Annotated in this window: 45 protein-coding genes (2 of these 45 cut by a window edge); 19 read left to right on the forward strand and 26 right to left on the reverse strand. The window is 57.3% G+C overall.

What is annotated here, in order from left to right; all coding sequences use genetic code 11:
* Both proW and proX read left to right on the forward strand, forming a co-directional pair.
* A protein-coding gene (gene proW, locus ACHZBF_RS03095; protein WP_321527652.1) for a glycine betaine/L-proline ABC transporter permease ProW crosses the window boundary here: on the forward strand, nucleotides 1-418 show its 3' end. The gene continues 713 nt to the left of window position 1, outside the view; only the last 418 of its 1,131 coding nucleotides appear in the window; its start codon lies beyond the left edge, outside the window; its stop codon occupies nucleotides 416-418.
* Between the two features lie 42 nt (nucleotides 419-460).
* Complete coding sequence (gene proX / locus ACHZBF_RS03100) at nucleotides 461-1,474, forward strand: glycine betaine/L-proline ABC transporter substrate-binding protein ProX (RefSeq protein WP_335342943.1); 1,014 nt, start codon at nucleotides 461-463, stop codon at nucleotides 1,472-1,474.
* A gap of 107 nt (nucleotides 1,475-1,581) precedes the next feature.
* Here proX and ACHZBF_RS03105 read toward each other — a convergent pair whose 3' ends face one another.
* The 3 genes from ACHZBF_RS03105 to ACHZBF_RS03115 form a co-directional block, all read right to left on the reverse strand.
* Nucleotides 1,582-3,981, reverse strand: coding sequence for a Lon protease family protein (locus tag ACHZBF_RS03105; RefSeq protein ID WP_321527653.1), 2,400 nt, complete (start codon nucleotides 3,979-3,981; stop codon nucleotides 1,582-1,584).
* Between the two features lie 190 nt (nucleotides 3,982-4,171).
* On the reverse strand, nucleotides 4,172-4,711 hold the full coding sequence (locus tag ACHZBF_RS03110; protein ID WP_321527654.1) for a translation initiation factor 2: 540 nt from the start codon (nucleotides 4,709-4,711) through the stop codon (nucleotides 4,172-4,174).
* A gap of 15 nt (nucleotides 4,712-4,726) precedes the next feature.
* A complete protein-coding gene (locus ACHZBF_RS03115) occupies nucleotides 4,727-5,308 on the reverse strand; it encodes a hypothetical protein (RefSeq protein ID WP_029132816.1) in 582 nt (193 codons plus the stop codon).
* Nucleotides 5,309-5,678: 370 nt separating this feature from the next.
* Between ACHZBF_RS03115 and ACHZBF_RS03120 the strand changes: the two genes are divergently transcribed.
* The gene (locus ACHZBF_RS03120) at nucleotides 5,679-7,775 is read left to right on the forward strand and encodes a TIR domain-containing protein (protein ID WP_321527655.1); all 2,097 of its coding nucleotides are present in this window, start codon (nucleotides 5,679-5,681) and stop codon (nucleotides 7,773-7,775) included.
* Nucleotides 7,776-7,912: 137 nt separating this feature from the next.
* Here the strand turns inward: ACHZBF_RS03120 and ACHZBF_RS03125 are convergent, their stop codons facing one another.
* The 11 genes from ACHZBF_RS03125 to nikR form a co-directional block, all read right to left on the reverse strand.
* Nucleotides 7,913-8,362, reverse strand: coding sequence for a hypothetical protein (locus tag ACHZBF_RS03125; protein WP_029132815.1), 450 nt, complete (start codon nucleotides 8,360-8,362; stop codon nucleotides 7,913-7,915).
* A gap of 441 nt (nucleotides 8,363-8,803) precedes the next feature.
* Complete coding sequence (locus ACHZBF_RS03130; RefSeq protein ID WP_029132814.1) at nucleotides 8,804-10,240, reverse strand: cryptochrome/photolyase family protein; 1,437 nt, start codon at nucleotides 10,238-10,240, stop codon at nucleotides 8,804-8,806.
* Nucleotides 10,241-10,357: 117 nt separating this feature from the next.
* Nucleotides 10,358-11,701 carry a DASS family sodium-coupled anion symporter gene (locus tag ACHZBF_RS03135; RefSeq protein ID WP_037374840.1) on the reverse strand — a complete coding sequence of 448 codons (1,344 nt, stop codon included), beginning with the start codon at nucleotides 11,699-11,701 and terminating at the stop codon, nucleotides 10,358-10,360.
* Nucleotides 11,702-11,795: 94 nt separating this feature from the next.
* The gene (gene recQ, locus ACHZBF_RS03140; RefSeq protein ID WP_321527656.1) at nucleotides 11,796-13,631 is read right to left on the reverse strand and encodes a DNA helicase RecQ; all 1,836 of its coding nucleotides are present in this window, start codon (nucleotides 13,629-13,631) and stop codon (nucleotides 11,796-11,798) included.
* 119 nt (nucleotides 13,632-13,750) lie between these two features.
* A complete protein-coding gene (locus ACHZBF_RS03145; protein ID WP_321527657.1) occupies nucleotides 13,751-17,089 on the reverse strand; it encodes a mechanosensitive ion channel domain-containing protein in 3,339 nt (1,112 codons plus the stop codon).
* 268 nt (nucleotides 17,090-17,357) lie between these two features.
* Complete coding sequence (locus ACHZBF_RS03150) at nucleotides 17,358-18,134, reverse strand: energy-coupling factor ABC transporter ATP-binding protein (RefSeq protein ID WP_321527658.1); 777 nt, start codon at nucleotides 18,132-18,134, stop codon at nucleotides 17,358-17,360.
* Nucleotides 18,131-18,889 (reverse strand): cobalt ECF transporter T component CbiQ, encoded by a 759-nt coding sequence (gene cbiQ / locus ACHZBF_RS03155; RefSeq protein ID WP_321527659.1) that lies wholly within the window; start codon nucleotides 18,887-18,889, stop codon nucleotides 18,131-18,133. Before cbiQ ends, ACHZBF_RS03150 begins: the two co-directional genes overlap by 4 nt.
* The gene (locus ACHZBF_RS03160; RefSeq protein WP_321527660.1) at nucleotides 18,889-19,467 is read right to left on the reverse strand and encodes a carboxypeptidase-like regulatory domain-containing protein; all 579 of its coding nucleotides are present in this window, start codon (nucleotides 19,465-19,467) and stop codon (nucleotides 18,889-18,891) included. Before ACHZBF_RS03160 ends, cbiQ begins: the two co-directional genes overlap by 1 nt.
* A gap of 4 nt (nucleotides 19,468-19,471) precedes the next feature.
* The gene (gene cbiM / locus ACHZBF_RS03165; RefSeq protein WP_273437106.1) at nucleotides 19,472-20,080 is read right to left on the reverse strand and encodes a cobalt transporter CbiM; all 609 of its coding nucleotides are present in this window, start codon (nucleotides 20,078-20,080) and stop codon (nucleotides 19,472-19,474) included.
* Between the two features lie 16 nt (nucleotides 20,081-20,096).
* Nucleotides 20,097-20,867 carry a DUF4198 domain-containing protein gene (locus ACHZBF_RS03170; RefSeq protein ID WP_321527661.1) on the reverse strand — a complete coding sequence of 257 codons (771 nt, stop codon included), beginning with the start codon at nucleotides 20,865-20,867 and terminating at the stop codon, nucleotides 20,097-20,099.
* A 205-nt stretch (nucleotides 20,868-21,072) separates the two neighbouring features.
* On the reverse strand, nucleotides 21,073-21,540 hold the full coding sequence (gene nikR, locus ACHZBF_RS03175; protein ID WP_029132806.1) for a nickel-responsive transcriptional regulator NikR: 468 nt from the start codon (nucleotides 21,538-21,540) through the stop codon (nucleotides 21,073-21,075).
* A gap of 121 nt (nucleotides 21,541-21,661) precedes the next feature.
* On the opposite strand from nikR, the gene ACHZBF_RS03180 reads away from it, so the two are divergent.
* Together ACHZBF_RS03180 and ACHZBF_RS03185 are read left to right on the forward strand one after the other, a co-directional pair.
* Nucleotides 21,662-22,213, forward strand: a complete 552-nt coding sequence (locus tag ACHZBF_RS03180) for a pyridoxamine 5'-phosphate oxidase family protein (RefSeq protein WP_321527662.1) — start codon at nucleotides 21,662-21,664, stop codon at nucleotides 22,211-22,213.
* Between the two features lie 95 nt (nucleotides 22,214-22,308).
* Complete coding sequence (locus ACHZBF_RS03185) at nucleotides 22,309-23,106, forward strand: hypothetical protein (protein ID WP_321527663.1); 798 nt, start codon at nucleotides 22,309-22,311, stop codon at nucleotides 23,104-23,106.
* Between the two features lie 71 nt (nucleotides 23,107-23,177).
* Here the strand turns inward: ACHZBF_RS03185 and ACHZBF_RS03190 are convergent, their stop codons facing one another.
* Nucleotides 23,178-23,960: a sulfite exporter TauE/SafE family protein gene (locus ACHZBF_RS03190; protein WP_321527664.1), complete on the reverse strand. Its 783-nt coding sequence runs from the start codon at nucleotides 23,958-23,960 to the stop codon at nucleotides 23,178-23,180.
* A 446-nt stretch (nucleotides 23,961-24,406) separates the two neighbouring features.
* Here ACHZBF_RS03190 and ACHZBF_RS03195 point away from each other — a divergent pair, with 446 nt between their 5' ends.
* Nucleotides 24,407-25,561 carry a methyl-accepting chemotaxis protein gene (locus ACHZBF_RS03195; protein WP_321527665.1) on the forward strand — a complete coding sequence of 385 codons (1,155 nt, stop codon included), beginning with the start codon at nucleotides 24,407-24,409 and terminating at the stop codon, nucleotides 25,559-25,561.
* A 47-nt stretch (nucleotides 25,562-25,608) separates the two neighbouring features.
* Here the strand turns inward: ACHZBF_RS03195 and ACHZBF_RS03200 are convergent, their stop codons facing one another.
* Nucleotides 25,609-26,547 carry a glutathione S-transferase family protein gene (locus tag ACHZBF_RS03200; protein WP_321527666.1) on the reverse strand — a complete coding sequence of 313 codons (939 nt, stop codon included), beginning with the start codon at nucleotides 26,545-26,547 and terminating at the stop codon, nucleotides 25,609-25,611.
* Between the two features lie 4 nt (nucleotides 26,548-26,551).
* Nucleotides 26,552-27,277, reverse strand: a complete 726-nt coding sequence (locus ACHZBF_RS03205; RefSeq protein WP_321527667.1) for a pirin family protein — start codon at nucleotides 27,275-27,277, stop codon at nucleotides 26,552-26,554.
* 163 nt (nucleotides 27,278-27,440) lie between these two features.
* Between ACHZBF_RS03205 and ACHZBF_RS03210 the strand changes: the two genes are divergently transcribed.
* The 5 genes from ACHZBF_RS03210 (at nucleotide 27,441) to ACHZBF_RS03230 (ending at nucleotide 32,755) form a co-directional block, all read left to right on the forward strand.
* Entirely contained in the window at nucleotides 27,441-27,716 is a 276-nt protein-coding gene (locus ACHZBF_RS03210; RefSeq protein WP_273437114.1) for an HlyU family transcriptional regulator, read from the forward strand.
* A gap of 45 nt (nucleotides 27,717-27,761) precedes the next feature.
* Nucleotides 27,762-30,455, forward strand: a complete 2,694-nt coding sequence (locus ACHZBF_RS03215) for a CHASE2 domain-containing protein (RefSeq protein WP_321527668.1) — start codon at nucleotides 27,762-27,764, stop codon at nucleotides 30,453-30,455.
* The gene (locus ACHZBF_RS03220; RefSeq protein WP_029132799.1) at nucleotides 30,452-30,913 is read left to right on the forward strand and encodes a tellurite resistance TerB family protein; all 462 of its coding nucleotides are present in this window, start codon (nucleotides 30,452-30,454) and stop codon (nucleotides 30,911-30,913) included. Before ACHZBF_RS03215 ends, ACHZBF_RS03220 begins: the two co-directional genes overlap by 4 nt.
* Nucleotides 30,914-31,053: 140 nt before the next feature.
* On the forward strand, nucleotides 31,054-31,512 hold the full coding sequence (locus tag ACHZBF_RS03225; protein ID WP_029132798.1) for a c-type cytochrome: 459 nt from the start codon (nucleotides 31,054-31,056) through the stop codon (nucleotides 31,510-31,512).
* Nucleotides 31,513-31,651: 139 nt separating this feature from the next.
* Complete coding sequence (locus ACHZBF_RS03230) at nucleotides 31,652-32,755, forward strand: alkene reductase (protein ID WP_335342944.1); 1,104 nt, start codon at nucleotides 31,652-31,654, stop codon at nucleotides 32,753-32,755.
* 117 nt (nucleotides 32,756-32,872) lie between these two features.
* Here the strand turns inward: ACHZBF_RS03230 and glgA are convergent, their stop codons facing one another.
* Both glgA and glgB read right to left on the reverse strand, forming a co-directional pair.
* A complete protein-coding gene (gene glgA, locus ACHZBF_RS03235; protein WP_321527669.1) occupies nucleotides 32,873-34,354 on the reverse strand; it encodes a glycogen synthase GlgA in 1,482 nt (493 codons plus the stop codon).
* The gene (glgB, locus tag ACHZBF_RS03240) at nucleotides 34,351-36,564 is read right to left on the reverse strand and encodes a 1,4-alpha-glucan branching protein GlgB (RefSeq protein ID WP_321527670.1); all 2,214 of its coding nucleotides are present in this window, start codon (nucleotides 36,562-36,564) and stop codon (nucleotides 34,351-34,353) included. Before glgB ends, glgA begins: the two co-directional genes overlap by 4 nt.
* A 358-nt stretch (nucleotides 36,565-36,922) precedes the next feature.
* Here glgB and glgC point away from each other — a divergent pair, with 358 nt between their 5' ends.
* Genes glgC through glk form a run of 6 tightly spaced genes read left to right on the forward strand, consistent with a single transcriptional unit; the run spans nucleotide 36,923 to nucleotide 46,615 of the window.
* Nucleotides 36,923-38,191: a glucose-1-phosphate adenylyltransferase gene (gene glgC, locus ACHZBF_RS03245; protein WP_273437121.1), complete on the forward strand. Its 1,269-nt coding sequence runs from the start codon at nucleotides 36,923-36,925 to the stop codon at nucleotides 38,189-38,191.
* Nucleotides 38,181-39,893, forward strand: coding sequence for a glycoside hydrolase family 57 protein (locus ACHZBF_RS03250; RefSeq protein WP_321527671.1), 1,713 nt, complete (start codon nucleotides 38,181-38,183; stop codon nucleotides 39,891-39,893). The genes glgC and ACHZBF_RS03250 overlap by 11 nt, the downstream gene beginning before the upstream one ends.
* Nucleotides 39,890-41,392: a 4-alpha-glucanotransferase gene (gene malQ, locus ACHZBF_RS03255; protein WP_321527672.1), complete on the forward strand. Its 1,503-nt coding sequence runs from the start codon at nucleotides 39,890-39,892 to the stop codon at nucleotides 41,390-41,392. Before ACHZBF_RS03250 ends, malQ begins: the two co-directional genes overlap by 4 nt.
* A 4-nt stretch (nucleotides 41,393-41,396) precedes the next feature.
* Entirely contained in the window at nucleotides 41,397-43,919 is a 2,523-nt protein-coding gene (locus tag ACHZBF_RS03260; RefSeq protein ID WP_321527673.1) for a glycogen/starch/alpha-glucan phosphorylase, read from the forward strand.
* Between the two features lie 25 nt (nucleotides 43,920-43,944).
* Complete coding sequence (pgi, locus tag ACHZBF_RS03265) at nucleotides 43,945-45,606, forward strand: glucose-6-phosphate isomerase (protein ID WP_029132792.1); 1,662 nt, start codon at nucleotides 43,945-43,947, stop codon at nucleotides 45,604-45,606.
* 10 nt (nucleotides 45,607-45,616) lie between these two features.
* Nucleotides 45,617-46,615 (forward strand): glucokinase, encoded by a 999-nt coding sequence (gene glk / locus ACHZBF_RS03270; RefSeq protein ID WP_029132791.1) that lies wholly within the window; start codon nucleotides 45,617-45,619, stop codon nucleotides 46,613-46,615.
* Between the two features lie 167 nt (nucleotides 46,616-46,782).
* Here glk and panP read toward each other — a convergent pair whose 3' ends face one another.
* Complete coding sequence (panP, locus tag ACHZBF_RS03275; RefSeq protein ID WP_245621684.1) at nucleotides 46,783-48,438, reverse strand: pyridoxal-dependent aspartate 1-decarboxylase PanP; 1,656 nt, start codon at nucleotides 48,436-48,438, stop codon at nucleotides 46,783-46,785.
* Between the two features lie 270 nt (nucleotides 48,439-48,708).
* On the opposite strand from panP, the gene ACHZBF_RS03280 reads away from it, so the two are divergent.
* On the forward strand, nucleotides 48,709-51,579 hold the full coding sequence (locus ACHZBF_RS03280) for a sensor domain-containing protein (RefSeq protein WP_321527674.1): 2,871 nt from the start codon (nucleotides 48,709-48,711) through the stop codon (nucleotides 51,577-51,579).
* Between the two features lie 4 nt (nucleotides 51,580-51,583).
* Here ACHZBF_RS03280 and ACHZBF_RS03285 read toward each other — a convergent pair whose 3' ends face one another.
* From ACHZBF_RS03285 to ACHZBF_RS03310, 6 genes are all read right to left on the reverse strand, one after another.
* On the reverse strand, nucleotides 51,584-52,378 hold the full coding sequence (locus tag ACHZBF_RS03285; protein ID WP_051301915.1) for an EAL domain-containing protein: 795 nt from the start codon (nucleotides 52,376-52,378) through the stop codon (nucleotides 51,584-51,586).
* A complete protein-coding gene (locus ACHZBF_RS03290) occupies nucleotides 52,375-52,860 on the reverse strand; it encodes a hypothetical protein (RefSeq protein ID WP_029132789.1) in 486 nt (161 codons plus the stop codon). The genes ACHZBF_RS03285 and ACHZBF_RS03290 overlap by 4 nt, the downstream gene beginning before the upstream one ends.
* A 9-nt stretch (nucleotides 52,861-52,869) precedes the next feature.
* Complete coding sequence (locus ACHZBF_RS03295; protein ID WP_029132788.1) at nucleotides 52,870-53,979, reverse strand: methyl-accepting chemotaxis protein; 1,110 nt, start codon at nucleotides 53,977-53,979, stop codon at nucleotides 52,870-52,872.
* Nucleotides 53,980-54,151: 172 nt separating this feature from the next.
* Entirely contained in the window at nucleotides 54,152-54,802 is a 651-nt protein-coding gene (locus ACHZBF_RS03300) for a class I SAM-dependent methyltransferase (RefSeq protein ID WP_029132787.1), read from the reverse strand.
* Nucleotides 54,803-54,912: 110 nt separating this feature from the next.
* Nucleotides 54,913-55,821 (reverse strand): aldo/keto reductase, encoded by a 909-nt coding sequence (locus ACHZBF_RS03305; protein ID WP_394707544.1) that lies wholly within the window; start codon nucleotides 55,819-55,821, stop codon nucleotides 54,913-54,915.
* Between the two features lie 20 nt (nucleotides 55,822-55,841).
* Nucleotides 55,842-57,152, reverse strand: a complete 1,311-nt coding sequence (locus ACHZBF_RS03310; protein ID WP_029132785.1) for an NTP/NDP exchange transporter — start codon at nucleotides 57,150-57,152, stop codon at nucleotides 55,842-55,844.
* A 285-nt stretch (nucleotides 57,153-57,437) separates the two neighbouring features.
* Here ACHZBF_RS03310 and cfa point away from each other — a divergent pair, with 285 nt between their 5' ends.
* Nucleotides 57,438-57,671, forward strand: the 5' portion of a protein-coding gene (gene cfa, locus ACHZBF_RS03315) for a cyclopropane fatty acyl phospholipid synthase (protein WP_051301914.1). Its footprint extends 963 nt past the window's final position; only the first 234 of its 1,197 coding nucleotides appear in the window; the start codon lies at nucleotides 57,438-57,440; the stop codon falls past the right edge of the window.

The raw sequence follows: 57,671 nt of genomic DNA on the forward strand, positions 1-57,671 counted from the left end.
CACCAACCTGGGCATCCGGCAGGTGCCGGCTGACCTGGTGGAAGCGTCCCGCTCATTTGGTGCGTCACCCCGCCAACTGCTGTTCAAGGTACAGCTGCCACTGGCCATGCCCACGATTATGGCGGGTGTGAACCAGACCCTGATGCTTGCCCTCTCCATGGTGGTGATCGCCTCCATGATCGCCGTGGGTGGACTGGGACAGATGGTGCTGCGCGGTATCGGCAGGCTTGATATGGGACTGGCGGCCGTCGGTGGTGTCGGCATCGTGCTGCTGGCCATCGTCCTCGATCGCATCACCCAGGCGATGGGTGAGCAGGAGCGCAAGCAGCCGGCGGCACGCTGGTATCAGACCGGGCCGCTGGGTTTTGTCATGGGCCTGCGCAAGTCCGGTAACAAGTCACAAGCCAACCCGCAGTAGGGCTTGGCGGAGTACCTAGAGTTAAGAACAATGAGGAAGATTATGAGACTGAATAAATTGAAGAGGATGCTACAACTGACCACCGCAGCAGCGGTGCTCTGTCTTGGCGGAACCACTCTGGCAGCAGATCTGCCGGGCAAAGGCGTAGAGGTTCAACCGCTGAAGAGTTCCATTGCCGAAGAGACCTTCCAGACCCTGGTGGTGATGAAGGCGCTGGAAGCACTGGGTTACGAGGTGAAGCCGATCAAGGAGATCGAATACGCCGCCGGACATATCGCTATCGCCAATGGCGACGCCACTTTCCTGGCGGATCACTGGGATCCGCTACATGTGGATTTCTACAACAAGGCCGGTGGCGACGAAAAGCTCTACCGTGAAGGGGTCTACTCCGGTGGTGCGTTGCAGGGTTACCTGATCGACAAAAAGACCGCCGACAAATACGGCATCAAAAATGTTGCCCAGTTGAAGGACCCGAAAATCGCCAAACTGTTCGACAGCAACGGTGATGGCAAGGCGGATCTGGCCGGTTGTAACCCGGGCTGGGGCTGCGAAAAGGTCATTGAACATCACCTGGACGCCTATGGGCTGCGTGATACCGTGGTCCATAACCAGGGCTCCTACGGCGCCATCATTGCCGACACCATTGCCCGTTACAAACAGGGTGACTCCATCTTTTACTACACCTGGACGCCCTACTGGGTGAGTGGTGTGCTGGTGCCGGGCAAGGACGTGGTCTGGCTGCAGGTGCCGTTCTCCAGTCTTCCCGGTGCGCGTGAAAATGTGGACACCAGCCTGCCGGATGGCAGCAACTATGGTTTCCAGGCCAACACCCAGCGCATTATTGCCAATCGCGCCTGGGCAGAGGCCAATCCGGCGGCCGCGAAACTTTTTTCCATTATGCAGTTGAGCAATAACGACATCAGTGCGCAGAACCTGCGCATGCGTGACGGTGAAAAGAGCGCCGCCGATGTCGAACGCCATGCGGACGCCTGGATCAAGGGGCATCAGGCGACGTTTGATGGCTGGATTGCCGAGGCGAAGAAAGCCGCCATGTAATCGAATATATCGATGTATATCCATAGGGGCCCTTGGGGCCCCTTTTTTATTGCCGTATCCGTATTGGGTTTAGTGGGAAAACTACGTCACCAGGTGTGTCGCAGTATTCACTGCTCGGCTGTTCCACCCTGCTGGAGGGTATTGCCTGCGTAGTGCAGGCGCAGGGCGATCCATTCGGCGAGCTTGAGTTGAATCAGGTAATTGATGCTGCCCTCTGGAAACAGTCCATCTTCATCGGGTACGCCCGCCGGCAGACCAGTTAGCAATTCCATCGCCTGCTCCACATGATCCACCGCGTGGACATTGAAAATACCCGCTTCGGCCGCTTCGAGAATCTCCTCCTTCAGCATCAGGTCTTTTATGTTGGAAGAGGGAATGATCACGCCGTGCTGTTTGTTCAGCCCGCGTGCCTTGCAGATATCGAAAAATCCCTCGATCTTCTGGCAGACACCGCCAATTGCCTGCATCTGCCCGTGTTGATTGATGGAGCCGGTAATCGCCATGGATTGCCTCAAGGGGATATCGCCAATCGCCGATAGCAGGACGCAGAGTTCAGCCGCGGAGGCGCTGTCACCCTCGATTTCACCATAGGTCTGTTCAAATACCAGGCTGGCGGTTACCGAGAGGAGCTGGTTTTTTGCATAGCGTTGCCCAAGATAGGAGGAGAGAATCATCACTCCCTTGGAGTGAATGGGACCGCCCTGTTTGGTTTCCCGCTCGATGTCGATAAATTCACCCCCGCCCATGCGAGCCGTGGCGCTGATGCGCGTGGGGGCTCCAAAGGCGTGATCGCCCAGTTGCAGATAGGAGAGGCCATTGATCTGGGCCAGCTGTACCCCACTGGTTTCGATACGCAGGGTGCCGTTCAGAATGGCCTCCTGCAGCTGTTGCTGGTACTGATTGCCCCGGAAGATCTGCGCCTGGATGGCGGCGTCCACGTCGATCCGGCGAATACGGCTGCCACCCCGCTGCTCGGCGCGATAATTGGATTCCTGCAACAGATCGAGCAGGCTGCTCAGCTTGAGGGAGATCTTGTCGTTGTGGTTGGCTAGCCGGACCAGCTGTTCGATAATGCGTGCCACGCCATCACGGGTGATGACCCGGATTCCTTCGCGCTTCTGCAGTGTGGCAATGAGCCGGGCGTAGAGCAGCTCGTTTTCATCTTCCCGGGAGAGCTGTTCCGAGAAGTCCGCCGACACCTTGAACAGCAGTCCGAACTCCGGGTCATACTGTTTCAGCAGATAGAAGAGCATCCGGCTGCCGATCAACACCACCTTCAGATCCATCGGAATGGTTTCAGGTTCCAGTGAAATCGTGCTGATCAGACTCAACTGTCGCTCCAGTGATTCAATACGAATCTCGCGGGAGCGGATGGCTCGCTTCAGGCCATCCCAGGCAAACGGGTTGGTGAGAACCTTTTCGGCATCCAGGATCAGGTAGCCACCGTTGGCCCGGTGCAGGGCGCCCAGCTTGATCAGGGTGAAATCGGTCTGCAGGGTGCCATAGCGGGCCAGGTGTTCGATGCGCCCCAACAGATTCTGGTAGGTGGGATTGTCTTCAAAGATAACCGGTGCGCCCTGTGTTTCGGCATTGTCCACCAGTACATTGATTCGATAGCGGGTGAATTCAGGGTCCTGCGAAGTGAAGTTCTTCTCCTCAGACTCTCCAGCCTGACGAAACATGTCGACGTTTTCAATAATGTCCTGCTTGGTCTGGGCGAGATAGGCGCTGATCTTGGCGTTGCTCCGGTAGCGCTCCTCCAGTTCATTGATGAATTCGGTCACGGTCAGTTCCATGGTCTCCCGGTTCAGGCGACTGAACTGCTGCTGCATCTCGCGCTGCCACTCCGGCACGTGGCTCATGGTCTCCTTCAGCTCCTGTTTCATCTCCTCCATGGCGTTGCCCAGCTGTTTCTGTTCTGCTTCCGGCAGATGGTTGAACTCCTCCGGCGTGAGCATTTTTCCCTCTTTATGCGGGGCCAGGGTGAATCCGGTAGGACCCTGCATCAGCCGGATATTCAGGCTCTCGGCCTTTTCTCTCAAACGTTGCACCATAACGTTTTCACGCATGCTGAACTCGTCCTGAATCTCCCGGGCCTGGCGCTGGTACTCATCACCGCGGAAGGCGGCGGGTATCGCCTTGATCAGGTTGTCGATCAACTGTGCCATGTCGTGGCGCAGGCTGCTGCCCATGCCTGGAGGAATGCCCAGTGTAGTGGGGTTGTGTGGATGCTGGTAATTGGCGACGTAGCACCAGTCCAGTGGCGTGGGGGCCTCCATCGACTGTTTGATCAGCGCCTCACGGACCAGGGTATGACGGCCCAGTCCGTTGGAGCCCATGACATACAGGTTGTAACCGGAGTGGGGCATGCCGACACCAAAACGGATCGATTCAAGCACCCGCTCCTGCCCGATGGTTTCCGCCAGATGCTCCAGCTCGGCGGTGGTTTCAAAGGTAAACAGTTCTGTCTTGCAATTGTGATAAAGCTCTGCTGGCTTCAACAACATGTCCGGTGACTCCTGGCTTGTCGGTTGGTCCGTTGAATGTCGTCCACCGGTAGGACGTGGTGAGTGAAACGAACCGCATCACTACAGTCTGCGCATCCCACAAAGGGTTAATCGGAATAGCTGAATAGTTGCGAATAATGTAACACACCCACTCACAGGCGAAGGGTGGTAACCGGAGCCATTCCAGTAATCAGGGAAGAAATGGGTTCATGACACCCATGGGGCGGGACATTTGCCGCACATTCTCCCGCATGATCGAAACATTGCCGGTCATGTGGCCCGTCCGTTGCTCGATATTGAGCATGCCCTGTTTCATCAGCTCCATGTCCTGGCTGATAGCATCCACTTCAACCACCATGCCGGCCATGGAGGCGGCGATCTCCGGCAGATGCCGGGATATGCCCGCGGTGTGCGTATTGATACTGTCCATGTATTGGATACTGTTGCCGATGATCTGAACATGCCCGGCGATCCCCGTCATATCACCGGTTATCTGCCGCAGGTTGGTATGCATCGAGCCCATGTTGTAGACGATGCCATTCAGGTCTCCGTGCAGCACCTTGACGTAGTAAACATTGATCACCGCGAGCACCACCAGCAACAGGGAGATGACAATGGTGACGACGTTGGTGATCCAGAAGTGGCGATGCCGCTCATCCAGGTGCAGCTGGGTCTCCCGCCCGAGCCGGGCAACCACCTCAACCAATACGCGTCTTGGATCGTCTGCCATTGTACTGCTCCTGAATCAGGGGAGTGGGATCATCCGGTTCATGCTGCGCGCCGGCTGACCCATCCGGTGCACCTCCTGTCCGAGACCATAAACCTCAAGATCCATCTGGCTGATGATCTGGGAGATGTTGTCCACATTGCTCCTGACAGTGGTGAGATTGCCGCTGATCTGCTCCACTGATCCGCGCATGGTGGTCAGATCTGTTGCAATAACGGCCATTTCCTGGTCCATGGTTCGGGTATGGCTGTCCATCTGTTGCAGCAGTGCGACTTGTTTTTCCATTGAGCCTACCGCCTGCTTGATGGCGGTCATCTGTGTTGTCACCGAGGTAAAGTCGTGGTTCATTTCAGTGACCACGGCAGAGATGCGGGTGATCTGGGAGGAGAGTGTGAGTAGCAGAATGAGTATCGATGCGGCAATCAGGCCAAGGATAACCAAACCGGTACGTATGCTGTAATTGAGGCGATCGGCCAGCCGGTTCTTGATATCAATCTGGCTGAGAATAATGCCTTCGAATGAGCTGACAGCGCGCATGAACTGCTGCTGCAGAATGGTGTCGTCACCGCCCGGGCTGTTATTGGTCTTCTGTTCAGCCATAGATCGATTGTCCGTTTGATATTAGTCAAAGCATATCGAAACGGGGTCGCGGTTGCCAGAGAATCCTGATAGGACCACACCTGAATCGCTGTTTTTATTGGTGTCGCCGGTCTTCCATATATGTGGCTTTTCGGTGCTTTAAAATGGCTTATGCCGATCTTGCTCCGTGATCAAACAAAGCGAACCTTTGATAGATTTTTTTATACACTGTTTTCCATATTCAATGTGTGGTTATGGGCTGGATAACATTAATTCATCCCTGTTTCCTTAAATCCCCTTTGGCATCTTCTATGCTTAATAGGCAAGGCGGTTACGCAGCCGCGTGTTGATGGCGGGCATCCCGTTGGCAGAACCTCAGGAGAGCTGAATATTGGACGGAATTTTTATCAGCTATCGACGTGAAGACTCTGCCGGCTATGCCGGCAGATTGTACGACAGGCTTGCGGCGCACTTTGGTGCCGAACGGGTCTTCATGGACGTGGAGGGGATCGCTCCCGGTACCGATTTTGTCGACGCCATAGAACGTGCCGTGACCTCCTGCAAAGTGTTGATCGTGCTGATCGGCAACGAATGGACGGGTATCGCTGACGGCAGTGGCCGCCGCAGGCTGGATGATCCCAACGACTTTATTCGTCTCGAGACCTCTACGGCACTTAAACGGGATATCCGTGTTGTTCCGGTACTGCTGGAAGGCGCGCAGATGCCGCGAGTGGATGAACTGCCCGATGAGTTGTCTTCTCTGAGTCGTCGGCAGGCCATCGAGATCAGTCATAAACAGTGGGAGGCAAGTACCGGTAACCTGATTGAGGCACTGGATAAAATTTATTTTCCGGACACCTCGACAGTAACACCACAAGTTACTACCACCACCGGTCAGGAAGATTCATCCCGATCGCACGCCAAGCGTTGGGGGCCGTGGCTGGCGGTCGGCCTGGTTGGCGTGGCCCTGGCAGGGGCCTGGGTGGCAACCCGCTGGCTGATGCCGGAAGAGACCTTCACTGCTACACCCGTTGCACCGATTACCCGACCTGCCGAGGTGCCAATTGCCGCATTGGAACACAAGCCGGAGTCGGCACAACTGTCCGGGGCCGAACCGGAGCCTGAAGCTACAAGCGCACCAGAGCCAGAACCTGTAGCCGAGCCTGAACCTGCTCCCTCACTGGAGACTGAGCCTGAACCCGTGCAGCTGGTTGGCCGACTGGATGTCCAACCGCATCGGATTGATTACGGTACCATTACCCTGGGTGCATCCGGTATGGCCAGTATCACGCTGACCAACAGTGGTGATGCCGATCTGGCTGCTCCTCGGATTGGGGGCGTTGAAGCGGCAGATATCACCCTCGATAACCGGTGTCCCGATAAACTGGTACCAGACGAAAGCTGTGTGGTCGGGTTGCGTTTTGAACCACGGCGTGCGGGTCCGTTGAATATCGAGTTGAGTATTGGGCGGGTTGATGACACTCCCATTACCATTTTGTTGACCGGCAAAGTGGTGGAAAAAACCTTACCCGTACCCAGTACGCCAATAGTGGAGTCCACTCCACCACCCGCCAAGCCGCCACCGGAGCCGCCGAAAGCCAGCCCTCCGCCAGCACCAAAGATTCTCAATTTCACCAGCAAGGTGAGCGGCAGTGCGGCCGAACTCTGCTACCGGGTCGCCAATGCGGAGCGCGTCACTATCACACCGCGGCCGGGTCGCCTGAATAATCCGCAGAGTGGTTGTGTGACTGTTCGCCTCAAAGAGCGAACGACTTTCAAAATAGTGGCCCGGGGGGCAGACCGCAGTATTACGGATAGCCTGGTGGTGGTGCCCGAGTCACCGGTAGCGGCACCCGCCGCCCCGGAGGTCATTCCAGCCAAGCCCGAACCCAAGGCTCTGGTCAATAGCAGACTGCCCAATGTGCGTGACCGGTGGACCTATCGAGTGCGTGGGCAATGGGCGTCTTCGCCAAGGCGCACCATTGAGGTGTCAGCACTTTCGGTGAATTCCGACGCAGTAGAAGAGCTGCTATCACAGGTTGAGGCCGAGTCGCGCAAGACACTGGCTCAGCGGCATGTACGCGGGCCAGTTGCCTATATGACCCAATCGCCCATACTCGGTACCGAGTTCAGTCCTTACCTGGCCGCCTTTGGTGGTGTTGACTCCAAGTCGAGCTGGAAGGGAATCCCCACGCCCGATACCAATAATTTCTGGACCAAATGGTACAGTACCGGAGAGGTGGAGGGACACGAATCAGTGACCGTACCCGCGGGTACTTTCGATGCGATAAAACTGGAGATATGGAGCGCTCGGACCGCCTCCGGCAGCCAAACGGAAAGGGATTCAGAACCGGTGCGGATACAATACAACATCTGGTATGCGGCGGAGATCAAGCGTTATGTGAAGATGGTGCGCACCACCACGGCCGCTTCGGGACAACGGATGAATACGGATACCTTTGAACTGGTCGCGTACCGTCAGCAATAAGAATGAGCGGCGTGATAGACTCGTGAAGCAGAAATGGTCTGTGAACTTCTGCGAAGATGACCGCCCCTTAAATACCGCTCAAGCAGAAAAGGTTCCCGTTTGCGCAGAAAGAATCATTGAAAAATGAAAAGGGACATTCAAGCCGAATAACGCGCTTTTGCCTCACGTGCCGCCTTAACCTCATCCGGATTGTATGCCTTGCCGGACCAGAGCATCGAATAGACGATCTCCTCGTTGCCGTTTTCGCAAAGTTCCAGCACCTGTTGAAACAGTGGCTGAAAACTGTCGCTGCGGTGCGAGCGCTCATGTTCCTGGAAACTGTCCCAGAAGGTCACGATCAAGGCTTCCCGGTCTTTCAGGTCGCTATCCACCGCCTGGCCGATGGTAGAACCCTCATTGGATATCTGGCCGCTGTTAAGGGCCACAAAACCGCCCACAAAACCCTGGTCAGAGTGATAGGTTTTTACATTTTCACACAGCACGGCTACCCGCTCCTGCAGATCGTCCACACTGTATTCAGGTTTCAGAATCACCCGGTTTACCGTAATAATCCCGCTCTGAGGAAAGTTAGCGATTAGATCATTCATGACAACCTCGCGATTGATTCAGATTTAAAGACTGGTCATCTGTTCTCATCGGTACCTTTGACTGTGCTGGTTGAACCGGCCATCCGCACGGTTTATGCAGATTCAGTCCTGAACAGCGCATTCCGATCATCTGGAGAAAGTACTTCCTGATGTTGGCATCGAAGAGATATCAGAACCATCAGTTATAAATATAAGAGAGTTCTGATATTTATCAAACGATATTTATTCGTAATTGATATCGTATATTTCGATATTAATCAGGGGGTGAAAAGGGGATTGGTGTGTCTTGGCATTGGCCGGAGCGATCCGCTATGCGGGCGAGGGACACTACAATAAACATCTCTGTATGGAAATTTTCCCGCGTCATCCGCCAGTGGCGGTTCAGTTTCGTAATCGATATCGACCTGGGGAGTGTGGTGGCTGGTACTTGCTTAAAGAAAGCTACCCCCGCTCCAATCGTTTGATCCGTTCCCAGCGTTGCAGGGCAGCGCGCCGACTCTGGTTCAGGTCAACGATGGGTCGGGGATAGTCGATGGGGCCGTCAGTGTCGAGGCGACCGTTGTGCAGAACGGCCTTGTCGGCACCTTTGAGCTCCGGCAACCAGCGCTGGATATAGCCGCCGGCGTCGAAGTGTTCGGCCTGCCTGGCCGGATTGAAGACCCGGAAGTAGGGGGCGGCGTCAACCCCGCAGCCGGCGGTCCACTGCCAGCCGAGGCTGTTGTTGGCCAGGTCGGCATCCACCAGGGTGTCCCAGAACCAGCGGGCACCTTCCCGCCAGTGGATGCCCAGGTTCTTGGTCAGGAACGAGGCGACGATCATGCGTACCCGGTTGTGCATCCAACCGGTGTGCCAGAGTTCTCGCATGCCGGCATCCACAAGCGGGATGCCAGTCTCGCCCCTTTGCCATAGGCCGAGCAGTTGCTCCTGCTCCTCACCCTTAGGCCAGGCCGATTTTTCGAAGCGCCGGTCGAGCGATTCATTGGCGCTGTGGGGAAAGTGGTGGAGGGTGTAGTGGGCGAATTCACGCCAGCCGAGCTGGCTGGTGAAACGGTCCAGATGACGCCCCAGCACCGGTGACTGATCAGACTGCTGTTGCAAACTCCAGAGGATCTGCCGCGGTGAGATCTCGCCAAAGTGCAGGTGGGGCGAAAGGCGCGAGGTGCCTTCGCTACCGGGGAAATCCCGTTGATCTTCATAGTCGGGAAGGCGGTTCTGGAGGAAGCGGGTCCATCTGTCCAGGGCACCTTGCTCTCCCGGTTGCCAGGTGGCTTCCATACCCGCGTACCATTTTATCCTGGGTAGCAGGTCAAGCGTGTTGATGTCGAGGTTGGGATGATTTTGTGGCGGTGTTGGTATCCGGGTGATGTGGGACAGGGGTGGCGTCAGTGCTTGCGCCTTTTTTTGACACGCCTTCCAGTAGGCGGTGAATACCTTGTAAGGGGTGTCCTGTCCGGTCAGGATGCTGGCCGGTTCACTCAGCAGGTTGCCATTGAACGAGCGGCAGGTGAGGCCTGAGTCGGTCAATTCGCGCTTGATCCGGCTGTCCCGTGCGATGAACGCCGGTTCATAGCGCCGGTTCCAGAACAGATGGGTTGCCCCAGTCTCATGAGCGAGAGACTGAAGTATCGCCAGTGTTGGCCCTTTGACGATGATCAGGTTTGATCCGTACCGTCGCAGATCATATTGCAGTGCCCGGAGGCTCTGATGCAGCCACCAGTTACTGGCACTGCCGGGTACCCAGGGAGCTTCCTCTTCAGGTGCGTGTATGTAAAGTGGGATCACCCGGGCGCACTGCTCCACTGCGGTGCTTAGGGCCGGGTTGTCAGTCAGGCGAAGATCCCTGTGGAACCAGACCAGTGCGGTGCCGGTTTTGCTCATTGGAATAGTCTCTCGTGTTATTTGCCGGCTGTCATCCGGCATTTTTGACGCTATCTGTTGAAAATTGATGGGGATAGTGGTGCGGAAATAACAATGCGACCTATTAGTCCGCCCCGACTAGATAATCCACCAGGTCACCAGGCTGATCAGGCAGGCCAGCACCAGATTCATCACCATGCCTGCGCGCATCATCTGGCTCTGGGGGATGTAACCGGAACCGTACACGATGGCGTTGGGCGGGGTTGCCACCGGCAACATGAAGGCGCAGGAGGCGGCAATGGCAATGACTACCGCCATGATGGTGGCGGAGATGCCCATCGCCTCGGCAATGGAGGCGAAGATCGGCACCATCAGGGCGCTGCTGGCGGTGTTGCTGGCGAACTCGGTCAGTATCACCATGAAGAGCACGATCACCAGCAGGAGCAGAAGCAGCGGTGCCCCCTGCAACAGGCCGGCGGCCCCCTCGGCCAGGAATACGCTGGTGCCGGTCTCCTTGAGCAGGGCGGAGAGGGTGAGGCCACCGCCAAACAGCAGCAGTACACCCCAGTTTGCGGAATTCTCGATATCCCGCCACTCCACCAGCCGCAGGGCGGCGATCAGGACGATTGCCATGATCGCCACCAGTGAGTCAAAGTTGGCGTCAATTCCGAGCCATTGGGATAGGGGGCGGCTGGTCAGCCAGAGCAGCACGGTGAGCAGGAAGACGCCCAGTGTCAGCTTCTGTTGCCGCGTCAGGCGCCGATTATCCGGAGTTCCGGCCGGTGGTTTCAGTCGCAGTGTCAGGTCGGGGCGGAACACCAGCCACAGCAACAGCAGCATCAGCGGCAGCAGGACGAGGACGACCGGTAGTCCGAAGCTGAGCCATTCAACGAAGCTGATGCCACTGGCTGCTGCCGCAATCGCATTGGGCGGGCTGCCGACCAGGGTGCCGATGCCACCTATATTGGCCGAGTAGGCGACGCCCAGCAGCAGGTACCAGTAGGTCGAGCGGTGGGTTTCGTAGGGCTGGGCCGCCAGCAGTCCGAGGGCCAGGGGTAGCATCATGGCGGTGGTGGCGGTGTTGGATATCCACATGGAGACAAAGGCGGTGGTGACGAAGATGAGTAGCGTGGCTCGCGAAAGCTCTCCGTGGGCTGCACGCATCACCAGCCCAGCGAGTCGCTCGTCAAGCTGCTGGCGGTGCAGTGCAGCGGCCAGGGCAAACCCGCCCATGAACAGGAAGATGATGGGGTGGGCGAAGTTTTTCAGCGCCTCGGTGGTGTCGAAGATCCCGCTGGCAACCGCCAGTATCGGTATCAGCAGGGCGGTAATGGTGATGTGGAAGGTCTCGGTGACCCAGAGCAGGGCAATGAAGGCGAGGATGGAGAGGCCAATGCGCAGGGGTTCTGCCAGATCGACACCCCAGTAGAGCGCCAGGGCGATCAGGGTTGCGCCACCCAGCGTGATCCAGCGTTGATCCATGTCCTTCTCCCGTTATCTGTTTTTTCGTTATCGTTCTATTGTGCCGTGATTGGAGATGGTTTTTAAGGGGAATAGAGTCCACATGTTGCGACAATCAGCCGTCGGTTGCCCGGCTGTCATGTTCGGCAATGGCATTCATGAAGGTATCACCATAACGCTCCAGTTTGGTTTGGCCGACACCGCTGATCTGCAGGAACTCGTCTGACTCGGTCGGCTTATCCCTTGCCATCAGCAGCAGTGCGTTGTCGCCAAACACCACGTAGGGCGGCACGCCGGCTTCATCCGCCAATGACTTGCGCAGCGCACGCAGCCGCTCGAACAGCACCTCATCGTAGGCGCCGATCTCGGCGGCCCCTTTGGGTGCCTTGGGCTTGCTCTTTGTCTTTTCACGAATGCGCGGCACGGCAAGCTGCAACGGCTTTTCTCCGCGCAATACCGGTCGTGCCGCGGGAGTGAGCCGCAGCACCGAGTAGTGCTCGATATCCTGCAGCAGGTAGCCGTGGTGAATCAGCTGACGGATCAGGCTGGACCACTCGATATCGCTCTTGTCGCTGCCGATGCCATGGGTGCTGAGTCGATCATGGCCGAGGCGGCGGATGCGTTCGTTGTCGGCGCCGCGCAGCACGTCGATGACATGGCGCATGCCAAATGACTGGCCGACCCGGTAGACGCAGGAGAGGGCCTTGCGCGCATCCTCGGTGGCGTCAAAGGTCTCGGGTGGATCAAGGCAGAGATCGCAGTTGCCGCAACCGCCCTCAAGCTGCTCGCCGAAGTAGTTCAGCAGCACCTGGCGGCGACAGGTGACGCTCTCGGCCAGGGCGATCATGGTGTTGAGCTTGTGCAGTTCGATACGCACCCGCTCCGGATTATCGCCGCCCTCCACCAGCTGGCGCACCAGCACCATGTCCTGGGCACCAAACAGCAGCAGCGCCTCGGCCGGCAGGCCGTCACGGCCGGCCCGGCCGGTCTCCTGGTAGTAGCTCTCGATATTTTTCGGCAGATCGTAGTGCACCACGAATCGCACATCGGGCTTGTCGATGCCCATGCCGAAGGCGACCGTGGCAACCACGATGTCGATCTCGTCGCGCAGAAACTGCTCCTGCACCCAGTGACGCTGTTCGGACGAGAGCCCGGCGTGATAGGCGGCGGCGCGAACGCCCTTCTCGTAGAGCTGGGCTGTGAGTCGCTCCACCCGCTTGCGGCTGAGGGCGTATATGATGCCTGACTCTTTCGGGTGGTTAGCGAGAAACTGACGCAGCTGGTTGAACGGGTTGTGTTTCTCCAGTACCGAGTAGCGAATATTGGGACGGTCGAAACCGGTGATATGGCAAGCTGCCTGCTCCAGCTTCAGCACCCGCAAGATATCCTTGCGGGTCTGCGGATCGGCGGTTGCTGTCAGGGCGATCCGGGGGATGCCGGGAAACAGCGTCTCGAGCTGGCCCAACTGGGCGTACTCGGGACGGAAGTCGTGGCCCCACTGGGAGACGCAGTGGGCCTCGTCGATGGCGATCAGGGCGATATCGATCTGCCGCAACCGTTCGATGAAATCCTCCCGCATCAGCCGTTCCGGGGCGATGTAGAGCAGCTTCAGTTCACCGCTGTGCAGTTGTGCCAGGACCTGGCGGGCGTTATCGGATGACAGGGAAGAGTTGTAGAAGGCGGCATTGACCCCGTTTGCCCGCAACGCATCGACCTGGTCCTTCATCAACGAGATCAAGGGTGAGATGACGATGCCGACACCCGGACGTAGCAGCGCCGGAATCTGGTAGCAGAGCGACTTGCCACCGCCGGTGGGCATCAGTACGAAGGCGGACTCTCCCCCGGTAAGCTGTTGGATGATCTGGCGCTGATGCGGGCGGAACTGTGTGTAGCCGAAGACACGACTGAGGGTTTCATCCAGTCGATCGGTCGTGGGTGAGGTCGGATTCATTGAGGCATTCTAAAGGCTACGGGAGGTGGTCACAATTACAGGATGATCGAGAAGGTAAGGGCAGGCCCCCGTGCCTGCCCTTGTTGGCTGCTGTGCAAATTTTCGGGCAACCGCAGGGGCTATGAACTCTTGTCTTTACCCCGCAAATCGATATTAGGATCCACCGAGCGCAGGTGCAGGTCCCGTTGCGGGAAGGGGATTTCGATGCCGCCCTTGGCCAGCGCCTTGTTCAGGGACATGTGCAGGTCGTGCAACAGGGGCATGCGCTTGAAGTTGTCACTGACAAAGACCCGGATGTCGAAGTTCAGGGAGCTGTCGCCAAATCCGGTAAAAAAGATGGTGGCCCTGGGTTCCTTCATGACCTCGGGGTGATTTTCTACCACATCGGTCATGATCTGCAGGGCCCGGTCGGTGTCCGAGCCGTAGGCGATGCCCACCTTGATAACAAGGCGGGTGATCGGGTCCGACAGGGTCCAGTTGATCAGTGGATCGGTGATGAAATTCTTGTTGGGGACCACCAGCTCCTTGTTGTCCCAGTCGGTGATGGTGGTGGCGCGGATACGGATACGCGAGACGGTACCGCTGATGTCGCCGATGGTGACGGTGTCGCCGATGCGGATGGGCCGTTCGAACAGGATTAGTATGCCCGAGAAGAAGTTGGCGAAGATCTCTTTAAGTCCAAAACCGAGGCCGACACCCATGGCGGCAACCAGCCACTGAACGTCATCCCACCTCAAGCCGATCAGGTTCAGCACCAGCAGACTGCCGACACCGTAGATGGTATAGCGGCTGATCGTGGAGACGGCATACCGGGTGCCCAGATCCAGGCTCAACGGCTGCAATACGGCGATCTCCAGCAATCCCGGCAGGTTGCGCCCGGCAATCATGGTGAGGGCCACCGCTACCAGCGCCGCCAGACCCTCCCAGAGGGAGATATCCGAGATCTGGCCACCGCTTTCAAACTGCCACAACACCACGTTGTTCAACCAGCTCAGGGCCGGTGTCAGCTGTTCCCATATCAGGTAGATCAGGACGGCAAACAGCAGGGTGGTGCCCACCCGTAACAGGCGACGTGTCTGCTCGTTGATGGTGGCCAGGTTGACCGCCTCGAATTCGGCCAGCTCCGGTACCCCCTCGCCGGCGGCCTCGGCGGCCTCCTTGGCAACTTTGGCTTCCTGTGCCGCCTGTCGTTTGGCCCTTGCCCGCGCAAGTGCCAGGCGTCGTTCCGCCACCAGTAGCCAACGCGCCAGCAGGTGATAGACCAGGAAGATGAGTATCCCGGAGATCATTGAGACAAACAGCATGCGTTCCAGGTTGAGAGCGCTGAAGTAGTAGCCTTCAATGGCCAGTATCGCCAGACTCAGGTTGGTGAGCATGGCCGCCGGATACCAGAGCCTGCTCAGGTCACTGCGGCAGTTGTTTCCGTCGGTCGCCAGGAAGCCGGTCCAGGGATTGAGCATGCGGTGGAAAAACAGCGCGGTAACCAACAGACCGGCGATAAATGCCAGTCGCCCCAGCGAGTTGATATAGGCGTCATTCTCTACCCACTCGAATACGCCGACGGTAAAAGCGAGCGGAACCAGCGCCGCCACCAGCCAGCGCATATGGCGACGGAACATCTTTCCGTGCGCCGGGTTCCAGCGGAAGTGCACCTCTGCCAGACCGTTCTTTATGAACAGGTAACGCACGATTTGAATAATGAAAAAGAACACCGCCACACGTCGCAGGCCGATGGATACAGCCACGATAAAGGCGTGGTCGGAGCCCTTGGTGAGCCACCACCCCAGCGCGGCCATCAGCAACGGCCAGGGCAGGGCCAGCAACAAGGTGATGACAAATGCATTGACCGTATTCTGAAAACTGTCTTTGGCGACGTTGCCAACGGCCGGTGCGATCTGGGCCAGCCGCTGACGCATTTTCCTGCGGTTGGCCAGCAGCAGACCGAGGACAATTATCAGTATGATTACCCGGTAGGGGTAAAGCTTTAGACCGTTGACGATGCCTTCAGCCGCATTGCTCCAGTTTGGGGCGGAGAAGAACCAGCCGATGCCCTCTATTGCATTGTTCAAAGTAGCCGCCGTCATGCGGTCGGTGGAGGGGATCCAGAGCAGATGCCGGTCAAGCAGCTCACCATATTGGGCTACCCGGTCATAGAGTTGCAACTGCTCGGCGCTGAGATCGGCCTGTGCCTTCTCGTAGCGCCCGTAGGCGGTTTTGAGTTTGTCCAGGAGCACCAGGCGGTCGTACAGCAGTTGTTTCAGTTCACTGCGGATCTGATTCCACTCCTCGGCGGTCAGATCATCGGGTTGGGTTTCGTTAATCAGGTCATACCCGAGCTCTGCCTGTAGCTGTTGCTGCCGATCCTCGATCTGAAAGGATTCTAATCGTACGGTGGCGATCTCGGCGCGTCTCTTTTCCACGCTTTTCTGGATATCCGCCAACCTGGGCAGATTACTGCGCTGTTTCTGCAGCACGCGTCCCGGTTGCTCATCCAGGCCACCGATATTAATCTGTTGCTGAACCCGCTCCTGGCTCTGCCGGATAGCCTCTTTACGGGCTACGGTCTTCTCCAGTTCCAGCGTCACCGCTTCGGTCTGTGTGGCCAGCTGAGTCAGTTTCTGGCTGAGTGCGGTATTATTGTTGGCGTATTGCTGGATCAGCGGGTGTTTGCCGGCCGCCTCCTGTTGCGCGATCTCGGCTTGCTGCTGTGCCTGCTGTGCCTCTTGCGCCTGCAGTGAGGAGACCCGTTCCTGAAACTGCTGCATCCGCGCATCAGCCTGCTTGAGCCTGGTCTGAGCCAGTTCAATTTGCACGGCCAGCTGGTCCATACGATGGGTGTGGCTGAGACGTTCCATCTGCAGCCGGTTGATCTTGTTCTTTAACTTTGACTGAGTGGCCAGCAGGAGCTGTTTTTGGGGTGATTGGAGCCGATTCGCACTGTCTCCACTCAGCCGTTGTTCGATCTCCTCCAATTGCCTTTTGGCATCAGCCAGCTCTTTGCCGGACTGCTCGGGCCGGACACGCTGTATGGCGCGCTGTTCTTCCAGATCCTGCAGTTGAGTCTGGGCCAACTGGCGATCCGACTGAGCCTGGTTATAGCGCCGGGTCAGCTCCTCAACCGTCAGATTGACCGGCAAGACGAACGGCTTGCTCTCATTGACGAACCGGGCGAGGGAATTTCTCAGTTCCTTGAGCTGTTGTTCGGCGTTGTCGACGGTCTGCCTGTACAGGTCGGCCTGCCTCTGCTCACCCTCCGCCTGTTGTAGCTGTTCCAGGATCCGGCGGTAGCTTTCCAGTTCCTTAGTGTCGGCGCCCTCTTGCCCGGCGACGGCTTCCAGTTCGGTGATTTTTGCCCGGGTACTCTCGATGCTTGGGGTGGTTGATCCCAGTGGCCCGGTCTGGTTGGTTTCATTCGCTGCGATAGCGGGCAGCGTCACGGCCAGGCAGAACAGGATCATCGGCAGCATCCTGGTCAGCGGCCGAAAGTGGATCAAGTGGTTCAGCACAGATCTCCCCGGAGGTTCTCTTCTTTGTGGCTCATGTTGGCAGATACCGACCCGTCCCGGGTCGGTTAGTTCAAAATCCCATCCCCCGGGTTTGCTGTCAACAGAAACTGTCGCGCTATTGAAGTGCAATCCAGTCATGTCGCCAGAGAGAGACAGAGCCGGCTGGTTGGCTGAGGGGTTGGCCCAATACGGATTTGGCCCGGCAGCTGTTTTGTGAGGATCAGCCTTCCCCGTGGGCATGCTGATGTTCGGGAATGCTGCCGTCGTGGTCGTGCCCGGCATCAATGCCGGCGGCATGGATATGCAGATGGGAATGGGTATGAACGTGCGGATGGCTGTGCATCACCCCTTCGATCAGGGTGCCGTCCTCGATCATCACGGCGCGGGTGGCCAGCCGTTCCACCAGTTTGCGGTCGTGGGAGACGAATACCATCGCCTGGGGCAGTGACTCCAGATGCTCCAGCAGTCGCTGCTCGGCCTTTTCATCGAGTCCGTTGGTTGGTTCATCCATCAACAGCGCCTGTGGCTGCATGGCCAGCACCGTGGCCAGTGAAATCATCCGTTTCTCACCGCCTGAGAGTTTGTGGGTGATGCGATCAGCGTAGCGGGAGAGCCCGAGAGAACCCAGCACCTGTTCGGCAATCACCTTTGCCTCGGTCTCCGACTTGCCCAGGTTACGCGGGCCGAAGATGACATCCTCCAGCACCGTGGGACAGAACAGCTGGTCATCGGCATCCTGAAACAGCAGTCCCGCCTTGCCCCGTACATCCCGGAAGTCCTGCTCGCTGCGGCGCTCGCGGCCAAAGGCGTGGATGCGCCCGCGGGTGGGTTTGTGCAGCCCCACCATCAGTTGCAATAGGGTGGTCTTGCCGGCGCCGTTCTCCCCCAGCAGGGCAACCCGCTCACCGGGGTGGAGATGAAAATTTACTCCGGACAGTACCGGGTGGTTCGGATAGCCAAAACTGATATCCCGCAGCGTGATCAGGGCTTCATTCATAAGGTCTGTTCCAGCAGTAGCAGTGTGCCCGAAAGGCTGAGCGAGAGGAGCAGAGCCAGCGTGTCATGCCGGCTCCAGATATTTTGCTTCACCAGATAGAGCCGTCCATTGAAACCACGGCATTTCATGGCGGCCAGAATCCGCTCGGAGCGCTCCAAGCTGCGCACCAGCAGCATGCCCACCAGCCAGCCGAAGGTTCGCCAGGTATGCCGATTGCTGCCGGCGACGAAGGCGCGTGCGCGCATCGCCAGACGCAGGCGCCGATATTCGTCAAACAGGACGCCGATGTAGCGCACGGTAAACAGAAACAGATGGATCAGCTTATCGGGCAGTCGCAGCTGTCCCAGGGCGTGACCCAAAACCACCGGCTCCAGGGTACCGATAAGGGCCATTAGCAGAATCACAATGGCGTTGGCTCTGAGCACGATCTGCAGGGCCCGCTGCACTCCCTCTACGCTGGCGTTGAACGGCCCCAGGGTCAATAAGCTTTCGCCGGGCACGGAAAAAGGCAGCATGACCAGCAGTGCAATCATGAACCCCTCCATCACCAGGAGCCGTTTCAGCAGCAGCGATCCACTCAGGCCGATCCACCATGCCATGCCCAACGCCAGCAGCAGGGTGAGCAGCAGCAGCGGGATCAGGTGCAGGGAGACCACCGTCAGCGCGAACAGCAGGGCGGCAATCAGGCGCAGGCGCGGATCGAACTGTCTCAGCCGGTCGTTTCCGGGTTCATCTTCAATGAGGGTCAGTTGCATTATTTTCCCCGTTCAACCTGCCTGCCACGCCACCAGAGGGCGATACCGGCGAGACCGAAAATAAAGCCGACGCCGCCGAGTATATCGCTCAGGCGCGCCCGGTCTTCGCTACGTTGCAGCGCCTCGCGCAGGGGGCCGATCTGCCGTGCCACGGCCCGCTCGATCAATCCTGCCAGTTGTGGGGCCGGCAGAGCAGGGAGGGTGTTGTCCGGCTTAACCGCCTCCTGACCACCGCCGGCCGTGGCGGCACCGGCAGGGAACGCCTGGCTGAACTCGTCCGCCCGGATCAGCCACTCTGCACGGTGGCCCTCGCCGGTATCGGCCCGAATATGGTATTCACCCGGGGTGGCCGGGGTGTAGCTGAAGCCGCCCTGTGAGTCGGTTTTCAGACTGACAAGCTGTTGATTGTTGCGGTCGCTGATGGTGATTGCCAGGCCGGCGGCATTGGTGCCTCCGGCAAAGTAGGCAGAGCCGTGAACGCTGGCTCCCTCGACATAGGCAAACAGTTTCAGCAGGTGCGCCTCTGCGGTGCCGTTCAACAGCAGCAGGAGTGGGAGAATCAAGTGTAGGCGTGACATCAGTTCACTCTGGAATGGTGATCAGTTCTGGCGCCACCTTGAGGATGAACCCCAGGGTAAAGCCGGTGACAGCCGCCTCGGCGATCATCAGTGGTGCGTAGGTGGCAAGCACGACCTTGGCGGCCGGCAGGAAATCGGCACTGCTCAGGCCGAGGCAGAGACTGACCAGTGTGCCGGTCAAGAGAACGCCCGCTGCACCGCTTACAGCTCCCCAGATCAGGCTGAATCTGCCGTCGGAACGCCGCAGCGCCGGACCCAGAAGGGCTGCGCATAACAGCGCTGGGAGGGCGATATTCATGGTATTCACCCCCAGCACCAGCAGACCGCCATAACCGAAAAATACCGCCTGCATGATCAGCGCAACAAAAATGGCGGGCACCGCTGCCCATCCCAGGATCACCCCCATCAGACCGTTCAGTATCAGATGGACGCTGCTGGGGCCGACCGGCACCGAGAGCAGGGAGGCGATAAAAAAGGCCGCCGAGAGCACCGCCGCCTGGGGTATGCGGTCGAAGTCGAGCCGCCGGATCGCCACCGCCAACAGGCCGGTGGTGACGACAGCGCCGGTGATCAGTACGGGCGTGGAGAGCACTCCGTCAGGAATATGGGCCATGGTCGTGGCTCCTCAGTTACGGCATATCACGGGCAAAGACCCAGATCAGTGCCCCCTGTTCCACCGGCACGGCCTGCCCGGCGGGATTGTTCAGCTTTTCCGGACCCTCCAGCAGCGCGGCGAAACCCCACCAACCGGCACGGGGCATCACATAGCTGAAGGTGCCGTTGGCGTCCGCCCTGATCACCTGGGTGATATAGGCGTCTGCCGGTGGTATGACGCTGCCGTCATTCAGCCACTCGACCTCCACCTCGGCGAAGGGCACCGGCTGGCCGTTCCGCCTGACCACTCCCTGGAACAGATTGCCGGTCCAGAGTCCGAAGGGGCGGGTGAGTGGTTCGATCTCGACCGGAAAACCCACCAGCCTGTCCCAGCCGGTCTCCGCGGAGAAGGCGTCCACCACCACCTTGGTGTAGTGCTCAATCATCACCCCCTCGGCCGGCTCCCAGTAAGGGGCGGGCTGCAGATAAAAAAGATAATCACCGGGCCGGGTGAAACGGTAGTCGGCCCGATAGGCCGTTTCGCCCTTTATCTGGTACGGGGAGAGAGTGTCGTTCAGGTTCTGGTGTCCACCGGGGCCCAGCACACCGAATTGCACCGGCTTACCCATCGCCATGGCGGGGCCCCCCTGCATCGGGTGGGTGAAGGCCATGTCCAGCCGGATGATGCGGGGGGTTGCCTCATGGACCAGGTCATGGGAGGGGATCAGGGTCTGGAAGTGGGGCGTGGCGAGTGTTGGAAACAGGGTCAGTGCTGCCGTCAGAAATCGGGTAAGCCGTTTATACATTCGCAGACTCCGGTGGAGAAACTCGCCGGCACGACTGTGCCGCAGTACCCGGGTGAGTTATGAAATATTACAAAAAAATAATTCGTAATACAACTGCAGGGAAAGGGCAGGGTTATGGCTGTGGCGGTGGCTTCATGCCTGCTACGGTGCTTGCAGGCAGGTCCCGCCGCTGACGATTCCTCGGTTGTTGTCCCTGTCCGAAGATTCAGGTCTGGGGGTGGGTATGGCTGTGTTTGTGGGCGCCGCTGCCATGGTGGTGATGCTCCTGCTGTACCTCCACCGGAATCAGGTTGAGCTTGCCATGGCGCACACCCGGCTGGGTGATGACGGCATTGGCAAACTCTTCGACCTGTTTGGTGGGGCCGTTGACCACCACTGCCTCCAGGCAGTTTTCATGATCCAGGTGGACATGCAGGGTGGAGATCGAAACATCGTGATGGTGATGGTGGGCGTGAGTCAGGCGCCTGGCCAGCTCCCGTTCCTCGTGGTTGAACACATAGGTGAGGGTGCCGACGCAGTGGCCTGTGTCGGCATGCTCCATGCGATCCGCTTCCAGGGTGTCGCGGATCATATCCCGGATCGCCTCTGAGCGGTTCTTGTAGTTACGCCGTTTCAGGTACTCCTCAAACTGGCTGATCAGCTCCTCATCCAGGGAGATGGTGATGCGTTCCATTGGGCTTCCTCGTGTTTTCGGCGTGCTATGCTCGAATCATCGCAGGAGATCCGCGCGGGGGCAAACATTCGCCGGATCGCTCGAATACGCTTATATCACAACAGATTCAGGAGCAACCCGGATGGGCCGGCAGTACAGAGAAATTCCGCAAAAGATGATCGATTTTATTCGTGACCAGAAGCTGTTTTTCGTGGCCACGGCGGCGGCCGATGGCCGGGTCAACCTCTCTCCCAAGGGGATGGACTCACTGCGGGTGCTGGATGAGCGGCGCCTGGTCTGGCTCAATGTTACCGGCAGCGGCAACGAAACGGCGGCCCACGTCCGGGAGTTTCCCAGGATGACCCTCATGTTCTGTGCCTTTGAGGGCAGTCCGATGATCCTGCGACTGTATGGCACACCCCGCGTGATTCATCCCTACGATACCGAATGGGAAACCCTCTACCCGCTGTTCAAGCCACTCTCGGGTGCACGCCAGATATTCGATCTGGCGGTGGAACTGGTGCAGACCTCCTGCGGCATGGGGGTGCCGTTTTATGATTATGCGGGTGAGCGTGAACAGTTGACGGCCTGGGCGGAAAAGAAGGGTGAGGCGGGGATTCGTGACTACTGGCGGGAAAAAAACCGGCACAGCCTGGACGGCAAGGCGACCCATGTCCTGGAGCCGGAGAATTGATCAGCCGGTATCCGTAATGCCCTGCACCTTGAAGTCACCGGGGTTTACGCTATTAGTTACAGGTAAGGGGAGCCGGACACGGGTGGAAACTCTGTATGGTGCGTCTCTCCATGGTTGTTTTATGGCTCCTGTCGCTGTACGGCTGGTCGGCGGCGACTGCGGAGATCTCCAGAAATACCTATCACACCATTCTTGACGTGGTCGGCCGGACCTATGTTGCGGCGTTCAGTGAGCGTAACGAACGGCTGCGCATCGACCGGCTCTGGCCGGACGATACCAATCAGGCTTCAGCCTGGCGCGAGGAGGACCGGCGCGGAGAGATCGCGGTGCTGCGCATTCCAGGCGGGATCGCCCGCCAGCCGATTATCAATGCCGATGCTTTCACCCTGATAATTTGCCATGAAATCGGTCATCACCTGGCGGGACCGCCGGCGGTCTGGAAATACTCGGTGGAGGGGCAGGCGGATTATTTTGGGGTCTCCGATTGCCTGCGGCGCGTGTTCCCGAAACTGCCCGAATACAGCGTGCTGCGGGAAGAGACCACGCCGGAGATCGTGATTGACCGCTGTCGGGGGGTATTTGATGACCGCGAGGCGCGGGCGCTATGCATGCGCTCGGCCATGGCCGGGGCGCGCCTGACCCGTTACTTCGCACATAAACGGCATATCGGCTACCCGATGTTCGAGATGCCGGAACTGTCGATTTCACAGCGGACCAATATGGGGCTGCCCAGTCCGCAATGCCGTCTTGATACCTATTTTGCCGCCGCCCTGTGCGATCCGGAGAACCGTCGGTCAGCGGCTGATGCTCCATCCTGGCTCTGCACCCATCACCCGTTGCAGACTCACGGTGTGCGCCCCCGCTGCTGGTTCAGCGCCACCAATGGTGAGTAGATTTTCTATTCCCAGGCCTCAGGAACCCGACCCCGGCCGAATCTGTGGCAGGGATAATGCCCCTGGCGGGCTCATACCAACCCTTTCAGCAGTCCGATAGTACTGATCAACAGCAGGGCAGAGCCGAGCAGGCGGAAGAACAGCGGCGATTCCCGGTCGAGCATCCGCCGGTGCAGCCGCAATCCCAGCAGATGGCCGACCGTGGCACAGGGCAGCAACCAGAGCTGGTGGATCAGCTGCAGGTCGATGCCGACGGCAATGAAGGCGGCCATCTTGATGGTCACCAGGATGAACCAGAGGACAAACAGGGTATCGCGCAACTGGTGTTTATCCACATGATTGGCGAATACGGCGATGATCAAGGGCGCGCCGATCAGTGAGGAGCCGCTGATGTAGCCACCCAGCATCAGGAACAGGGCATCCACCGCCTTGCTGTTGCTCTTGAAGGGGCGGTTCAGGATATAGCCGATGGCATATACCGCCACGATGGAGAAGATGATGCCGCTCATCACCGCCGGTGGCAGGGTGATCAGGCCGAATACCCCGAGCAGCTTGGGTATGATCATCACCGCCAGCGCATACCGCAGATAGGCCCAGTCGATACCCTGCCTGAAGTCCCCGCCGCTCGCCTTCGCCAAGCTCGACCGCCGTGCGTTCACCAGCACGGTGGAGGAGGAGAACACCAGCAGGTGAATGGCGATGATGGGCAGGAAGATCAATGGCTGGTTTTCGATCAGCAGCAGAAACGGCAGTGACAGGGCCGCCCCGCCAAAGCCCAGTCCCGAGCGCACGAAGCCACTCCAGACAAAGATCAGCGCGATCAGCAGGTATTGATAGGTTTCCAGTTCACTCATTGCCCGGGTAATCCGCAGGGCGAGCAGGGTGAATATCGCATTATTTTCTCGGTTGATAAGTGGATGCGGTCGATGATGTCAGATCGTATAGTCGCTCGCGGGACCTATGATACGCCTTGGCGCGTGGTTGATGCAGTCCGTGCCTGGCTGTTTTGTACACGCCTGTTCCGTGCGATCAATGTCAACTATGCGGGGAAGAAACCGGGGTTGAGAAGTCGCACACGGCGGCATTTTGCTGATCCCTGTCAATTAAATCCGCAAATTTCCGTAGGTCTCTACCGGTTTTATTAAAGTCTCCAAGCAGGTGTCCGATAAGGGGAGTGATAACAAGCTGTGCTGAAACAGTGCCGTTATGCGCGGTATCAGTCGGCCGCCACGTGACTTCCACGTCAGCTTTTTCAGGTTGTTATCCCGATAATGGACTACCTCTATAGCGAAACCTATATATGATCAAATCACTCTTCTTGCGCATGCGCAGCATACACTGGGTCGGTATTACTATTCTGGTGGCCAATGCCCTGGTCCTTACCGAAAATTTCTGGTCCATGGTGATCCAACTGGTGGTGGCTGCGGTTGTTCTGGTACATGACCTGGATGAAAAACGCTGGGGTGTGGACGCCCTGAAACAGATGTCCCACTACATGGAAAACTTTGCCAGAAGGGATCTATCCCAGGAGTGCAAGGTCAACGCCAACTTCAATACTGAACTGGGGCAGGTGCTGTCGGTCATTGACAGCTTCAGGCACAACATCCGTTCGGCGCTGCTGGAGACGAAACAGTTTGCCAGCTCGAACAAGAACGCGGTGCATGACATTAACCAGATGACCGGCGAGATCAATCAGCGCATCAACGGTATTGCCAAGCTGATACAGGAGGCTCACCAGGAACTGGCGGAACTGGACCAGATCACCGACAGCCTTGTTGTGGATGCGGAACAGAGCCAGACCCTGATCCGCAATGTCAGTGAACATCTCAACAAATCCCAGCAGGGAATCAGCGATTTTGGTGAGAAGTTGCGCCGCTATTCGGTCAGCAATCGTGAAATGGCCACGGAGATCGCCCAGCTATCCAACAACACCGATCAGGTCAAAGGGGTGCTGACGGTGGTCAACGGGATAGCCGAGCAGACCAATCTTCTGGCGCTGAACGCGGCTATCGAGGCGGCTCGTGCCGGTGAACAGGGCCGGGGGTTTGCCGTGGTGGCGGACGAGGTGCGGGGCCTGGCGGTGCGCACCCAGCAGAGCCTGGAGGAGATCCACCGGATTATCGCCGATATCACCCAGTCGGTCAGTACATCGACCAAAAAGATGGAGAGTCAGACCACCCTCCTGGAGGGTGTGATGCATACCATGGAGGAGACTATCGAAGTCATTAACGCCGCCACCACTGACGCCGCCAATGCCTCCGGTCAGATGGAACACACGGTCAAGATGTCTTCGCTGTCGCAAGAGAAGAATGCGCATATCGTGGATTGCGTGGCCCAGGTGAATCAGATTTCACAGGCCAATCTGGATGCCATATCGGAAATCAGCAGCCGTATCCAGGAACAGGAGTCAAAGGAAGAGACCATGCAGCTGAAACTGGCGGAGTTCAAGCTCTGATCGGGTATCCCGGGACCCGGCGTTGCCTGGCGCGACGCCGGTCCCTGTCAGTCATAACGCCCCATACCCCCCGGTGACTGGAAGTCGATCTGCGGTCCCTTGGGGATTATGCCGTTCGGGTTGATGGAGGGATGACTGGCGTAGTAGTGAGTCTTGATGTGATCCATGCTTACCGTCTCTGCGATCCCCGGCACCCGGTAGAGCGCACGCAGCCAGGCCCAGAGATTGGGGTAGTCGACAATGCGTTGCTGGTTGCACTTGAAGTGTCCGTAGTAGACCGCATCAAAACGCACCAGGGTGGGGAACAGCCGCCAGTCGGCCTCGGTGGGCCTATCGCCTATTAGCCAGGGGTTCTGCTCCAGCCGCGCTTCAAGCTGATCCAGTGCGTCAAACAACTGGTCGAAGGCTTTTTCATAGGCTGGCTGGGTTTTGGCAAACCCGGCCTTGTAGACGCCGTTGTTCACCCGGTCGTAGACAAATTCATTGAGTTCGTCGATCCGGTTGCGCATTGGCTCGGGATAGAGATCCAGCTCTCCATCGCCCCAGGCATCAAAGGCGCTGTTGAACATACGTATAACCTCCGATGACTCGTTGTTTACGATCTGGTGGCGCTGTTTGTCATACAGTACCGGCACGGTGACCACGCCGTCATAGCCTGGTTTGACCTGCTCATAAAGCTGGGCCAGTTTTCGGTAGCCATGCACATGATCCACCGTGGCCCCGGGATAGCTGCCGAACAGCCAGCTCTCTTCGGGCATGACCGGATGCACCACAGACACCGAGATAACATCTTCCAGGCGTTTCAGTTTACGAAAAATCAGGGTGCGGTGGGCCCACGGGCAGGCCAGTGAGACATAGAGGTGGTAGCGCTCCGGCTCGGCCTTAAAGCCGCCTTCTCCACGCGGGCCTGCCTCGCCCGTGGGGGTCACCCAGTTTCTGAATTGGGATTCCCAGCGTACAAATTCACCTGTTTCACTGTTTTTCATCACTTCACCTATGCTGACGACCGCCAGGCCCCTGGGGCAGATCAAACAGCAGGATCTCCGACTCCTCAACACCGGTCAACTTCACCTGCGGCTCTTCCGACAAGGTGATGGCGTCGCCATCACCCAGGGTTTCGTTGTTGATTACCGCCTTGCCCCTGGCGATATGGACATAGGCGATGCGTTCCGCCGCCAGTTCGTGGGACACCGATTTGCCCGGTTCCAGCAGGGTGCCGTAGATCAGGCCGTCCTGGTGGGCGCTGATGGAGCCGGCGCTGCCGTCTGGCGAGACCAGCAGCTGGAGAAGGTTGCGGCGCTCCGAGGGGGGGAAGTGTTTCTGGGCATAGCCGGGTGTCACACCCTTCCGGTTGGGTAGCAGCCAGATCTGCAGCAGATGTACCGGCTGCTGGTCCGAGTGGTTGAATTCGCTGTGCCGCACCCCGGTGCCGGCGCTCATGCGCTGAATGTCTCCCGGCCGGATGAGTGAGCCGTTGCCCATGCTGTCCTTATGTTCCAGTACCCCATCGAGTACGTAGGTGACAATCTCCATATCCTGATGCGGGTGGGTGGGAAATCCGCCTGCCGGAGCGATCCGGTCGTCATTGATCACGCGCAGGATGGAGATCCCCATGTGGGCCGGATCATAATAATCGGCAAAGGAGAAGCTGTAATGCGTCTCCAGCCAGTCGTGATGCTGATAGCCTCGGTCATTTGCTGCTCTGATCTGTTTCATTTTCCAGACCTCATGTTGATGAATTAGAGTGTAGTTGCTGGGCTTCAGACAACCAATGAATTGCAAGGATAATGCCCCTGAGGCAAAGCAGTTGATGGCCTGCCGGGCTTTATGTCAGCGGGACGATATGGGATAAATGCCCCACAGGATTGGAGGGAAGCGCATGGGATTCACCGATTATCTGAAGGCACTGTTTGCCGACGCTGGCGAAAAGACGACGCAGCCGGTGGCCGCGGTAGCCTATAAGGGATTCGATATTCAGCCGGAGCCAATGGCCGATAACGGCCAGTTCCGGGTGCAGGGCTGGATTACCCGTGATGGGCAAACGCACCATTTTATCCGCGCCGATCTGCTGCCAAACCATGACCTGTGTGTGGAGGAGACCCTGCGCAAGGCGCGTGTGCTGATCGACCAGCAGGGGAGTGACCTGTTCAGATGAGCCGCTCCTGTGGATTGAAAGGTTACCGTCGATGGACCGGTGCGGATGCTGAATAGCGCGGCTTCAACCATTCGGCGGGTCGGCCGGGGACCGCTGCGGCTTTCACCCGAATGGCTGCTGCTGTCGTTATTGCTGACAGGCGGGTTACTGTTCACCGTGCATTCCCAGTGGCTGTGGCGACTGGATCAATTGCTCTATGACGTACAGCTCGACGCCTGGTCACGCCCGGCGCCCGGTGACCTGGTCATTGTCGCCATTGACAGTGCCAGCCTGGCGACTTACGGGCGCTGGCCCTGGCAGCGCAGCCTGCATGCCGATCTGATCGACCGCTTAACTCAGGCGGGTGCGCGTGCCATCTTCCTGGATATTCTGTTTGTCGAGCCGGATGTGCGGGACTCGCAGGGGGATGCACGGCTGGCACAGGCCGTGGCCGACAGCGGCCGGGTGTTTTTGCCGGTCATTATCGAACAACAGCAGTATGGGGAGTTGAGCGAGACGCTGCCGATGCCGGCCCTGCGGGCGCATGTCAAGGGCCTGGGGCATGTGGATATCGACCTGGATCCGGACGGGATTGCCCGACGTGTGTTTCTCCGCGAGGGTCTGGGCAGCGCGCGTTGGCCGAGTATTGGAGTGGTGCTTCTGCAGGAACTGGAGCCTGCCGCGGTTGATCCGTTACCGGGTGGCCGTAATCCGTCGGATGTGCCGGCCGACGCGCAGACCATTGTTCGGGATAACCACATTTTACTGCCCTTTGCCGGTTCGCCCGGTCATTTCCCCAGGATCTCCTACCAGGATGTGCTAACGGGTCGGTTCAACGCGGATGCGTTTGACAACAAGATTGTGCTGGTCGGTGCCACCGCGCCGGGGCTGGGGGATCTGCTGCCGACGCCGGTGTCCGGTTACAGCCGGCCGATGTCGGGAGTAGAGATCAACGCCAATCTGATCGACGCCCTGAGACGTGGCATCACCATTGAGTCGCTGGCTCCGAACCGGCAGCTACAACTGAGTGGGATCATCCTGATGCTGGTGTTTCTATCTTTTCCGCTGTTAAAGCCCAACGTGGTGCTGCCAGTCGTAACCGTTTTGGCGTTATTGACGTTGGGTATGAGCGGTCTGCTGCTGCACATGTTGCATCTCTGGTTTCCTCCGACGGCGGTTTTAATCGGTCTGCTGCTCGGTTTTCCACTCTGGAGCTGGCGGCGTATGGTACGGACGGTGCACTATTTTGAGCAGGAGTTAACCCGGTTGCGCGCGGAACCGCGCGGCATCGGATTTCATCAATCTCCGATGCAGATCTCCCGCGGACTCCGGTTCCTGCAAATGCTCCTGTCACTCGATGGCTGGATATTGCTGGATGCCGACGACGCTGTTCTTGAGCGCAATAGTTGGCGAGCTCCGCCCACCGCGCCTGTGCTGTCAATTCCACTGGAGCCGCTGATCCAGCAGCAGCGGGTTTGGATTCGCATACCACGGGGTGACGGCCACTGGAAGCTTGGAATCGAGATGAATGGGGAGCGCAGGGTGGATGATATGTCGCTGCAACTGCTGAGCGATTACACCCAACAGTTTGCCATCACCTATCTGCCCGAGCGCAGGGGCAATATTGAATTGGTGGAGCGGCAGGTGCGGCGGGTGCAATCGGCTATTGCCGACCTGAGGGCGGTGCGCAGACTGTTGTCCGATATCCTGCGCCAGATGGTGGACGGCATGCTGGTGATCAATCTGGGTGGCGAAGTGGTGATGAATAATACCCAGGCGGTGCGTCTGCTTGGCTTGCCGAATGAATCCGACCTGTCGATGATGGAGATGCTGACTCTGGCCGAGCGGATGGAGATCAAGAGCAGTGAGGGACTGGCGGGTGCACTACGCCAGGTATTGGTAAAAGGCGAAACCATGTCATTGGAGGGGCGGATTCTTCAAGGCAGTGAACTGCTGATACAGATCTCGCCGCTGACCGTTGCTGGAGGGCATTTTAATGGGGCGATTGTCATCCTATCCGACATCACCCGGCTAAAAGAGAGTGAACGTAGACGGACACAGACGCTGAATTTTCTCTCCCATGATCTGCGTTCACCGCTGACTTCGATGATCTCCATGCTGGAGATACAACGCGCGGATGTCGGGCAGATGGGCCAGGCCGAGATGGTCGAACGTATCGAAGGCTATGCTCACAAGGCACTGAAACTGGCGGATGATTTTCTGCGTTTGGCCAAGGCGGAAAATGCGGATTATGATGATTTTCAGGAGATTGATCTGGTATCGGTTGGGCACAACGCAGTCGATGCCGTTTTCGCCGAGGCGCAGAAGAAAACAATCCGTCTGGTGCGCGATATGCGTCTGGAGCAGGCCTGGATTAAAGCGGACGGTGCGCTACTGGAGCGTGCGCTGATCAATCTGCTGGAGAACGCCATACGCCACAGTCCGGCCGGCGCAGTTGTTGAATTGCAGATGGACGCCGCAGCGGATGAAATCCACTGTCGAGTCAAGGATCAGGGACCGGGCATCGCCGAGGCGGATCAGATGCGGATATTTGCCCCCTTTCAGCAGGTCAGGAAAGGGGATGGCAAGGAGCAAAAAGGCACCGGGCTTGGGCTTGCCTTTGTAAAAGTGGTGGCCGCGAAACATCGTGGGCGGATCAGTGTCCAAAGTGAAGTCGGCAGCGGTACCCGGTTCTGCCTTACGCTGCCTTTTACCAATGAACCACCGGTGGAGAACGAAACAGGAGTCGGATTGGAATGATTGAAAAGATAAAGCAGTTCTTCGAGGCCCACCTGTCTCCCGATTCTGACACCATGGCAAGGGATCCGGAACACGCTCTCCGGCTGGCGGTTACCGTGTTGCTGTTTGAAGTGGCAGAGTCGGATTTCCAGCAGCAGCCAGAGGAGAAGGAAGCGTTGTTGCAGGCGGTACAGCGCTATTTCGGTCTGGGCCAGGAGCAAGCTGAGGCGTTGCTGTCCATGGCCGAGTCGGAGCACGCCGACTCCACTGACTATTACGAGTTTACCCGCCTGATCAATCAGCACTACACCGCCGAACAGAAGAACCAACTGATCGAGACACTGTGGCAGATCGCCTTTGCCGACCAGTCACTGCACCGCTACGAGGAGCATGTCATACGCCGGCTGTCAGAACTGCTCTATGTACCTCACTCGGTCTTCATCACGGCAAAGCACCGGGCCGATAATCGCTCGACATGATCACCTGTTCTTGACTCAGGAATCACGGGGCTCCATGCTGCATAAGCCATTTTATTGGAATACTATTAATGGGCTGCCGGCTTGATCGGCTGTACTTTATTCACCGTTTTTTTGGTGTGGTTATCAGGAGAGGGAAAATAATGAAAAAGGGTCTGCTTCAATCTGTGATGATGATTTCACTGCTCGGTACTGCCTCGTCGGCCGCTCTGGCCGAGGAGGGTATCCAGGGGGCGATTGATTTCAGGGAGTCGGTCATGACCACTTATAAATGGTACATGGACCCGATGGGGGCGATGGTAAAAGGCAAGATCCCGTTTGATGCCGCATTTTTTAAAAGCCGCGCCGAGGGTCTGGCCAATGCCTCCCGTCTGGATGTCTCTGAAGGCTTTCCGAAAGGATCAGTGGGTGAGAGTGAAGCCAAGCCGGAAATCTGGGATAACTGGGATGATTTTTTGAGCAAATACCAGAACATGCAAGATGAGGCGGTCAAGTTGCAGCAGGTGGCGGCGACGGGTGACGAAGCGGCAATAAAGGCGCAGTTTGGAAAAACCGGTGAAACCTGTGGTAGTTGCCATAAAAAATACCGCAGCAAGAAATAGTCGCATTACTTGGTGATCGTGTGCCGGGCCGGCCTGTGCCGGCCCGGTGCGTCCCCGGGATTTTTTCCTGGCTGGACCTCCTGCCCGTTATTGGTATGATCCCCGGCTATTTATTCAAGGCACAGGAGCGCTTACCGGCGTGATCAGTCAACCAGCACCACTCTTTGACCCGTACAGTCTGGGTAATCTCCAGCTAGATAATCGAGTCGTAATGGCCCCCCTGACCCGCAGCCGGGCGGGTGCCGGTTTTGTGCCGACTCCACTGATGGCCGAATATTATGCCCAGCGCGCATCGGCGGGGTTGATTATCGCCGAGGCTTCGCAGATTTCCCAGCAGGGGCAGGGCTATCAGGATACCCCGGGTATCTACAGCCAGGAACAGACCGACGGCTGGCGTCTGGTGACCGATGCGGTGCACGCCGTCGGTGGCCATATCTTCCTGCAGCTCTGGCATGTGGGACGGGTGTCTCATAGCAGCCTGCAACCCGATGGCGGCCAGCCGGTCGGTCCCTCGGCCATCCGGGCGGACGCCCTGACCTTTGTCGATGGGGCGTTTGTCACCGCCAGCCAACCCCGGGCGCTGGCTCTGGATGAAATTTCCGGGATCGTGCAGGCCTATCGACAGGCAACCCGCAATGCCCTGGAGGCCGGTTTCGACGGGGTGGAGATCCATGCCGCCAACGGCTACCTGATTGACCAGTTCCTGCGCGACGGGTCGAACCATCGGAATGACCGGTATGGCGGTTCGATCGAGAATCGCAGCCGTTTTCTCAGGGAGGTGATGGCGGCGGTGATTGAAGAGGCAGGTGTTGGACGGGTAGGGGTGAGGCTATCCCCGGTCAGTCCGGCCAATGGGGTAAGCAATGCGGATAATTGGGCCCTGTTTGAATCGGTGTTTGATCAACTGGAGCAGCTTGCGCCAGTCTATGTTCATGTAATCGAAGGTGCCACCATGTCATCCCGGGACCATGATCCCGAGTTTGATTTTCAACGGCTGCGAGCGCGCTTCAGTGGTACCTATATCGCCAATAATGGATATACCGCTGAGCTGGCGCACGCGTTGACCGCTAAAGACCCCAACGCGCTGGTGGCCTTTGGTCGGTCATTCATCGCCAATCCTGATCTGGTGCGGCGACTTAAGCTCAATGCACCGTTGCAGCGCCTGGACAAGCAGACCCTTTATGGTGGTGGTGCCGCCGGGTATACGGACTACCCTGCGTTGGCCATGCAGCCGGGTGATTGAGTCGGGGGTGGAGTTACGCTTGCGGGCTAACTCGACGATTCTGTTATCGTATTAGCGTCGCGCAATTCAACAACGACGGATGAATGTAATCCAGGCACTGCGACGACGGTGTCGTCGTCACAAAAATCGGCCTGACTGGCGAGCCGTGTTATCCCGGTCGGCCATTGCCTGGTGGTAAAGGGCGCGGTAATGCTCGGCGCTGGCGTTCCAGGAGTAGTCGCTGCCCATCGCGGTGATCTGCAACTGCTGCCATGTATCGGTTTGCAGGTATAGTTCAAGCGCGCGCTGAAGAGTGGCCAGCAGATCGGCGGATGTCTGTGTTGGGATGACAAAGCCGTTGGCCGTTCCGTTTTTTATGGTCCGGGTATTGGCGTCCACCACGGTATCCGCCAGGCCGCCGACATTCCTTACCACCGGCAGGGTGCCGTAGCGCAGGCTGTAGATCTGGTTCAGTCCACAAGGTTCAAATGATGATGGCATCAGGAACAGGTCGCTGGCAGCCTCCAGCCGGTGTGACAGCGGTTCGTTATAGCCGATGATCACTTTCAATTGTTCGGGGTGTCGGCTTGCCCACTCCGTGAGCTGCAACTCGTAATGAATGTCTCCGGTTCCGACAATGATCAGCTGGGCGGGCATCGCCAGTAGATCGGCCATGCCCTGCAGGATGATCTCAAGACCTTTTTGCTCGACCAGCCGGCTGATCATGCCGATCAGCGGAACCCCGGCATCCACCGGGAGTCCCAACTGTTGCTGCAGACGGGTCTTGTTGATGCTTTTTTGCTGCAGATTTTGTATGCCGTAGGGTGCCTGGAGATACTTGTCGTTCTGCGGATTCCATACCTTGCTGTCGATTCCATTGAGTATGCCGGAAAGCCTGTCCCGGCGATGCCGCAGCAGTCCCTCCAGTCCGTAGCCGAATTCGGGTTGCAGGATTTCACGTGCATAGGTCGGGCTGACGGTATTGATACGATCGGCAAAGGCCAGTCCACCCTTGATGAATGAGAGCTGGCCATAGAACTCAAGTCCGTCGGGGTGCCAGAGCCTGGCCGGCAGATTCAGATCCAGAAAGGTTTGATAATCAAACAACCCCTGGTAGGCGAGATTGTGAATGGTGAACAGGGTGGCCGGCCGGCTTTGGTGCAGTTGCAGCAGCGCCGGCACCAGGCCGGATTGCCAGTCGTTGCCATGCACGATGTCGGGTTGCCAGTTGAGGCTCAGTCTGTTCAGTGCAATATCGACAGCCACAAGGCAGAAGATGGCGAAGCGCAAGGCGTTGTCATGCCAGGGCTCGCCATTGCCGTCGATATAGGGGCCACCGGGGCGATCGAATGCCGCCGGACAGTGTACCAGCCAGGTAATGACGCCGCTTTCCGGCAAGCGGGTTTCGAACAGTCTCACCTCCTGGTTGTAGTAGCTGCCGCTGGCCAGCAGGGTCGGCTGTTTTATCCAGCGCATGACCTCCGGATAAGCCGGCAGGAGTATCCGCATCTCCTGACCCAATTTCGTCAGGGCAGGCGGCAGGCTGCCGGCGACATCGGCGAGGCCCCCGGTTTTTATCAGTGGAAACAGTTCGCTGGTCAGGTACAGAACGTTATTCATGTTATTTTTGCGAGTATCAGTCCGGCCAGGGGCGGCAGGTCAAGGCACAATGAGGCCGGTCGGCCCATCCAGGGTGTATCGTCGGCCATCAATACTTCACCGCTCCCCGCATTACTGCCGGCATAATAGACCGAATCAGAATTGAGAATCACCCGGTAGCTGCCGCTTGTGGGCGTGCCGATCCGGTAACCCTTCCTGATGACCGGGGTAAAATTCAGCACCACCAGCAGATGCTCACCGTCCGCTGTGCGCAGATAGGAGAGGACCGACTGATCCGAATCGTGGCAGTCGATCCATTCGAATCCCGCGTAATCGAAATCGTACCGGTATAACGCCGGTTGGGTGGTGTAGAGCCGGTTCAGATCGGCAACCAGTCGCCTGACTCCCTGGTGCAGGGGATATTGCACCACATACCAGTCCAGCGCCTGGTCGCTGTTCCATTCATCGCCCTGGCCGAATTCACTGCCCATGAACAGCAGTTTTTTTCCGGGATAGGTAAATTGATAGGTATAGAGCAGGCGCAGATTGGCGAACCGCTGCCACTCATCCCCCGGCATTTTGTTGAGCAGGGAGCTTTTTTCGTGCACCACCTCGTCATGGGAAAACGGCAGGATAAAGTTTTCATTGAAAATGTACAGCAGTCCGAAGGTCAGTTGGTCATGGTTATAGCGGCGGTACACCGGGTCCTGCTGCATATAGTTCAGGGTGTCGTGCATCCAGCCCATGTTCCATTTCATACTGAAACCCAACCCGCCGAGGTGGACCGGGCGGGTGACTTGTGGCCAAGAGGTCGATTCCTCCGCGATCATGAGGGCGCCCGGATAGCGGTCGTGAACCACGCTGTTCAGTTCCCGGAGAAAGGCGATGGCTTCCAGGTTCTCATTACCGCCATGCTGGTTCGGTATCCAGTCGCCTGCCTCGCGTGAATAGTCGAGGTAGAGCATGGAGGCGACGGCGTCTACCCGCAGGCCGTCTATGTGGTACTCCTCAAGCCAGTAAAGCGCGCTGGCGAGCAGGAAGTTTTTCACTTCGTTGCGGCCGTAATTGTAGATCAGGGTTCCCCAGTCCCGGTGTTCTCCCCGCCGTGGATCCTCGTGTTCATAGAGCGCGGAGCCGTCAAAGCGAGCGAGGCCATGCTCATCCTTGGGAAAGTGTGCCGGAACCCAGTCCAGCAGGACGCCGATCTCATGGGAATGGCAGTAATCGACAAAGTAGCGGAAATCCGCGGCATCGCCGAAGCGGCTGGTCGGTGCGAAATATCCTGTTGTCTGATAACCCCAGGAGGCATCCAGCGGGTGCTCGGTGATCGGTAGCAGCTGGATATGGGTAAAGCCGGTCTCCTTGAGATAGACCACCAGTTGATGAGCCAGCTCCCGGTAGTTGAGAAAGTGGTTATCCCGGTCGCGTTGCCATGAACCGAGATGGCATTCATAGATGGAGAGCGGCTCATGCAGCCACGCCTGGCCGGCTCTTGCCGCCATCCATCCGTTGTCCTGCCAGGGGAAAGGCAGTGCCTGTTTGGCCACTGAAGCTGTGCGCGGACGCAGTTCCATCTGTTGCGAGTAGGGATCGGTTTTGGTCAGGATGGCTCCAGAATCACGGTTACGGATTTCGTATTTATACAGACTGCCGCTTGGCAGATCGGGGATGAACAGTTCCCAGACGCCGCTAATCCCGCGCGAGCACATGGGATGACGGCGTCCATCCCAGTTGTTGAAGTCGCCGATAACACTGACCCGTTCGGCATTGGGCGCCCAGGTGGCGAACCGTATGCCGTCTATGCCATCAATGCACTTAAACTGTGCGCCGAGGATGTTGTAGATATGAAAGTGTCTGCCCGCGGAAAAAAGCTGCAGGTCTTCGTCTGAAATCTGCAGGGGAAAGCTGTAAGGGTCATGGAATAGGCTCACCCGCTGATGTGTATCCAGTCGCCGCAATCGGTAATACCGGGGGATTGCCTGGGGATCTCCGGTATAGACAAAAAAGTCACTATCCCCAATGCGCGCGAGTGATTGATCCGGCTGTTCCAGGGAGAGTTCAAGCGTGTCTGGTGAGTAGCACAACAAGGGGCCGTCACTCTGGCATTGTTGCCTGCCCAGTACGGCACAGGGGTTGTAATGTGCCGCATTGGCAATCCGGTCAAGATCCTGTCTGACGGTAGAGAGATAGCTCAATGTCTGACGGTCCAATTCATTGGTGAGAGCGGTCATTACGCAGCCTTCCTGTAGCGGGCGTTATTCACGGTTAATCCCGAAAGTATAAATAATATCTATGTGGAACAATTTTACTGCATAAGTCGATGCTTTGTCGGTAGAACAACATGGTAGCCAAAATAGACTGGATAATTCATATTTTCTAACTACGCTTTACTAGGCGTGTAGCGGATGTGTACCGGAACGCCAGGAGTTTTTTCGGGAATCCGCTGGCTGAGAGTTCAGTGGCTGTGATCAATTTGACCTGGATAGCCCCTGCTTCGGGAGCGAAGTCTCGCGAGGCGTGGGCGCGCTGCCGATGGTAGAAAATTATTACAGATCATGAAGTGATGGATAACACAGGGAAAGTACGTCGATGAAGTATAAAAACTCACCCCGCTTTATCAGTTATCTGACCCGCAACGCGCTGGCCCTGATATTGGCAGGTGGGCGGGGAGTACGCTTGAAGCAGTTGACAAAATGGCGCGCCAAACCGGCGGTGCCGTTTGGCGGAAAGTTTCGAATTATAGATTTCTCCCTGTCAAATTGCGTCAACTCGGGTATTCGCCGTATCGGGGTGCTGACGCAATATAAATCTCACTCTTTGAATTTGCACATACAACGGGGATGGGGGCATTTTCGTGGAGAGCTGCGGGAGTTCGTGGAGCTGCTGCCGGCGCAACAACGTATTGAGGCATCCTGGTACTCCGGTACGGCGGACTCGGTTTACCAAAATCTGGATATTATCCGCACCCACTCTCCTGATCATGTGCTGATCCTCGCCGGCGATCATATCTATAAAATGGATTACGGCACCATGTTGGCGAGACATGTTGATTATAACGCCGATGTAACCGTGGGTTGTATTGAAGTCCCCCTGGAAAAGGCATCGGCCTTCGGTGTCATGAGCGTTGATGAGGAGATGCGCATCAACAAGTTCGTGGAAAAACCGGAGACACCTGAGTCCATACCCGGCAATAACCGGTACGCCTTATGTTCGATGGGAATCTATATTTTCAATACGAAGTTTTTGTACGAGCAGTTGATCCGTGATGCCGATGATCCAAAGTCCAGTCATGATTTTGGCAAGGATGTGCTTCCCCGAATCATCGATAGATACCGGGTCTGTGCCTATCCATTTACCGATTCCGACAATCGTGTACAGGCCTACTGGCGCGATGTGGGAACGGTTGATGCGTTCTGGGAAGCGAACCTGGAATTGACTGCCGTCACTCCGGAGTTGAACCTGTATGACGATGAGTGGCCGATATGGACCCTGCAGGAACAACTGCCGCCAGCCAAGTTCATTTTTGATGATGAAAAGCGCCGGGGCATGGCTATTGATTCGATGGTTTCCGGTGGCTGTATCATCTCCGGTGCAATGGTCAGGCGCTCACTATTGTTCTCTCATGTCAGTGTCAATGATTACTCACGGGTGGAATCATCTGTGGTACTGCCGGAGGTCACCATCGGGAAACGGTGTCGCATCAGTCGTGCGGTAATCGACAAGGGGTGTGATATTGCCAATGACATGGTGATAGGAGAGAACCCCGAGGAGGACCGCGAAAAATATTATGTGACACCGAATGGTGTTGTCCTGGTTACACCTGAAATGCTTGGGCAGTCGCTTCACCATGTCCGATAAAAATTCCCGGCACAAGGTGATCAACGTTGTTCTTTACTGGCATATGCACCAGCCGGACTATCGTGATCAGCGAAATGGCGAGTACCAGCAGCCCTGGACCTATCTGCACACTATCAAGGATTATGTGGATATGGTGGCGCATCTGGAAAACAACCAGCAGGCCAGGGCGGTTGTCAATTTTGCGCCGATACTGCTGGAGCAGATAGAAGACTATACAAGCCAGCTGGATAACTACCTGCATCACGGAAAAGCGCTTCGCGATCCGCTGCTGGCGGCTCTGATAGACCCGGTTCTGTACCTGGATATCCATAGACGGCTTAAATTGATCAAGTCCTGTCTAAGGGCCAATAAACTTCGATTGATCGAGCGTTACCCGCAGTTCAATATCCTCGCGGATATGGCGCAGAATGCCATGAAGGCTCCGGAAAAACTTGCCTATTACTCCGATCAGTATTTTGTCGATCTGCTGGTCTGGTATCACCTGGCCTGGCTGGGAGAGACCGTGCGAAGGAGTGATGCCCGTGTTAAATCGTTAATGAACAGGTGCTGCAACTACACCATACATGACCGCCATCTGATAATCGAACTGATCCATGAATTGATCGGTGGCGTGATTGGCCGATACCGGCGACTTGCCGAGTCGGGAAGAATCGAATTGTCCTTGACGCCCTATGCCCACCCGATGCTGCCCCTGCTGATGGATTTCAAGTGTGCCGAGGAGTCCCTGCCGGATACGCAGCTTCCGTTATCACCGGTTTATCCCGGGGGTGAAGCGCGCTGTCGCTGGCACATGGAGCAGGGACTGGCGGTGTTTGAAAAACATTTCGGATTCCTGCCGGCCGGTTGCTGGCCATCCGAAGGGGGGATCAGTGGCGAGTGCGTGGAGCTGATTGCCGGGATGGGGATTAAGTGGCTGGCCAGCGGGGAGACGGTGTTGAGAAACTCCCTGAACAGATCACAACTGGAACAACCTCCCTGCATACACGATGCCTATAATTACGGGAACAGAGAGATCGCCTGTTTTTTTCGCGATGATGGTCTTTCCGATCTGATCGGCTTCAAGTATTCCAATTGGCATGCGGATGATGCCGTGGCCAACCTGGTACATCATCTGGAAACCATTGCGCAGACTTGTGCCGATAAGAGCGAGCCGGTGGTCTCCATCATCATGGATGGCGAGAATGCCTGGGAACACTACCCGGAGAACGGCTATTATTTTTTATCCGGGCTGTATGAAAAACTGAGCAGTCACGAAGGCATCAGACTCACCACCTATAGTGATTATCTCCAGCGGGCGACGAGCGACAAGCCGAGGCTGGAGCAGATTGTGGCCGGTAGCTGGGTCTATGGGAATTTTTCCACCTGGATTGGTGAGAAAGGGAAAAACCGGGCATGGGATATGCTCGTTGAAGCAAAAAATACCTATGACAAGGTAGTGAGTAGCGGGACCCTGGATGACGAGAGTTACCGCAATGCCACGTTGCAGTTGGCTACCTGTGAAAGTTCCGACTGGTTCTGGTGGCTGGGTGAGTACAATTCGGCAGAGTCCGTGGCGATGTTTGATGAACTCTTCCGCTTGCACCTTAGCAACCTTTATCAATTGCTTGAAGTGGAATCACCGGACTATCTCACCCGGGTCTTCTCCGTGGGTACCGGTGCGCCGGCCATGGGAGGCACGATGCGACCAGGCAGGCAGGAGTGATTGATCAAATCAGCAGTGAGCGGCAATCCATGGACAAATCACGTTGTGCAGGCATCCTGTTGCATCCGACCTCCCTGCCGGGCCCACTCTCCGGCGGCGATATCGGGCATGAGGCCTATCGCTTTGTCGAATTTCTGCACGCCTGTGGCATCAAGGTCTGGCAGATGTTGCCGCTCTGTCCGCCGCATGAGGATCTCTCTCCCTACCAGTGTTTCTCGGCGCATGCGGGGAATCCGGCACTGATCAGCCTTGACTGGCTGGTTGATAGAGGCTGGCTGGATCTCGAAGCTATTCGTCAACCTCAAGTGAACGGCCGGTACCGGTCCATCTGTCTAGAGCAGGCGCATAACCAATTTAATCAGGTGCCGCCGGATAGTGAGTGGAAGGGCCGTTTGCAAGAGTTCAGACTGAGTAACAAGTCCTGGCTCGACGACTTTTGCCTGTTTGTCGGACTAAAAAAAAGATACGGAATGAAACCCTGGTATCTGTGGCCGCCGGGGTTACGCCAGCGCAACAAGTCGGCGCTGTTGCAGGCGGCAAGTGAACTGTCGCAAGAGATCGATCAAGCGGTTTTTGAGCAGTTTGTGTTTTTCACCCAGTGGCGCGAGATTCGTGAATACGCCGCCCGGTACAACGTGCGTATTTTTGGCGACATGCCAATTTTCGTTTCCCATGACAGTGCAGATGTCTGGGCCAATCGTGAAAACTTCCAGGTAAATGAAGACGGTAGTATGACTTATGTGTCCGGCGTGCCACCCGATGCGTTTTCTCCTACGGGACAGAAGTGGGGCAATCCACTCTATGACTGGGAGTACATGCAGCGTGACGGGTTCAAGTGGTGGAAAGATCGGCTGGCAACCCTGCTGCAGTTATTCGACCTGATTCGCGTGGACCATTTTCGCGGGCTCGATGCCTGCTGGGAAATACCGGCAGAGGACGAAACGGCCATCAACGGACACTGGCGTGATGTCCCCGGTGAGACCCTGTTGAAGGCACTGCACGACTGCTATCCGTCTCTGCCCCTGATTGCTGAAGATCTTGGCGTCATCACTGATCGGGTCCACGCACTTAAGGAGCGTTTCGGCCTGCCGGGAATGAAGGTGCTGCAGTTTGCCTTCGACGGGAATAGCGCCAATCCTCATCTGCCGCATCGGCACAGACATTGTGACGTGGTGTATACGGGTACGCACGACAATGACACAACGCTTGGCTGGATCAAGGATGAAGAAAAATACAATGAGGATTTCTTTTTGGCCTATAGCGGCTGTCGCAGTGATTCGGCGGAAGAGCAGATGCTGGCCATGCTGCGCATGGCATTATCATCGGTGTCGTTTCTCTGCGTGTTGCCCATGCAGGATATTCTGTTGCTCGATTCCAGCGCGCGCATGAATACACCGGGAACTGTCTGCGGCAACTGGGCCTGGCGCTTTTCCTGGCACCAGGTAAATCCCGAGCGAACTGAACAAATTACCCGTTTAATAGCCTTGTACCAGAGGTGAAAGCATGTCCAACTTGAACAAGGAGTGCAACGATGAGCTGTTTGATATCGAGACTCCGGCCTCCGACAGTGATGCCATTGCCAGTGATTTTCAGCGCTATCTGACGCAGCATCTCGGGCGGTTTATCGGCTGCATGCCGCTCTATCAATACGAGGCGCTGGCCCTCACCATCCGGGACAGAATAATGACCGACTGGCGGGATACCTGGCGGCGTTATGATGAGCAGGGCGTACGCCGGGCCTATTATCTGTCACTGGAGTTTCTGATCGGTCGTTCGCTGGGCAATCATATACTCAATCTTGGGCTTGACCGTGAAACCGAAGAGGCGATGAACCGGTTTGCCCTGGACCTTGAAGGGATTATGTCTGAAGAGGTGGATGCCGGGCTGGGCAATGGGGGGCTCGGCCGACTGGCCGCCTGTTTCATGGACAGTTGCGCCTGCCTGCAATTACCGGTAATCGGTTATGGCATACGCTACCAGTACGGCATGTTCAGGCAGAAAATAGAGAACGGTTTCCAGGTAGAGGAACCGGATCACTGGCTACGTGACGGCAACCCCTGGGAGCTGGAACGCCCCGAGTTCAAAAACCTGATCCGTTTCGGAGGGCGGGTCGAGACTGTCACCGACAGCCAGGGGAAAAGCCGCAGCGTCTGGGTGGATACCGCCAATGTGCTGGCGATACCCTATGATGTGCCGATCTCCGGTTACAGAAACCACACCATCAATACCTTGCGCCTGTGGTCCGCCAGTGCGACCAGCGACTTCAATCTCGAGGAGTTCAATGCGGGCAGTTACTCGGAAGCGGTGGAGGCCAAGAACGATGCCGAGCATATCACCATGGTGCTGTATCCGAATGATGTGAGTGAAAACGGCAGGGAGCTGCGCCTGAAACAACAATATTTCCTCGCCTCGGCAAGCCTGCAGGATGTCCTGAGAATGTGGGAGAACAACCAGGGCCGCGATTACGCAAGTTTCAAGTCACGGAATGTATTCCACCTCAATGACACCCATCCAACGATTGCGGTCGCCGAACTGATGCGGTTGCTGATGGATGAAAAGGGCCTGGCCTGGGATGAGGCGTGGGAGATCACCAGCCATTGCATGGCCTATACCAATCATACCCTGCTCCCCGAGGCGCTGGAGAAGTGGCCCGTGGCCCTGTTTGAATATCTGCTGCCGCGGCTGTTGCAGATCATCTATGAGATCAATGCCCGGTTTCTCAGGATGGTCGCGATGAAATGGCCTGGAGATACGCAGCGGCAACGCCGGATGTCCATTATTGAAGAGGGCGAGGTCAGACAGATTCGCATGGCCTACCTGGCTATTGTCGGCAGTTTTTCAGTAAATGGTGTGGCCGCCCTGCATTCCCGGTTGTTGAGCTGTGGACTGTTCAGGGACTTTTATGAGCTGTGGCCGGAGCGGTTCAACAATAAAACCAACGGGGTGACGCCACGGCGCTGGGTGGCTTATGCCAATCCCGGCATGAGTGCCCTGATCACAGAGAAGATCGGTCATGACTGGGTACAGGATTATGGGAAGATCGCCGCTCTTGGTGCCTATGCCGATGATGAAGGATTCAGGCAGCGCTGGCATGCGGTGAAGCAGGCGAACAAGCAGCGGCTGGCGGATATGGTGATGCACTATTGTCAGGTTGAGTTCGACACGGACGCGCTGTTTGATGTGCAGGTTAAACGGATACACGAATACAAGCGCCAGCTGCTGAATATGCTGCACGTGATTCACCTGTATGACCGGATAAAGCGGGGTGATATCGAACATTGGACCAATCGCTGCGTCCTTATCGGCGGTAAGGCGGCGCCCGGTTACCGGATGGCCAAGAACATTATCAAGCTGGTGAATAATGTGGCAGAGGTGGTGAACAACGACCCGCAGGTGAATGGTCTGCTCAAACTGGCCTTTATACCCAATTACGGTGTTTCAAAAATGGAGGTGATCTGTCCCGGTACGGATCTCTCGGAACAGATATCAACCGCCGGCAAGGAGGCTTCGGGTACCGGCAATATGAAATTCATGATGAATGGCGCCGTTACCATCGGCACTTATGACGGCGCCAATATCGAGATCATGGATGCGGTGGGAGAAGACAACTTTTTCCTGTTTGGTCTGCGTGCCGAGGAGGTTGACAGGGAGCATGCCAAATACAATCCCGGCCTGCTGATCGAGCAGGATGAGGATCTGCGGCGGGTGATGCATCTGCTGCGTTGCGGCCACTTCAGCACCTTCGAGTCCGCTATCTTTGAAGAGCTGATCGACTCTCTGCAGAGCCCCGGCGATCCATGGCTGACCCTGGCCGACTTCAGAAGTTACATAGATGCCCAGAAGCGGGTGTCGCTGGCCTACCAGGATCGAAGTTGCTGGCTGAAAATGAGTATCGCCAATACCGCCTGTAGCGGCCATTTCTCAACAGACAGAACTATCAGTGAATACAATGAGGGGATCTGGAAACTCCAGGCCAGGCCCCGGGATGAACAGTCTCGCTCAAGAACAGCAATAAAGGAGACGTAACTGGGCCGAAAGGGAAGAGGTGCATATGTCAGATTTAACCGAGCTGGCCGTGTGGTCGGCGCTCAAACATCACTATGCCGAGATTCGTCACCAACACATGCGCGATATGTTTAACGAGGATCAGCAGCGGTTTGACCGGTTCTCCCTGCGGATCAACGATATTCTCTATGACTATTCCAAGAACCATATAACGTCTGAAACCCTCGGGCTGCTGGTGCAACTGGCGGAGCAGGCGCAACTGCCGCGCTGGATTGAGCGGTTATTTAATGGTGATCTCATTAACAACACCGAGCGCCGTGCAGTTCTGCACACTGCCCTGAGAGCCAGGGCGGGGGATGAGATCATCCTGGACGGAGTCAATGTGGTCAGTGAAATCAGTCACGAGCGGCTGCGGGTCAACCGGCTGGGGGAAGCGATACGGACCCGGGAGTGGCGCGGCGTGACTAATCAGCCGATAACCGATGTGGTCAATATCGGTATCGGTGGCTCGCATCTTGGACCGTTGATGGTTACCGAGGCACTCAGGCCTTTTACGCTGCATGACCTGGATGTGCACTTTGTATCTAACGTGGATGAAAATCACATCAACGATACGCTGGAGTTTCTCAACCCCGAGACGACATTTTTCATTATCTCGTCCAAGACCTTCACCACCCAGGACACCATGGTCAATGCCGAAACGGCACGGCAATGGTACATACACAAGGTCGGCTCCGCCGAACAGATCCAGCGCCACTTTGCGGCCGTCACCTCCAACGCGCGTCTGGCCCGGGAGTTTGGCATCGCCGAGGATAATATATTCAAGATCTGGGATTGGGTCGGCGGGCGTTATTCACTCTGGTCCGCCATCGGTCTGGCGATCGTGGTAGCCATCGGATCCAGGCAGTTCGATCAGTTGCTGGAAGGGGCGCATGATGTGGATGTGCACTTCAGACAAACACCGTTGGAACGGAATATCCCGGTTATCATGGCCATGCTCGGGATCTGGTATAACAACTTTTTTAACGCCCAGACCATGGCGATCCTGCCCTATGATCAGCACCTGCACTGTTTTCCCGGCTATCTGCAACAGGCGGACATGGAGAGCAATGGCAAGTGCGTGGACCGCAGCGGCAGGGCGGTGGATTACTCCACCGGCCCAGTGCTGTTCGGCGAGATTGGTATTGCCGCGCAACATGCGTTTTTCCAGTTGTTGCATCAGGGCACCAAGCTGGTTCCTGCGGATATCCTGGCGCCGATCTACACCGTTCGCTGCATCCAGCGTCATCACCGGGCGTTGATGTCCAATGTGTTCGCCCAGGCCGAGGCGCTGATGCGCGGCAAGACCGCCGAGGAGGCGCGTCAGGAGATGCTGGCGACTGGGATGGAGTCTGCGGAGATCGAGCGGCTGTTGCCGTATCGGGTATTTCCCGGCAATCGGCCAACCAGCACCCTGTTGTTCAATACGCTGGATCCCAAAACCCTGGGTTCGCTCATCGCCCTGTATGAGCACAAGATATTTGTCCAGGGTGTTATCTGGAATATCAACTCCTTCGATCAGTGGGGGGTGGAGCTGGGCAAACAGCTGGCATCAACCATTCGGCAGGAGCTGGATGATGGACGGACGGTTTCCGGTCATGACTGTTCCACCAATGGCCTGATCAACTATTACAAACGCCAGCGGCCGGTAAACAGGCAGCAGACGTAGCGGGGTTGCTATGCGAATTCTGGCCGGTGATATCGGTGGCACCCACGCACGTCTGATCTATGTGGACGACAACTCGGATTGTCCGGTCAGGCATAGCGGCAGTTATGCCTGCGCAGGCTACCCGGGACTGATGCCCGTGATCGAGTCATTTCTGTCCCACTATGCTATCGATAAATCGTTTGACGCCGTCTGTCTCGCGGTGGCCGGGCCGGTGTTTGCAGGCGAGGCCGTAATCACCAATCTGCCCTGGGAGATTTCCGCCGACAGGCTCGCGGCCCAGTTGGGCACCAGAAACATGTTTCTGATCAATGATCTGGTTGCCGTGGCCTGGGCCGTGCAGGGACTTCAGCCGGACCGGATTGTGCTGTTGCAGGCGGGGCTCGATCAACCTGCAACCCCGCGCAGGGCGGCGGTGGTGGGTGTCGGTACCGGACTGGGGGCAGCTGAACTGGTCTGGAGCGAGGGGCATTACACCGCGTTCAGCAGCGAGGCGGGGCATGCAGGGTTTGCCCCGGCCACGGTTGAGCAGGAGCAACTGCTGGCCTGGCTGCATCAACGGCATGACCGCGTCAGCGTCGAGATGCTGCTCTCCGGTAACGGCATTCACAAACTCTACAGGTTTTTCAGGGATGTCCTGGGAGTAACCGAATCCAGCCGGGTAGCGGTTCAGATAGCGCAAGCCGATGATCCGGCAGCGCTGATCAGTCGGCGAGCCCTGGCCGCTGATGATGAACTCTGCACCCGCGCCCTGGCCTGTTTTGTTGAAATCCTCGGGGCGGCGGTGGGGGATATCGCCCTGCACTATTTCCCGCTCAATGCCGTCTATCTGGCCGGTGGTGTGGTGGCCGGGATAGCACCTCTGCTGCAAGACCACCGATTTCTTCATGCATTGACCCGCAAAGGTCCCATGCGGACCCATCTGCAGAAGCTGTCGGTGACCCTGATCATGTCCGGCACGGCCGGCCTGGATGGCGCCGTTGCCTATGCCCGCCGGCGGTGTGTGCGGTGAATACATGACGGTCGGATTGCCCGGCTCAGGTGTAGGGCGAATTAGCGGCAGCGTCATCCGACAATTAATCCATGCCAGATGTGCCGGAAATGTTGTCGGGTTACGCCCTGACGGGCTAACCCGACCGAGGCTACTACATCCGGAACATCCAATGGGTTGCCGGAATGTTAGTTGGAGATCAGCTCTTCGATCGTTTTAACAACAGCTGCCTGTTCGTCCTCCATCGCGATCCGCTTTTGCTCGGTCAGCATTTCGCGCAGGATCTCCAGGGTGGTCAGGGGATTGGCCAGTACCACCCGAAATACCGTGATGATGTCATTGTCGTATTTTGGCCGAGAGAGCCGGGTACGGGAGACAAAGCTTTGACCGGCCGCGCGCTGACTTTTCTGGATCTGTTTGGTCAGGGTGTTGAGTTGGCGGTTGATTGTGGCGCGCTGCTCCGTGGAGGCATAGGAGAGTGCCGCCTGCACGTCGGCCGGAACATAGCGGTAAGTAAGCAGATTCAGTTCCGGGCGGGTGATCAGCTCAAAATTGGGGTCGGCCGCGATCATTTCGGCAAATGCCCTGGCGATATCGATTCCCTTGTCTATCAGCAGTTCATAACCCTTGCGGCCGATAATGTTCAGTGCCGAGTGAACCAGCATGGCTGTGCCCGGGCGTGAACCCTCCAGGGTGTGGCTGCCGAGATCCTTGGAGCCCTTGCGCAGAATATACTCGGCATGGTGTTCAATACTGGCCAGAGAAGCGGGGTTCTTGAACAGCACCATGCCCGCACCCATCGGCACATAGAGCTGTTTGTGGGCGTCGATGGTTACCGAGTCGGCCCGCTCAATCCCCTTAAGAAGTGGCTTGTGGGTTTCAGAGAACAGAGTGGGCCCTCCCCAGGCGGCATCAACATGGAAATGACACCCTTGCTGTTCGGCGATATCCGCCAGCCGGTCCAGCGGGTCCACATTGCCGGTCTCGGTGGTACCGGCGATGCCCACCAGACTGAGTATTTTGATGCGTTGTTCCCTGAGGCGTGCGCAGGTCGCCAGTAGCTGCCCGATATCGATGCGGTTATCCCGGTCAGTCGGAATGGCGACGATCGCATCCCGGCCGATCCCCAGGAGGTCGGCCGCCTTGCCGAAGGAGTAGTGTCCGCGTTGCGAAATCAGTACCGCGACCCCTTCGCACTGGTAGTGTTTGAGCGCCCGGTAGAAGCCCTCACGGGCGATCCCGCGAAAACCTTCAGTGGCAGGGAACAGGTTATTGCGCGCCACCCAGAGCGCGGTGATATTGGCCAGGGTGCCGCCAGAGCAGAAGGCCCCCAAGGCGCAGTCCCGATCGTGCATCCAGTGCTGGTAATAGGCGTCGTCGTTGCCGTAGATCATGGCGTGAAGCATGCCCAGCACCTGCCTTTCCATCGGTGTAAAGGCCTTTGAGGTCTCTATTTTGACCAGATTCTGGTTCAGCGCCGTCATGATTCGTGACAGCGGCAGCATGAAGCTCGGCAGCGCGGAGGTCATGTGGCCGACGAACCCGGGAGCGGCGGTATGCACCGACTGGGCTACCAGTGTGTCCAGCAGGAAATCGGTATAGTCAGAGACGAAAGTGGGCTGTTCAGGAATCCGGGGAGAAGAGAAGTCCTGTTCGATGATCGCCAGATCCTGTTCGGTTGCCACGATCCGGTTGCGCAGAAATCCGGTCAGGTTCTGGGATATCTCCTGGTCGATCTTGCCCAGTGTGGAGTCGGGTGATTCAGGTATGGTGAAAATCCGATACAGATTACTCAGATTGGCGACCGCATGTTTCTGGTCACTTGCTTTGCCTGGATTCATCATCGCTTTTGGAACACTCTGCTGATTGCCAGGGGTTGAATGTAGAGCCTGACCCGGACTCTGTCGAGTATTTTTTGCTGCTGCGCATCATTAAGGTAACATGAGACCTGTCCGCTATCGTTATACTAAGGTTAAAAGCAGATTGGTATCGTTTGAAATGTTTTGGCATTTTTATCCACTGAATCCGGCATCACCAGGAGAGCAGTTTAAGGCGTACCCGTGTCCGCGCCGAGGATACGGGCGTGACCTGTCGGTGAAGTCAAGGGGAACAGCGTGACTGTACAACAGCAATTCCATACCCGACTGGATGAGAGTCGTGCCCTGATGCGTACCCTGATCGAAACCCTGCCGGACCTGGTCTGGCTGAAGGATCTTCAGGGGACTTACCTGATCTGTAATCAACGGGTTGCACGCCTGTTCGGTACGGATGAATCGGAGATTGTCGGCAAGACCGATCATGATTTGGTTGCGCGGGAACAGGCTGATTTTTTTTCTCAGCAGGATCGGCTGGCCATCGAGTCAGGTGGTCCCCGGGTATACGAAGAGTGGGTCACCTATGCCAATGACGGCCATCAGGAGTTGCTGGAAACCATCAAAACACCGATGTATGACAACACGGGTAGCCTGGTTGGTGTACTGGGAATAGGCCGGGATATCACGGATAGAAAAAGAGATGAAACCGAGCTTCGCCAGTTTAAAAAACGGCTTACCGAGGTGCAGCGCCTATCCAGCAGCGGCAACTGGGAACTGGATCTGACCAGTGACACGCTTTGGTGGTCCGATGAGGTGTATCGCATCTTTGAAGTCGATGCGGCAACTTTTCAGCCCAGCTATGCAAGTTTTGAAGCCGCCATTCACCCCGATGATCGGGAGGCGGTCGGGCACGCCTATCGTCAGTCGGTAAAGCGGCGCGAACCCTACGATATCGTGCACCGACTGTTACTGTCGGATGGACGCATCAAGTATGTCCAGGAACACTGCGACACGGTCTATGCGGAGGACGGCAGGCCGTTGCGTTCGCTGGGCATGATTCAGGACGTCACCACCCAAATGGAAGCCCAGCAGGCACTCACCCTGAGCGAGCAGCGTTTGCAGGCGATTCTGGCGAATGCACCGGCGGTGGTCTATCTGAAAGACCTGGATGGCCGCTATCTGATGATTAACAACCTGTATGAGACGCTGTTTCATCTCGATGGGCAAGACGTGGTTGGCAAACTTGATTCTGATCTGTTCCCCAGCGCGCAGGCCGAGGCGCTTCGGGCCAATGATCTGCAGGTGCAGGAGCATGGGCGTGCACTGCAGGTGGAGGAGCAGGTTCCCCAGGATGATGGCATGCACACCTACATCTCCATCAAGTTTCCAGTTCGGGACGGAAATGGTCAGATTTATGGCGTCTGCGGTATCTCCACCGATATCACGGAGAAAAAGCGGGCGGAGCAGCGGTTAAGGCAATCGGCGGCTGTTTTTGAGAATATCTCGGAAGGGATGTTCATTACCGATGTTGAAGGACGGATTCTCGACGTCAATAAAGCCTTCAGCGAGATTACCGGATACACCCGAGAGGAAGCTTTGGGAGCCAATCCACGGCTGTGGAAATCCGAACGACACGATGCGGATTTTTATCGGGCCATGTGGAGTTCAATCACCAGACGGGGTCAGTGGCGCGGTGAGATCTGGAATCGGCGCAAGGACGGTAATATCTATCCGGCCCAATTGACCATAAGCAGTATCAGTGACGACCAGGGTGGCGTGACCCACTACGTGGCCCTGTTCTCGGATATCACCAATCTCAAGCAGTCGGAGGAGCAACTGGAACGGCTGGCGCACCACGACCCGCTGACAGAATTGCCCAACCGGCTGCTGTTCAATGCGCGACTCAGTCATGCGCTGGAGCAGTCCAGACGCAGCAACCAACGGCTGGCACTGCTGTTTATCGATCTCGACAGATTCAAGCATATCAACGACAGTTTTGGACATGTGGTGGGGGATGAACTGTTGCGTCAGGTTGCCGGCCGCCTGACAGCCTGCATGCGTGAGGAAGATACCGTCGCGCGTATTGGCGGTGATGAATTTATTATCCTGTTGGAAAGCGTTGGCGAACCAACCCACGTGGTGGTGGCCGCGGAAAAGATTCTCGAAAACTTCGCATCGCCCTTCCAATTGCATGAGCGGGAGGTGTTTATCTCCCCCAGTATCGGTATCAGCATCTATCCGCGGGATGGCAGTGATTGCGGTTCGCTGCTGCGAAACGCCGACACGGCCATGTATCGCGCCAAGGAGGCGGGGCGTAATGGTTTTGCCTTCTATACGGAAGAGATGACCGAGCAGGCGGTGCAGCGGGTGTTGCTGGAGAGCAAGCTGCGCAAGGCGCTGGAACGGGATGAACTGCTACTCCACTATCAGCCGCAACTGGATATGGAGAGTGGAAAGCTGATCGGTGCTGAAGCGTTGGTACGCTGGCAGCAGCCGGAGATGGGGTTGATTCCACCCGACAGGTTTATCCCGCTGGCGGAAGAGAACGGACTGATCCTGCCGATTGGCGAGTGGGTTCTCCACACGGCTTGTCGCCAGGCGAAAAGGTGGCTGGAACAGGGACTGGCGTTTGGCCGCATATCGGTGAACATCGCCACACCCCAGATACAGCGGGGCGATCTGGTGCGCCTGGTGGGGCAGGTGCTGCGGGAGACCGGCCTGCCGTCGCACTGCCTGGAACTGGAAGTGACCGAGAGCGTGATCATGGAGGACTTTGATCAGGCGATAGCGGTGCTGGAGGGGCTGCGTGCCCTGGGGGTGCGGTTGGCGATGGATGATTTCGGTACCGGCTACTCTTCGCTGGCCAATCTCAAACGCCTGCCGATTGAGCAGTTGAAGATCGATCAATCCTTCGTCCGGGATATCCCGGATGATTCCGATGACATGGCCATCACCCGGGCGGTTATTGCACTGGGAATCAGTCTGCAGCTGGAGGTCATTGCCGAAGGGGTGGAGACTGAGCAGCAGCGCCAGTTTCTCCTGCAAGAGGGGTGTCGCCTGGGACAGGGCTATCTGTTCCAGCGGCCGGTGGCACCGGAGCTGTTCGAGCAGTGGGCCGGCACAATTCAACCGGCGATCGGCCCTGCAACAACCGAAATCCCCGAAGGCTAGTGCGTTAACTGCACATCAACAGGGCAGCCGCTTCCTGCTGCCGGGGAGAACCGACTGGATGGGGCAGTCCGCCGTTGGGTTCACTCAGCAACGGTTGTGGCCGGGAGTAGAGAAAGCCCTGAATGATATCCACGCCGGCCCAGCGGACGAAGTCCGACTGGGTTTGATGCTCGATCCCCTCGGCCACCACCAGGCTGCCGCTGGAGGCGGCCAGATCCACCACTTCACGATAGAAATTGGCTGCCCAGATCCGCTCTGGCACGTCCCGTATCAACCCGAGGTCGAGCTTGATGATATCGAATCCCCCCTCGTGCAAGCGTCCCAGGTTGGAGTAGCCAGCGCCGAAATCATCCATCGCTACGAGAAATCCCTGGCGGCGCAGGGTGTGTACCCGCTCCAGAATCAATGAGCTGTCGACTACATCTTCCGCCACCTCCAGCACGATGCGCCGCCGCCGGGCTGGCGGCAACGCTTGCAGGGTGGATTCCAGAAGTGACCCAAACAGGCGGTCATCTTTCAACAGCTCTCCGGCCAGATTGAACCAGAGCGACCCATCGAACCGCCACTGACTATCCAGTGCGATCACGTCCTGAATCTGCCGGACGGTCAGTTCCAGCAGGCGTTGCGGTTGCATCTTCAGCAGAGAGAAGAGTACCTGCGGTGATACCGGCGCATCCGACTCGGCGCAATAGGCCCGGGTCAGGATTTCCCGGCCATACAGTCCGTTCAGGGCGCCGGCGACCAGCCCCTGCTGGTGCCAGTTGAGTACCAGGTCTTGTTCGCCCAGGCGTAATTTCATGTGCATGTCCAACCCTCGCGAAACTGCTGGTAATCCCGGTCCTCGGCCTCCAGCCGGGCATGGATTTCGTTCATCAAGTGGGTGATGGCATCCTGCTGTTCAGCGCTGAGTGTCAGGGCGGGGTGGCTCAGTTTCTCCCGCTGCAGGAAATCGGCAGTTGCCATGACCGCCTTTCGCAGGCTCTCATAGCCGGCGCGCAGACCCTGCAGTTTCTCTCCATCGGAGCCGGAAACCTCCCGTACCGCGGGATCGAGAAAACAGGCCTCCAGCTCCAGGTGCATCAGTACGGCACGACTTAAACGCCTCAGGCGTGCCTCTATCCGGTGCAGATGACAGCGTGGATGTTTCAGCAATTGAACAATCTGTTCAATCTCTGTCTGAATATCCCGATGATGCCGCAACAGCACCCGGGACCAATCCGCCAGGTGTTCGGGACCGGTCAGTGAGGCGGTGAGGTGTTGACAAACCAGTGGACGTTCCATGTTCACCACCTAGCTGTTCGAGACCAGCTCAAGCAGGATTCTTTCGACCGTCAGATATTGTGACTCCATCAGACTGATCTGTTCCTGGGCGCCTTTATGATCGCCCTGATCGGTTAGTGTCACGGCGTGTTCCGCATGCTCATGAACCCGGTCGTGCGGCTCTTCCAGGGCGATGAACAGCCTGTCTCCGCGAAACCGTTGCCGGATCTCATCCGCATAGTACCACTTGCCGATACCACACTCCCGGGAGGAGGGAATGTTGGAAAGGCTCTCCCCGGTGGGGTGGTTGACATAGGTAATGATATCGTTGCGCAGGAAGGTCTCGTCGATCATCGCCAACTCCAGCTTGGAGCGCCAGTTGGCGCTCTCCAGGTCGGCCTGGGTGGCGCTGATCCGCTCCAGCTGGGCGCCCAGGTCGTCCAGGGTGTTGACGGTACCCCGGGCGATGCCGTCCACGTTGGTCGACAATGTACGGTTGATCTCACCCAGTTCTGTCGAGGTGGCGGCCAGCCCTTTAAGGAAGCCATCGGCCTGCTTGGCCGAGGCACCGGTGGTTGAGGAGAGGGTGCGCACTTCGCCCGCGACAATGGTAAAGCCCCGACCATGCTCACCCGCCCGGGCGGCTTCGATGGCGGCGTTCAGGGAGAGCAGATTGGTCTGCTCGGCTATTTTGCTGATATTACCAACGATAGTGGAGATCTGGCGGATCTCACCGAACAGGCCCTCGAAGGTGGAGAGCTGTTGTCCCTGTAACTGCGTCAGACCGGTCAGTTCGGTGGCCAGCTGTTCAATTCGCTCCTTGGCGCCGCGTGAGACAATGACCGCTTCCCCGATGGCAGAGCTGCTTTTAAGCAGGTTTTCATCCAGCCACTCGAAGGATTTGCGCATCCTGCGCATGCGCAGGGAGAGTGACTGGAGTTCCGACTCATAGTAGGCCCTGGTCTCCCGCTCCTTACACAGGGCGAGTTCCCGCTCCTCGGCCAGCTGCTGTTGCTCGCGGGACTGATTGCGGCTGAGTTCCAGTTCGTCACGCAGCAGTTCCAGTTGATCTTCCAGTCGCTGTGCAGGAGACGGGACCTGTCTGCTCATACGTGACATAAGGGGCGCGAAAATGCTCATGGACCACTCCTCCATTAATAGCTCGTTGTTGTTGTGGTTATCCTAATTTAATGTGCATATAAAATGCAACTTATAAATCCCACGCATCCAGGTACCGCCGCAAGACGGCCGTAATCCTGTTGGTGTGGAGTGTCTGAAGCGCGTGCTGGGTTGGATCTGCCCGGGGCTGCAGCTAGCGGCTATAACTCAGAATCTGACCGCGAAACGGTCGTGATAGATAGTCGGAGTTTTCCGGTTTATCCTGGCGGTGAGTGTAGCCCAAACTCACCATCTGTCTGCTGAAGCGCGCGTGATTGCCACGTCCCGGATCAACCAGTACTACTTCGCAATGTGTCTTGGCATGCTGATCAATGAAACCGGACAACAGCTCGGCATGAGTGCGTTCATACAGCAGATCACTGCCGATGAGCAGGTCAAATTCGCCCAGGTCGCTCTCCGCATCTTCCCAGGCGGTACGCACAAAAGGGATCTTGTTTCCCTCGTTCAACAGGACATTTTCCGCCAGAAAATTTTCCGCTTCCGGGTGATAGTCGGTGGCGGTGATATCCGCCTGTCGGTGGTTCAGTACCAGGCTGGCCAATGCAATGCCGCAACCCACTTCAAGAATCCGTTTGCCGCCAATCTGGTAATCAAGCATATGGTGTGCGAGCACCTCACTGGAGTCCCAGACCACGCCGAATAGAGGCCACAGGGCGGAGGAGATGCCCAGCTTTTCCGCTGCCCCGTCAACATCGAGGAACTGTTGCCGGTCGCGCAAGGTGCGCAGGTGGATATCAAGGTCACCAAACTCTATGGTCTGGTAGCGTACGCGCATCGGGGTCATGGGAAATCGCCGGGTTCGGTTAAGACGCACGATTAACCAAGGCTATTCGACGTATGAGGAGCCTGCACTGTACAGGTATTCCAGCGGTTTAGCTAAATTATCCGCCGCTGTCAGATTGATTCAAAGTAGTCGATCATCTGCTTGCGCTGCTCGGCACTGGGCAGCCGGCCCCGCCCGGCCAACATATTGTCCTGCAGGTGTTTCAACTTGGTGGTGGCCGGTATGGCGCAGGTGATCGTGGGATGGGAGACAGTAAACTTCAGGAAGAATTGCCCCCAGCTGGCGCAGTCGAACTCGGCCGCCCAAGCGGGGAGCGGTTTACCCTTTACCCGGCGAAACAGGCTGCCGCGCTGAAATGGACGATTGGCAATTACTGCAATACCCCGCTCCCGGGCAATGGGCAGCAGCCGTGACTCGGCTTCCCGGTTTCCCAGATTGTAGGTGAGTTGCACAAAATCAAAGCTGTGTCGCTGCAGGATATCCTGCAGTGCGCTGTGATAACGGCCGTGCGAGGTGGTGATGCCGAGATAGCGAATGGCCCCATCCGCCTTCATCTGCTGCAGGGTCTCCAGGTGGGTCTCCCAGTCCACCAGGTTGTGGATCTGCATCAGATCGAAGCGCTGAATACCCCACTGTTGCCGGGAATCCTCCATCTGCCGGATGCCGCTGTCGCGGCCATCGGTCCACACCTTGGTGGCGGCAAACAGATTCCTGTCACCCGTCATCCTGGGCAGTAGTTGGCCGATCACCCGCTGGGCCGAGCCATACATGGGCGATGAGTCGATCATGCCACCCCCCATGTCAAAAAAGGCCTGCATAACCTCCTGTAACTGCATGAGAAGTGCGCTGCTGCCTCCGGCCTCGAAGGTGCGCGAAGTCCCCAGGCCGATTACCGGTAACAGCTCACCGCTTGAGGGGATGGCCTTGCGGATTGTTTGTGGCTGTGCCGCTGTTGTGCCGGGCAGGAGCAGGGCAGCGGTCAGGCTGGTGGCGGCCTGGATAAACCGGCGCCGATTCATGCTGGATAGTTGTGGCATTTCTATACCTCTTCAGGACAAGGGGCTTCGGCCAGCTTCACCTGTTGCCGCCCCAGGGAAAAAGCGATCCCGGCCCAGACAAGCGCCAGCGGTATCGCGATCATGGCAATTCCGGCGAGGTTCATGCCGAGGCCGCGCATGCCGGCATAGATCCAGGCGCTCACAGCGTCGCCGGTTCGATAAACCACCGTGTCGATCAGATTCTTCGCCTTGTACTTCTCCTCCCTGGTCAATACGACGTAGAGCATTTCCCGGGCCGGACGCATGATGGCGTAATTACCGGCGCGTCGGATCACTTGTACCACCAGTAGGACTGTCAGTACCGGCGCGATGCCAAGGAGGGTGAATCCGGCGCTGAGCAGGAGTGGCACAATGGCCAGTACCATGGCCAGTCCGAACCATTTAATCAGCCTGCTGGTAAGGAACAGTTGCAGTAGCAGCGTCAGTCCATTGACTGTCAGATCGATCGCGGCAAATACTGCGGTGCGTTGCGCTGAATCGGCAAACGCGTCCCGTACAATCTGTGCCTGCATCAGATAGAGGAAGGTCGCCAATGTGGTGAACAGCAGCATCAACAGGCAGATCCCCAGCAGATAGGGCGAACGCGCAACCAAAGTGATGCCGGCCCAGATGCCACCGCCCAGTGACTGGTTTTCGGCTGCTGTGACGGGTGTGTCGTGATTGGTTGGGTTGTCCGCCGACCAGTTCGACAGCCTGGCAATGCAGAAAATGGCCCAGGAGAGCAGAAGGGCGGAAACCAGCAGCAGGTTTCTTGCCCCCAGCGGCTGTACCAGCAGTGTGGTCAGGGCTGGGCCGGTCAGTGCTCCCAGAGTGCCGCCAGCGGCAATGAATCCGAACAGACGGCGTGCTTGGTTATTGGCGTAGATGTCTGTCATGAAACTCCAGAAAACGGAGACCACGAACAGATTGAACACGCTGGCCCAGATAAAAAAGGCCCGTGCCACATAGGGAGTAGCCCGATGCTCATCCATCAATAGATAGAACAGCAGCATCACCAGAATGAAAAAGCCGTAGACGTAAGGTAGAAAGCGGCGACGGGGAAAGCGGGAACTGACCCAACCAAACAGCGGGACCGCTGCTGTCATGGCGATAAGCGTGCCGGTAAATAACCACTGCAAGTTCTCCACACCACCCAGTATGCCCATCTCATCGCGCATCGGTCGGACGATGTAGTAACTGCACAGCAGGGCAAAGAAGTAGCTGAATGACCATAACAGCGCCGTTACTTCAGCCGGTTCGACCTGAACGGATCTGAGCAACAGGCTGTGGATGCGTGATTGATTTCGGGACATTTCCGCTCCTTGCGGGAAGGGTTGAGAGGGATTGGGTAATCCGACCGGTCTGCCGATTTTTCTAACTATAGCCGGTGCCCAAGCAATCGGACACTATTGGTGGATCAAGGCATGTTTCGTGTCGGTGGTTGCCGGCGCCCCGGTGCTGATCTGGCGGGGGGAGAAAGGCAGCCCCCGCAGACGACTATTGTCCTCGCTTGAATCGGCTATATTTGTAATCAGCAGTGCTGAATTCTATTCCGATTCTGTATCGATCCCTGTGTGGATCGTATTGGGAGGAGGCCAATGGTTGAGATAGGAGATCTTATTTCCGGCGGGTCATCGGCTCACTGGTTCAATAATGGCGGGAATACGGAACAACGCCCCTCACCACCCCGAGTTCTGCGTGATCTGGCTGCCGAGGCCGATGTACGCTTCAACGGTAACCGGCCGTGGGATATCCAGGTGTTCCACCCATCGGTCTACCGGCGGATTTTGATGCAGGGATCACTGGGGTTCGGTGAAACCTTTGTCGAAGGT

It is taken from the genome of Sedimenticola selenatireducens, from assembly GCF_963675335.2.
GTDB classification, from domain to species: Bacteria; Pseudomonadota; Gammaproteobacteria; order Chromatiales; family Chromatiaceae; genus Sedimenticola; species Sedimenticola selenatireducens.

What these genes read in the sequence shown, in the direction of transcription:
- ACHZBF_RS03295 (WP_029132788.1), bottom strand. Translation starts at nt 53,979, where the DNA reads ATGAGCATTTTCGCGCCCCTTATGTCACGTATGAGCAGACAGGTCCCG.
- cbiQ (WP_321527659.1), bottom strand. Translation starts at nt 18,889, where the DNA reads ATGCAACTGACCCTCATTGAAGATGAACCCGGAAACGACCGGCTGAGA.
- ACHZBF_RS03260 (WP_321527673.1), top strand. Translation starts at nt 41,397, where the DNA reads ATGTCCAACTTGAACAAGGAGTGCAACGATGAGCTGTTTGATATCGAG.
- ACHZBF_RS03145 (WP_321527657.1), bottom strand. Translation starts at nt 17,089, where the DNA reads ATGATCCTGTTCTGCCTGGCCGTGACGCTGCCCGCTATCGCAGCGAAT.
- ACHZBF_RS03310 (WP_029132785.1), bottom strand. Translation starts at nt 57,152, where the DNA reads ATGTCCCGAAATCAATCACGCATCCACAGCCTGTTGCTCAGATCCGTT.
- proX (WP_335342943.1), top strand. Translation starts at nt 461, where the DNA reads ATGAGACTGAATAAATTGAAGAGGATGCTACAACTGACCACCGCAGCA.
- ACHZBF_RS03210 (WP_273437114.1), top strand. Translation starts at nt 27,441, where the DNA reads ATGGGATTCACCGATTATCTGAAGGCACTGTTTGCCGACGCTGGCGAA.
- ACHZBF_RS03150 (WP_321527658.1), bottom strand. Translation starts at nt 18,134, where the DNA reads ATGAATGAAGCCCTGATCACGCTGCGGGATATCAGTTTTGGCTATCCG.
- ACHZBF_RS03170 (WP_321527661.1), bottom strand. Translation starts at nt 20,867, where the DNA reads ATGTATAAACGGCTTACCCGATTTCTGACGGCAGCACTGACCCTGTTT.
- cbiM (WP_273437106.1), bottom strand. Translation starts at nt 20,080, where the DNA reads ATGGCCCATATTCCTGACGGAGTGCTCTCCACGCCCGTACTGATCACC.
- ACHZBF_RS03200 (WP_321527666.1), bottom strand. Translation starts at nt 26,547, where the DNA reads ATGAAAAACAGTGAAACAGGTGAATTTGTACGCTGGGAATCCCAATTC.
- glk (WP_029132791.1), top strand. Translation starts at nt 45,617, where the DNA reads ATGCGAATTCTGGCCGGTGATATCGGTGGCACCCACGCACGTCTGATC.
- nikR (WP_029132806.1), bottom strand. Translation starts at nt 21,540, where the DNA reads ATGGAACGCATCACCATCTCCCTGGATGAGGAGCTGATCAGCCAGTTT.
- glgA (WP_321527669.1), bottom strand. Translation starts at nt 34,354, where the DNA reads ATGAATAACGTTCTGTACCTGACCAGCGAACTGTTTCCACTGATAAAA.
- ACHZBF_RS03250 (WP_321527671.1), top strand. Translation starts at nt 38,181, where the DNA reads ATGTCCGATAAAAATTCCCGGCACAAGGTGATCAACGTTGTTCTTTAC.
- ACHZBF_RS03205 (WP_321527667.1), bottom strand. Translation starts at nt 27,277, where the DNA reads ATGAAACAGATCAGAGCAGCAAATGACCGAGGCTATCAGCATCACGAC.
- ACHZBF_RS03185 (WP_321527663.1), top strand. Translation starts at nt 22,309, where the DNA reads ATGGTGCGTCTCTCCATGGTTGTTTTATGGCTCCTGTCGCTGTACGGC.
- ACHZBF_RS03110 (WP_321527654.1), bottom strand. Translation starts at nt 4,711, where the DNA reads ATGGCAGACGATCCAAGACGCGTATTGGTTGAGGTGGTTGCCCGGCTC.
- ACHZBF_RS03290 (WP_029132789.1), bottom strand. Translation starts at nt 52,860, where the DNA reads ATGGAACGTCCACTGGTTTGTCAACACCTCACCGCCTCACTGACCGGT.
- ACHZBF_RS03160 (WP_321527660.1), bottom strand. Translation starts at nt 19,467, where the DNA reads ATGTCACGCCTACACTTGATTCTCCCACTCCTGCTGCTGTTGAACGGC.
- ACHZBF_RS03225 (WP_029132798.1), top strand. Translation starts at nt 31,054, where the DNA reads ATGAAAAAGGGTCTGCTTCAATCTGTGATGATGATTTCACTGCTCGGT.
- ACHZBF_RS03115 (WP_029132816.1), bottom strand. Translation starts at nt 5,308, where the DNA reads ATGGCTGAACAGAAGACCAATAACAGCCCGGGCGGTGACGACACCATT.
- ACHZBF_RS03135 (WP_037374840.1), bottom strand. Translation starts at nt 11,701, where the DNA reads ATGGATCAACGCTGGATCACGCTGGGTGGCGCAACCCTGATCGCCCTG.
- ACHZBF_RS03190 (WP_321527664.1), bottom strand. Translation starts at nt 23,960, where the DNA reads ATGAGTGAACTGGAAACCTATCAATACCTGCTGATCGCGCTGATCTTT.
- ACHZBF_RS03125 (WP_029132815.1), bottom strand. Translation starts at nt 8,362, where the DNA reads ATGAATGATCTAATCGCTAACTTTCCTCAGAGCGGGATTATTACGGTA.
- ACHZBF_RS03285 (WP_051301915.1), bottom strand. Translation starts at nt 52,378, where the DNA reads ATGAAATTACGCCTGGGCGAACAAGACCTGGTACTCAACTGGCACCAG.
- glgC (WP_273437121.1), top strand. Translation starts at nt 36,923, where the DNA reads ATGAAGTATAAAAACTCACCCCGCTTTATCAGTTATCTGACCCGCAAC.
- ACHZBF_RS03105 (WP_321527653.1), bottom strand. Translation starts at nt 3,981, where the DNA reads ATGTTGTTGAAGCCAGCAGAGCTTTATCACAATTGCAAGACAGAACTG.
- ACHZBF_RS03300 (WP_029132787.1), bottom strand. Translation starts at nt 54,802, where the DNA reads ATGACCCCGATGCGCGTACGCTACCAGACCATAGAGTTTGGTGACCTT.
- ACHZBF_RS03220 (WP_029132799.1), top strand. Translation starts at nt 30,452, where the DNA reads ATGATTGAAAAGATAAAGCAGTTCTTCGAGGCCCACCTGTCTCCCGAT.
- ACHZBF_RS03215 (WP_321527668.1), top strand. Translation starts at nt 27,762, where the DNA reads ATGCTGAATAGCGCGGCTTCAACCATTCGGCGGGTCGGCCGGGGACCG.
- pgi (WP_029132792.1), top strand. Translation starts at nt 43,945, where the DNA reads ATGTCAGATTTAACCGAGCTGGCCGTGTGGTCGGCGCTCAAACATCAC.
- recQ (WP_321527656.1), bottom strand. Translation starts at nt 13,631, where the DNA reads ATGAATCCGACCTCACCCACGACCGATCGACTGGATGAAACCCTCAGT.
- ACHZBF_RS03130 (WP_029132814.1), bottom strand. Translation starts at nt 10,240, where the DNA reads ATGAGCAAAACCGGCACCGCACTGGTCTGGTTCCACAGGGATCTTCGC.
- glgB (WP_321527670.1), bottom strand. Translation starts at nt 36,564, where the DNA reads ATGACCGCTCTCACCAATGAATTGGACCGTCAGACATTGAGCTATCTC.
- ACHZBF_RS03180 (WP_321527662.1), top strand. Translation starts at nt 21,662, where the DNA reads ATGGGCCGGCAGTACAGAGAAATTCCGCAAAAGATGATCGATTTTATT.
- ACHZBF_RS03195 (WP_321527665.1), top strand. Translation starts at nt 24,407, where the DNA reads ATGATCAAATCACTCTTCTTGCGCATGCGCAGCATACACTGGGTCGGT.
- panP (WP_245621684.1), bottom strand. Translation starts at nt 48,438, where the DNA reads ATGATGAATCCAGGCAAAGCAAGTGACCAGAAACATGCGGTCGCCAAT.
- ACHZBF_RS03305 (WP_394707544.1), bottom strand. Translation starts at nt 55,821, where the DNA reads ATGAATCGGCGCCGGTTTATCCAGGCCGCCACCAGCCTGACCGCTGCC.